We start from the raw sequence: 57,671 nt of genomic DNA on the forward strand, positions 1-57,671 counted from the left end.
CCGTTCACTCCCTCGTAATGGATGACGTTGCGCATGGTACCCACATCGGACTTTCGGTGCGGGAGGGTGCGGGCGGCACATGACACCCCCACACGACACGGCGGCTCTCGGAAACGACATGCCCCTGAGGTGTGTCCCCGAACCTGGTAGGCCGGAGGCCGGGGCCGCCGGATCCGGCCGGTGTGGCACGCCCACGTGCCGCCCATGCGCGCGCCCGGCGGACGGACGGATCCGCCGTTCCGCATGTCGTACGGCGCGGACGTGCGAGGCCTGGAGGTGCCGCCGTTCGCGATCAGCGGCCCGCCGGCACGGGGGCGTTGCGCTTACGGGCGCGGTAGGCGGCGGCCTTGAACCGGTTCCCGCAGGACTTCATGCCGCACCACTGCCGTCTCGCGCCCCGCGAGCGATCGACGTAGACATCGGTGCATTCCGGGTTTCCGCACTCCTTCAGGAGACGGGACTCGGGCCCGCCGAGCAATTCGACCGCTCTGCGGGCCACTGTCGACAGGGCCTCCTGCGGGGTGGCCGTCGTCCGCCGGCCGGGCGGGGCGAGCTGGGGCCGGGCGGCGGGCCGGCGAGCGGCGTCGTTCACGACAGCGAGCGCCGACTCGTCGTACGTTCTGCCTTGTCGTCGGTCCGTCACCAGCCGGTAGACCGCCTCCCGTATGGACCGGGCCCGCGCGAGATCGGCGTCCGCGCCGGGGGTGACGGAGTCGACGAGTCCGGACTCCAGGTACCACGCGTCGAGGCGGTTTGGTGCCGTGAGCCCGTCGATCCTGGCGGAGCGACGGGCGCGGAGCGTCGCGATGAAGTCGAGTGCGGGGTCACCGCACGCGAAGACATGTCGGTGCATCGTCATGTAACCAGCTTGGCGGGTTATGTGAGTCCGTACAAGACAGCAGCCGCCGGGACTTCCCCGGCGGACCACCGAGGTGGCGCGAGCCCGGACGGAGAACCCCGGCCGTCCGGCGCCCCGTTGCCGTGCGCCGGTCCAGGCGCGGAGTAGGGCCCGACTTCCTGTCCGGGGTCATCTCGGGGTCGTCCGGCGATCGGGCGGGCGGTTGGTGGGGGAGCATCCGTCCACCGCCGTCGCCGGGATACGGGCGAGGGAACACACCCGGCGACCGCCCCGGGCGACGCCACATGTGTGATGCCGCTGTCCGGGCCCGGCCTGCCGGTCCCGAGCGGAAACGATCTAGCATGCGTGCCATGACCAACCGCACAGGACTCGTCCTCGACTTCGGTGGAGTGCTCACCACCCCCCTGCTCCCGGCCGCGCTCGCCTTCGAGCGCCGGGAAGGTCTGCCCGAGGGCACACTGCTCCATTCCCTCTATCTGGACGAGGAGATGATCAGGCGCACCGAGGACCTGGAGCGCGGTGTGCTCACCCAGGCCGGGTGGAACGAGGCCGCCGCCGAGCGCACCGGCCTCCCGCCCGACGACCTGCTGGGCCGTATCTTCGCCGACCTCCGTCCGGAGGCGGTGATGCTCGAAGCCGCCGACGCCGCCCGCCGGGCCGGAATCAAGGTCGGCATCCTGTCGAACTCGGTCGGCGCCGGCTCGTGGGACCTCTACGCGGGGCACGATCTGGAGAATCGTTTCGACGCCGTGGTGATATCCGGAGACCACGGACTGCGGAAGCCGGAACCCGAGATCTTCCGGCTCGTCCTCGACGGTCTCGGCCTGCCCGCCGACGCGTGCGTGTTCGTCGACGACACAGAGGCGTTCCTGCCGCCCGCCCGGGAGTTGGGGTTCGCCACGGTGCACGCCGAGGAGCCCCGGCGGACCGTGGCCGCGCTGGAGGAACTCCTCGGAGTACCGCTGACGGCGAAGGGCTGACCGGCGAAGGACCGCCCCTCGGCCCGCCGGTGCCACCCGGGCGGGCCGAGGCGGAGCAGGCGGCGCGGGTACCGGCAACGATCTTTGGTCCGGACTTCACCTCGTGGGCGGCTTCCTCAGGGCCGCCCGCTGATCCGCACGACACCGCTGGACAGGCCCCAAAGGGAGTTTCTCCTTGTTCCAGGGCGTCTGGAGACACGCCCCGGGCGCCGGTCAATACCTGAAGACCGGGAGGCACCCGGGGCCACCGTCCGACAGCCTGCGGAAGAACGCCAGGATGCCCGCGAGTCCCTTCGCCCAGGAAAGCGAGCGGTCGGCAGTGTCGGTGGGGGCGAACCAACGAGGGTGCGACAGCGGCCCGCCGCTCCGCAGCAGTACATGCGTGGCCAGGTCGAAGGCCGCGTCCCGATAGCGCTCGGACTGCTCCACAGCGGCCAGGTTCAACAGGTAGTCGCCGACACCGGCCGCGCCGCAGCATTGGCCGAGCGAGCTCAGCAGCGGTATGCGGGCGACGCAGGCGTCGGCCGCCTCACGGGCGAGGCCGACAAGGGACTCGTCGTCCAGCACCAACAGCCGTCGTGGGTCGAGGACCCGTTCTCCGATGCCGGCACGGGCACCGATCGCGACAGGGACGGCACCCTGCTCGACGGACGCTACCGTATCTTCGTCGCCGGGGCGCCGGACGCGTGCGAACCGCGCCGGGCGGTGAAAGACCCGTACCGGTAATAGACCGGGGACTTCGCCAGCACTCTTCGATCGCTGAGGATTCGCGGCCCTTGATGCCCCCGCAGTTCCTCGGCGAGCCGCAACCCGAACTCGCGAACCCGTCGCGGATCGGGATAGATGGTAAAAGCTTTCCCCACACTCGCCGGAGCCGTGTGACCGTCATTCAACGCGTGGAGCGCCCGCTGCGAGCACGCCAGCTTGAATGAACAGCCTTCGGCCGCCAAAAGCGGAAGCAGCCTTTCCACCAGCTCGGGAAAGTCGGCCGCGCGCGAGGACACGTGCAGCTTCCATCCGTGTTCCGGCAACACCACTCCGTCTGGCCGGACGGCCAGCCAGACGGAGCCCTGTGTCACCGAACAGTCGGCGCCCACATACTTCCTGACGACCCGATTCACCCAGTCCGAAGAACCTGACTTTTCCATTCCCGCCTCTCCGGATCCGAGTGGACCGCGGTCCGCCTATGCCGCGCCGACCTGGAGAATCAACAGGTCATCGAGTAGCCCAGGTTGGTCGTCAGCGGGCAGTCGGCCGAGTCGCTCTCCCAGCGGCTCTCGAACTCGACGGCCGGCTCCACCTCGGTGGAACCGGCAACGCGCGGGGTCATCTCCAGAAGAAGCGTGGACATGAAGAATCCTTTCTTCTTGACAGCGAGGCCACTGAAACACTCCACGACGGAGGTCAGATGGCCAACAAGAGAACCAGATGGGAGTCTTCTCGGCAAATGTGTTTTCGGTCTTCGATTCCGGGTTCGGCCGGACACTGTCCGGCGGATCACTGGCGGATCCGGAGTCGGACCGCTACTATGGTGACCGTGCCGTGGAAGACACAGGCCTGCTTGTCGTAGCGGGTTGCGACCGCGCGGGAGATCTTCAGCCGGTTGATGGTCCGCTCGACCTCGTTTGCACCGTCGGAGCTGCCCCGGCCCATGACCCGACCTGCGAGCAATCGAACGTCACATGTTCGCCGGACAGTCGTGTGAGCGCCCGAGTGTGATGTGTGGGCATGTCAGCCGACCCTCGGAGGGTCGGGCACACCTGTGCCGCATGGCCCGCGCACGGCCCTCCTGAACACGTCGCGGGACACCCCGTATGGTGTGCGGTGCGTGTACGGCACGTCGGTGACCCCATGTCCACGACTCATGTCCGTGACCCGGGTTCGCGCGGGTGAGCACGCCCGGCCGGGGGTTCCTTGGCCGGCCGCGACGACCATGACGGCGACAGTCCGAGGACGACCATGCAGCTGCATCTGAAACACCCTCTGGAGCCCGACAGCGCGCCTCGGTTCGCAGCCGTCATCGTCGAGGCCGCGGCGGACATCAGCGGGGTCGAGCTGGACTACGGTCCCGCCAGCCTCGACCTGGTGGAAGGCATCCTCGCCGGCTTCCGTACCGACGGTGTCACCTGTGAGGAGATGGCCGAGTCGCTGGTCGCGTTCGGCTGCTACGTCGGCGAAATCCTGGCCCGTCACGCCGGCGGCACCTGGCACCGTACGACGGACGCCCTCGCCGTCGTCCCGCTCGTCGTGCGGCTGCCCGGCGCACGGGAATGCCGTCCCGTCGACTGGGTCTTCGGCAGACTCGACACGAGCACCGGCGCGGGTGCCGGTCTCCGTGAACAGTACGCGGCCGCCGTCGCCGCGGACCCCGCCGGGGAATGAGACGTCCAGGACGACGCGTCCTGACATATGTCCATGAGCCGATGGCGGGATTTGCCCTCACCCCTATGTGGTTGAACATGTAAACATCTTTGGTCCGAGGTGTCGACCGGCCGAGGGCGGCACCACCCCCACCCCTCGCACCGGAGGGGGAAGGAGGATGGAGAAACATGTCCCACACCGGAGTGAAGTACCGCCGTACGGCCGCCGCCCTGACCGCGGCGGCGGCCCTGCTCGGACTCGGGGCCGGCACGGCGGACGCCGCGGGCTGGCCGCCGCTGCGCGACGGCGCGTATCTGTACACCGGACTCACCGGGACGGGGCATATGACGACCGTCGACACCGGCGACTTTGGTACGTGCCACACGCTGTCGCGTCCGGCGGCATCGGTCCAGGTCGTCTCCGGGACCGCCGCCCTGGAGCTCTATCGCGATGCCGACTGCACCGGTACCGCCTGGGCCACCGGCTCACTGGCCCAGCAGGACCTTCCGTGGACCATGACGAGTTACCGGGTGCGGCAGCCGTAACTCCGCCACCTGAAACCGGCGTTCCGAGCCGGGCCCCGCGCGTCCCCGGGACCGCGGGTCCCGGCTCGTGTCCCGAGGAGGCCCCCGCGACATCCGGGACACCCAGAACACCGGGCACCCAAGAAGCCCAGGACGCCAGAACACCAAAGGCGCCCAGAGCGCCCAAGACACCAGGGACACCTGAGGAAGACCGGAACTCCTCGCACCCGGCAACGTACGACGGACATGTGCACACAGGTGACACCCCGTCCGCCGTCCTCAACTACTCTGGTCCCCGGGGCGGCCTGACGGGGCACGGGACATCGCGCACATGTGCCGGTGGAGGTCGTGGAAACGACTGATTTCCGCCATATGTTTCCCCGCATGTCCGCCCCGACCGCCACCCGCCGCGGCGACCCGGCAACCGACACCCCGGTCGCCACCCGCGCAGGACACCCCGGACCACGGTCGCCGGGGGTGTCTTCGTCTGAGGAGGAACCACGCGTGTCTCGCCAGGTGCTCACCGTCGGCCCGGACAGTGCCGACGGCTTGTCGACGATCGGAGAGGCGCTGGCCAGAGCGCGCAGCGGCGCGGTGCTCAGCGTCCTTCCCGGCACCTACCCGGAGAATCTGACGATCACCACGCCCGTCACCATCGTCGCCGCCCAGGCGCGCGGCACCGTGGAGATCGCCCCGCGCCGGGGCACCGCCCTGACGCTCAAGGCGGACGCCGTCATGCTCACCGACCTGGTGCTGCGCGGCCGTGACGAGGAACTTCCGGCCGTCGACGCCCCGCGCGGCCAAGTGGCCATGGACGGCTGTGAGATCACCGCCTCCTCGTGGACCGCCCTGCTGGCCCGGGGCACCGGTTCGCTGGCCCTGCGCGACTGCCGGGTGACCAACGGCGCGGGAGCCGGCGTGGTGGTCACCTCGGCCGCGGAGAGCTCCGTGGAGTCCTCCACCCTCGAACACCTCGGCACCACCGGCGTCGTGATCGGCGAACAGGGCCGGATCACCGTGCGCGGCTGCGTGATCCGCGACGCGCGCGGCAACGGCGTCCTGGCCAACGGCGAGGCCCACGGCTCCCTGGAGGAATGCGACATCTCCTCCACCGACAAACCCGCGGTGGCACTGGAGGGCCGCAGTACGGTCAGCGTGCTGCGTACGGTGGTGCACGACACGACCACCGGCCTGCACCTCGCGAGCGAGTCGCGCACCGTCGTCGAGGACGTACGGGTGACCGGTACCTCCGGCGTCGGCATCGCCGTGGGCCGGGGCAGCGATCCGCTGCTGCGCCGCTGCCGGGTGGCCCGGACGAAGGACCACGGAGTACTCGTCGCGGACCGCTCCCGGGGCACCTTCGAGGACTGCTGGGCGGACGCCTGCGAGGCGCCCGCGGTCCGGGTGGCCGGATCGTCCTCGCCGGTCTTCGTCGGCCTGACGGTACGGGACTGCGCCGGCACCGGGCTGCTGCTGGAGGAGGAGTCCGCCGCCGAACTGGACCGGCTGGAGGTCGTGGACGCCAAGGGCGCCGGCCTCACGATCCGCTCCGGCGCCCACCCGCTGGTCCGCAGGGCGCGGATCATCGCCCCGGCGGGGCACGGCGTCGAGGTGACCCGGGACGGCCGGGGCCGGCTGGAGGACTGTGTGATCCAGCGGCCCGGGGGCGCGGGTATCCGGGTGGACGACGACGGGAACGCCTACGTCGGCGGGGGAGCGGTGGAGGACCCCGGGGACACCGGGCTCCTCGTCGGCGGCGCCGGCACCCTGACCGTACGGGACTGCGCGATCACCCGGGCGGGACGGCACGGCGTCCTCGTCGAGGCGCACGGCGACCTCACCGCCACCCGGGTGACGGCCCGGGAGAGCACGGAGCACGGGGTGCTGATCGCCGAGGGCGGCCGGGCGTCCCTGACCACCTGCGAGGCGAGCGCCGGCGGCCGGGACGGCGTACGCGTCGAGTCCGAGGCACCCGTCTCCGTGGTGAACTGCGCGGTCCGGGACAACGCGGGCGGCGGCCTCGTCCACGCCAGAGCGGGCGACCGCGTGGTGGTGGAGGGCCTGAACAGCACCGGCAACGGCAAGCGGGACGCCTGGGGTACCAAAGACGCCGAGGGCACCGACCCGGCCGCCGCGCCCTCGACCAGGGACGACGAGGACGACTCCGCGTCGGCAGCGCTGGACGCCCTGATCGGCCTGGACAACGTCAAGGAGCAGGTCCGTACGCTGGTCAACCTGACCCGGCTCGCCCAGCGCCGGGCGAGCCTCGGCATGCCGGCCCCGCCGATGAGCCGCCATCTGGTCTTCGCCGGCCCGCCCGGCACCGGCAAGACCACCGTGGCGAGGCTCTACGGCACCATCCTCGCCGGGCTCGGCACGCTGCGCTCGGGGCACCTGGTCGAGGTGTCCCGAGCGGACCTGGTCGCCCAGATCGTCGGCGGTACCGCGATCAAGACCACCGAGGCGTTCCAACGTGCCCTCGGCGGTGTCCTGTTCATCGACGAGGCGTACACCCTGCTGTCGGACGGGCAGGGCTCCGGCGCCGACTTCGGCCGCGAGGCCGTCGACACACTGCTGAAACTGATGGAGGACCACCGCGACGACGTGGTGGTCGTCGCCGCCGGATACTCCGCCCAGATGGTCGACTTCCTGGCCTCCAACCCAGGTCTCGCCTCACGGTTCTCCCGGACCGTCGAGTTCGAGAACTACTCGGTGCCCGAACTGGTGGCCATCGTCGAGACCATGTGCCAAGGCCACCAGTACCGGCTGGACGAGTCGACGCCGAGGGCCCTGGCCGTACGCTTCGAGCGCATGCCCAAGGACGCCGCCTTCGGCAACGGCCGCGAGGCCCGCCGGGTGTTCGAGGAGATGGTGGACCGCCAGGCCACCCGCCTGGCCACGCGCGCCGACATCTCCGAGAACGACCTCCAGCTCCTCCTCCCCGACGACGTCGGCGCGGACGCCGCCGCGGCCGTCCTCGGCGAGGACCCGGACGACGGCACCGACCCGCTGGCCCGGCTCGGGGAGCTGGTGGGGCTCGCCGCCGTCAAGCGGGACGTCACCGACCTCGTCAACCTGCTGTCCACCGCACGCCGGCGGGAGGCAGCGGGTCTGCCAGTGCCCCGGATCAGCCACCACCTCGTCTTCACCGGACCGCCCGGCACCGGCAAGACGACCGTGGCACGGCTGTACGGCGAACTCCTCGCCTCGCTCGGCGTGTTGCCCCGCGGCCAGCTGGTCGAGGTCTCCCGCGCCGATCTGGTGGGCCGGTACGTCGGCCACACCGCGCAGCTGACCCGCGAGGTGTTCCAACGGGCCGTCGGCGGCGTGCTGTTCATCGACGAGGCCTACACCCTGACCCCCGAGGGCGCCTCCGCCTCCGACTTCGGCCGCGAGGCCGTCGACACGCTGCTGAAGCTAATGGAGGACCATCGCGACGAAGTCGTCGTGATCGCCGCCGGATACACCGAGGAGATCGCCGGCTTCCTGGCTTCCAACCCCGGCCTGTCGTCGCGGTTCTCCCGGCGGATCGAGTTCGCCGACTACAGCTCCGACGAGCTGGTGACGATCGTCCGGGCCCACGCGGCGACCGCGGGTTACGAGTGCGGTCCGGGCACCGGGCAGATGCTGCGGGAACACTTCGACACCCTGCCGCGCGACCGCTCTTTCGGCAACGCGCGCCTGGCCCGCCAGGTCCTCGAAGGGATGATGACGCGGCAGGCCGGACGGATCAGCCGGATGGCCGCCCCCGGTCTCGACGACCTCAGACTCCTGCTGCCCCAGGACACGCCCCACCGGGAGGAACTGCCCGCATGAACCGTGCCCCGGACGGCCGGCCCGCCCGATCGGGCCCGCCCGCCCCGAAGAACGTGCCCGCCCGCCCCCGCGCCTCGCGGACCCCGGCGGTGGCGCTGAAGGCCGGGCTGACGGCTGGTCTGGCGTCCGGACTGACGGCGGCCCTGCTCGCGCTCGCGTCCCCGGCCCTCGCCGAGGGCGGACCCGCCGTCCGGCTGCCCGTCCTGCCGGCCGAGCCGGCCGCGGGCTCCGTCTGCACCGGGCGGTCCGCCACCACCGCGACCGACACCCCCTGGGAGCACCTGAGCCTGGAACTGCCCCGGGCCGCGCGGATCTCCGAGGGCGCCGGAGTCACGGTCGGTGTCGTCGACACGGGCGTGTCCACCGAGGCGCCCGCCCTGGCGGGCCGGGTCCAAGCCATCGGCCCGGCCGGGGACGACTGCGTGGGCCACGGCACCTTCGTGGCCGGTCTGATCGCCGCCGCACCGGCCGGGGGCACCGCCTTCCACGGCGTCGCCCCCCGCGCGCGCATCGTCGCCGCCCGGGGCACCACGGAGCGCGGAGCGCCGACGCCGGCATCGGTGGCGGCGGGCATCCGGGGCGCCGTGGACGCCGGCGCCCGCGTCGTCACGGTGGCGGCGGCCCTCACCGACCGGTCGAGCGCCCTCGACGCCGCCGTCGCCTACGCCGCGCGGCACGATGTCCTCCTTGTGGCCGCCGCGGTGCCCGATGCCCCGAGGACCACCACGGTGCGGACGCCCCCGCCACCCCCGCGGGACTACTGGCCCGCCGCGGCCCCCGGAGTACTGGGCGTCCTGGACGTGGACGTCCGGGGCGGTCGCCCGGACGGCGCGCGGCTCCCCGCCCACGCCGACCTGGCCGCGCCCGGTGACGCGGTGGTCGGGATCGGGCCGCGCGGCGCCGGGCACTTCGTGGGCTCCGGTGCCTCGCTGGCCGCCGGGTACGCGGCGGGCGCCGCGGCCCTCGTACGGTCGGCCCATCCGGACCTCTCGGCGGCCGAGACGGCCCGGCGGCTGACGTCCACCGCCTATCCCGACGACGTACCGAGGCTGGACGTGTACGCGGCGGTCGCCTCCGTGGCGGGGGACACCGGCGCGGCCGGGGGCGGGCTCGGCGCGCACGCCGGGGCCGTACGGCTGCCGGACCGGTCGCACGGGGAACGGGCGACCCGGACCGCCGTCCTGGTCTCGGCCGCCGGTGCCGGAGTCGTCCTGCTCGCCGGCTGGGCCGCCCTGGCGGTGCCGCGCGGCCGGGCCCGCGGCTGGCGGCCGGCCCGCCGCTGACGGCCCGGGACACGAGAGGGACGGGAGAGGGCCGGGAGTAACCGACAGGGGCCGGGTGGGAGCACGCTCCTGCCCGACCCCTGTCGCGTTGTCCGGCCGGCCGTCACCCGGGCACGCCGGCCTCGCCGGGTCCAGTGGGTCCTTCGGATCCGTCCTGGCCGGTCAGCGCCGTCTGCAGGAGCGTCGCCTTGTTCCGGGCGATGTACCAGGCCCGGCCCGGCGGCAGATTGCGGGGCTTGGTGTTGCCGAACACGTACCCCTCGCTCGGCGGGCAGGACAGCAGCAGGCCCGGCGTGTTGACCTCGCCGAGGCGGCGCAGCAGCTGGTCGCCGAAGCCTCGGCCGGCCCCGGTCGCGGACCGCGCGACCACCAGATGCAGCCCCACCTCGTGCCCGAGCGCCAGGAACTCGAACAACGGCGCGAACGGATGGTCGAAGGCGTTGCTGCCGCCCAGCATGTCGTAGTCGTCGACGAGTACGAACAGCCGAGGCCCCTTCCACCAGTCCGCCTGCCGCATCCGCGCCGGACTGATGTCCGCACCCGGAAGACGGGTCGTCAGCGCCCGCTGGGAGCCGCCCATCATCTCCTGCAGCGAGCCGAGGGACACCGCGTGTCCGAGGCGGTACTCCTCGGGGATCGCCTCCACCAGCTCCCTGCGGTAGTCGACCACGAGGACGCGCGCCTCCTTCGGCGTGAACCGCTCGGTGATCGCGGCCGTCACCAGTCGCAGCAGATTGGTCTTGCCGCTCTCGGTGTCGCCGATCGCCATCAGATGCGGGGTGCGGGCGAAGTCGTGCCAGACCGGGGACAGCGTCTCCTCGTCGATGCCCAGAGGCATCCGCAGCCCCTTTGTGCCCCCGGCCGCGGGCAGTTCCGCGGCGGGAAGCAGATGCGGCAGCATCCTGACCCGCGGCGCGGCGGCCCCGGTCCACGCGTCCGCGATCCGCTCCACCAGCGCGGCCACCCCGTCGGTGAGGTCTTCGGCGGCGGAGCTCCCGTCGACGCGCGGCAGGGCCGAAAGGAAGTGCAGCTTCCCGTCCACGGTGAGCCCGCGGCCCGGCACCCGGGGCACCAGCGCCGCCCGGCGTACGTCGATCACCGAGTCCATGTTGTCGCCGAGTTTCAGCTCCAGCCGGGTGGCGATCTGATCGCGCACCTGCGTCGACATCTCCATCCAGCGCGACGCCGTGACGACCAGGTGGACGCCGTAGTTCAGGCCCCGCGCCGCGAACTGGTTGAACGTGGGCACCAGGGCGTCGAAGTCCTGGCGCAGCGTCGCCCAGCCGTCCACCACCAGGAAGACGTCGCCGTGCGGCTGGTCGGCGAACTCGCCGGCCGCCCGGCGCCGCCGGTAGGTGGCCATCGAGTCGATGTGGTGGTCCAGGAAGAACTGCTCCCGCTGGTTGAGCACCGCTGACACCTCGGCGACCGTACGGCTGATGCGCTCGCCGTCCAGCCGTGAGGCCACCCCGCTCGTGTGCGGCAGTCCGGACAGCCCCGACAGCGTGCCGCCGCCGAAGTCCAGACAGTAGAACTGCACCTCGCGCGGGGTGTGGGTGAGCGCGAGCGCCGCGAGGAGGGTCCGCAGCAGCGTCGACTTGCCGCTCTGCGAACCACCCGCGATGCCGACGTGTCCCTCCGCGCCGGACAGGTCCACCACGAGCGGGGCACGGCGCTGCTCGAACGGCATGTCGACCAGACCCACCGGAACCCTCAGCCGGCCGTTCCCGGCCCACCCCGACGCGGTGAACCCCCGCTCCGCGTCCAGCCCGAGTCCTTCGAGCAGCGCGTCGAGCGGCGACGGCAGACCGAGCGGCGGCAGCCACACCTCGTGCGCGGCCGGCCCCGAGCCGCGCAGCCGGTCCAGCGCCACCGACAGCACGGTGTCGTCCGACTCCCGCTCCTTCTCGGCCGGCGGCGGCACGGCGGGCCCGGCCGGCGCCCGCGGCACCACGTACGCCGACGTCCAGGGGACCACCTGATGGGCCACCCGGGCCCGGGCGATCGCCCCGCCGCGCCGGCGGTAGCCGCCCGACACATAGGCCGCCCGGAACCGGGTCAGCGCCTCCACACCGCTCTTCAGATAGCCGCTGCCGGGCTGCGAGGGCAGCTGGTAGGCGTCCGGGACGCCCAGCACGCCCCGGCTCTCCATCGCCGAGAAGGTACGCAGTCCGATCCGATAGGACAGATGGCCCTCCAACTGGTGCATACGGCCCTCGTCCAGCCGCTGCGACGCCAGCAGCAGATGCACCCCCAGCGACCGGCCGAGGCGTCCGATCATGACGAACAGATCCATGAACTCCCGGTGCGCGGCGAGAAGTTCGCTGAACTCGTCGACCACGACGAACAGGCTCGGCAGCGGATCCAACGGCGCTCCGGCCGCCCGGGCCTTCTCGTACTCCAGCGCCGAGGTGTAGTTGCCCGCCGCCCGCAGCAGCTCCTGACGCCGGATCAGCTCGCCGTGCAGGGCGTCCTGCATCCGTGCGACGAGCGCGACCTCGTCCGAGAGATTGGTGATCACCGCCGAGGTGTGCGGGAGTTCGTCCAGACCGAGGAAGGTGGCCCCGCCCTTGAAGTCGACCAGGACGAAATTGAGCGTCTCGGACGAGTTGGTCAACGCGAGCCCCAGGACCAGGGTCCGCAGCAACTCGCTCTTGCCCGACCCGGTGGCCCCGATCAGCATGCCGTGCGGCCCCATGCCGCCCTGCGCGGACTCCTTGATGTCCAGCTCGACCGGCAGACCGTCGCCGCCCACCGCGATCGGCACCCGCAGCCGCCCCGCCCCGCCGAACCGCCTCCAGAGCGCGGCCGGTTCGTGCCGGTGCAGATCGGGGATGCCGAGCAGCGTGGTGAGTTCGGTGTCCGCGGCCAGCGGCTCGGCCGCGGTGGCGGCCAGCCGCATCCGATACGGCGCGATCATCCGCGACAGGGCCAGCGCCCCGGCCGGACCCAGGGCGTCGGGCCGGCCGAGCGGCGTGGTCCGCTCCTTGCGGGCCCGGTCGGTCCGTACCAGCCGGACGCGGTCGGTCCGTACGTCGAGCCGCAGCGTGGCCCGGCCCGGCCGCCAGCGCAGCGCGTCGGCCAGGTCCAGCACGACCGCGTTGCGGAAACCGGGACCGTCCATCCGGTGCCCCGAGGGCACGGTCACCCCATCCAGCACGATGACGGTGTACGGCTCCTCGCGGCCGGGCGGCACCTCCGGGTCGAAGGCCGGCCGCTCGCCGAACTCCGCCCCCAGCAGATCCTCCAGCTCCCCGAAGTCGGAGGTCACCATCCGGGCCGGCCCCGCTCCGTCCTCCTCCTGCGGATGCAGGCCGTGCGGCAGCCACTTCACCCACTCCCAGTCGGCCCGCCGCTCGTCACCCGCGCAGACCGCGATCCACAGATCCTCCGGCGCGTGGAAGACCGCGAGCTGTGCCACCATCGCCCGGACCAGGTCGCGCCGTGCCGCCTCATCGCCGCGCAGCAGCACACGTGCCCACGACCGCAGATACACCGCCACCGGCTGACCGGGCACCGTGCTGTAGGCACGTATGAACCGGCGCAGCGCATGTGCCGAGAGCGGATCCAGATCCTCCACGGGCTTGGTGGACAGCGGCGTCAGCTTCATCGACAGCTGTTGGTCGCCGACGGCGACGCGCACCTCGGCGAAGTCCTCGTCGGCGGGCCGCCGTTCCCACAGCCGGGTGGTGCGCACCAGGGAGCGCAGGGCGGCGGGCTCGGGATGCCGCCACGCGAGGGCCGACTGCTGCTGCGCCACCGCCCGCCGGACCTGTCCGCGGATCTGGCCGAGATACCTCAGATAGTCGCGCCGCTCACCGCGCAGCCGCTGCTTGCGTTCGGCGCCTCGGCGCATGAACTGACCGACCATCATGGCGGCGGAGGCCAGCACCATCAGCCCCAGCGACAGATAGACGAAGATCCCGTTCGACCCGCCCGGGCGCAGGAAGATCAGCATCATGGAGACGGACATCATCGCCATGGGCAGATACGTCCACACCGCCGAACTGTCGGGCACCGCCTCCGCAAGCACCGGTGGCTCCTGAAGGCTCAACTCCCCCTGGGGCATGTCCGGTCCACGGCGGCGCGCGGGGCGGCGGAAAAGCACGGAACTCAACGAATCGGCTCCTTCGAGCGGCGGCGGCCGGAAAGACAACCCGGACCGGCGGCGGGAGGTGAGCGCGGCGGACCCGGCGCGACAGCAGGGGTACTCTGCACACACACCTTAGACGGATGTCTTCCGTCACGGGCTCACACACTCGACCATGGGAACACACACCTATGTGCCGACCGGACACCCGGACGCACATAGCACCCCCGCACACCTTCCCGACCGACCCGATCACCTTCCGCGAAAGCGAATGTGCCGACCATGAGCGACACCTCGGTGGCCAGCCTGTGCCGCCTCACCGTCCGGGCCCCGGCCGGAACCATCGACCTGGCGGTCCCCGCGGACGTCCCGGTGGCGGACCTCCTGCCCACAGTCCTGCGCTACTGCGGCGACGACCTGGAGGAGGAAGGCCTCGACCACGGCGGCTGGGTCCTCCAGCGGCTCGGCGACCGCCCCCTCGACGAGGAAGCCACCCTGGAGACCCTCGGCCTCGGCGACGGCGACGTGCTCCATCTGCGCCCCCGCGCCGACGCGATGCCCGAAGTACGCCTGGACGACCTCGTCGACGGCATCGCCGACATCACCCGCGAACGGCTCCACGCCTGGACCGAGGAGACGAGCCGGCGGCTGCTGCGCGGCTTCGTCGCCGGCGTCCTCCTCCTCGGCCTGGGCCTGCTGGCCTGGCCCGGCGGCCCGGTCGCCCCCCGCGCCGCCACGGCCGGCGCCGCCGGGCTGCTCCTGCTCGCGGGCGCCGCCACCGCGTCCCGCGCGGTCGGCGACGCGCCCACGAGCGCCACCCTCGGCATCATGGCGATGCCCGCCCTCGCGCTGGCCGGATGGCTGCTGCCCGCGGGGGACACGGCGGGACCCGACGCCCACCACGTCCTCGGCGCCCGGCTGCTGGCCGCCGGCGCGGCGGGAGCGGGCGCCGCCGTCCTGGCCCTCGCCTGCGGCGCCGTCTACCCGCCCCTCTTCCTGTCCGGGGCGCTGGTCTGCGTGGTCGCCGCCGTCTGCGGCGCGACCACGAGCGTCCTCGACGTCCCCGTGGACCAGGCGGCCTGCGGCATCGCCGCCTGCCTGGTGGTGTTCGGCGGCTTCGTCCCCGCGCTCTCGTTCAAACTGGCCGGTCTGCGGATGCCTCCCCTGCCCGGCGACCCCGGCCAACTCCAGGAAGGCATCGAGCCGTACGAAGGGCGCGACGTCGCCACCCGCACCGAACTCGCCGCCGGCTGGATGACCGCGATGTACGCCTCTACGGGCGTCGTCGCCACGGGCTGCCTGCTGCTCCTCGCCCACCACCCCGACCTGCCGGAGGCGCTGGTCGCGGCCGTCCTGTCGCTGATCCTGCTCATGCACGGCCGCGGCATGGTCCACACCGGACAGCGGCTGGCCCTGGTGATCCCCGGCGCGCTGGGCGCCGCGACCCTGCTCGTGGGCGCCGGTGCGCGGCTGGACCCCGGCGACCGGCCCGCCCTGGCGGCGGGCCTGCTCGCCCTGGCCGCCGTCCTCGCCGTCGTCACCTGGACCGTCCCCGGCCGCCGGATGCTGCCCTACTGGGGCCGGGCCGCCGAACTCCTGCAGTCCGCGCTCGCCATCAGCCTGCTCCCGCTCGCGCTCTGGGCCGTCGGCGTGTTCGGGCTCCTGCGCGCCGTCTTTGGGTGACCGCGCCCGTGCCGACTCCGACGAAAGCCCCCAGGTGACCCACCATGCAGTCCAAACGCGACCAGGTCCAGGCACACGGTTTCCTGATGAGCCGGCTCGCCGCCGGCATGCTCCTCGCCGAACCCGACGCCCCCGACACCCCGCTGGCCCGCACCACCAGAGGAGTGAGCGTCGGCGTCCTCGTCGCCGTGCTCATCGCCGCCGGCGCCGTGGTCCTCGGCCTGATCTCGCCCGGCGGCAAGACCTCGTGGAAGACCACCGGCACTCTCGTCGTCAACAAGGAGACGGGCGCCCGCTACTTGTACATCGACGGGCGGCTCAGACCGGTCCGCAACTACGCCTCCGCCCGGCTGATCGCCGGCAAGGACCTCACCGCCTCGACCGTCGCCACCGCCTCGCTCCAGGGAACCCCGGTCGGTGCCCCCGTCGGCATCCCCGGCGCCCCCGAGTCGGTACCCCCGGCGAACTCCCTGGACCGAAGTGCCTGGCTGGTGTGCTCCACCGGGACCGCCACGGCCGCCACGGCCACCGGGACCACGGCCCCGCACACCACCCTGGTGGCCGGCGCGCCCGTATCCGGCCGCGGACTGGGCGCGGACCAGGGCATCGTGGCGAAGGGCCCCGACGGGACGGCCTACCTGGTCTGGCAGGGCAGCCGGCTCCGTCTGGACCCGGGAACCGGAGCCGCCGTGTCGCTCGGCTACGGATCCGTGACCCCGCGACAGGTGTCCGGCGCCTTCCTGAACGCCCTGGTGGCGGGCCCCGACCTGACGGCACCGGGCACCCCCGGACGCGGCGGCGCCGGACCCGCCCTCGACGGCACGCCGAGCACCGTCGGCCAGGTGTTCCAGACCCGGGTGCCCGGATCGGCCGCCCACCCCTACTACCTCCTGCGCGCCGAGGGCCTGGTGCCGCTGACCGACACCGAGGCGGCCCTCGTACTCGGTGACCCGCATACCCGGGACGGGGCGTACGGCGGAAAGCCGCCGCGCGCCCTGCCACTGGGCGCGGACGCGCTGAAACGGCATCTGGCCCCGGGTGCCGAGGGCCGCGCCCCCGACGCGAAGGGGCTGCCGGCCGCACCGCCGAGGGCGGCGGGGATCGCTCCGGACCGGTCCGTGTGCGCGGGCGTGGAACCCGGCGAGCACGGCACGAAGGTCACCACCCTGCTCACGGCCACCGGGGACCTGTCGCCCGTCACCCAGCCGCTCGCCGAGGCCGCGCCGGCCTGTCTGCGGGTGGACGCCGTGGTGGTACGTCCGGGACACGCGGCACTGGTGCGCGTCCTGGGCGCCGGTGGCACCGCCCTGGGCACCACCACCTACCTGGTGGACGACACCGGCACCAAGTACCGCGTACCGACGGCGAAAGCGCTCGGCGCCCTCGGGTACGCCGAGGAGCAGACCTCCGCCCTGCCCGCCCCGCTGCTCGCGATGCTGCCCGCCGGTCCGGACCTGGACCCGGACGCGGCCGCCGGCGCGGTGCGGCCCTCCACCACACCGGCGCACTGCGGCGCGCGGAGCGCGCCGGCGAAGGGAAAGGTGTGAGTATTCACATGTGTTGGGCGTTCCAGGGTGTGCGGGACGAGTAACGTATGTGTGGGACCGTGTCTCACACCTCGAAGCAGTGACGACCGAAAGGCATGGCATGGCAGGCGAAGTCCGTACCGCGGACATACCGGCGACCCGCAACGGCATCATGGCCCTGGAGTCCGCCTTCACCGGGATCCTGAGGTCCCGTCAGGACGTGGAGGCCATGCGGAACAACCTGAGTACGGGGTACCAGGGCAGCGACGGCCACAGTTACACCGGACTCATCGAGAAGTGGGAGGGTCACGCCGACACGATCCTCCGGAACCTCGACGAGATGATCGGCACCCTCAACCACACACTGAGCTCGATGCAGCAGAACCAGGGCTCGTCCAACGAGGCCATCAACCAGGCCTATCACCAGTCCGAAGCGATCTTCGACCAGCTGACGGGCGGCTGAGGTTCCGGCGGATCCTCTTCCTCCTCGGGCGCGACCGAACCACTTCGAGACGAATCGAGCACCCCATGGGCGACAACTTCAGCGACGGCTACATCCACGTCGACTACAACCACATGCAGAACGCCGCGGACGACATGGTCCACCAGACCAAGGCGATCGCGCAGACGATCACGAACCTCAACGCGGAACTCCAGGCACTGATGGACTCCTGGGGAGGTGACGACGCCAAGGTGTACATCGGGAAGCAGGACGCCTGGAACACGGCGGTCGACAACATGAAGCTTCTCCTGAAGCAGAACGCCGACGTCCTCACCGACGTCTCCGGCAACTACAAGTACACCGAGAACTCGCTCAGTCAGATGTGGTCGGACGTGAAGATCGGCCGCTGACTCCTCGTCCGGCGTCCGGCGTCCGGTCCGAGGCCGGCGACCGGGCGGATCCGCGCCCGGACGCCGGATGCCGGGCACCGGTGCCGGGCGCCCGGTCGACCGACCGCCCCTACCTTCGGAAGGTTCCCATGGGAGGACTGTCCCACTTCGACGGGAAGTCGCTGCAGACGTTCATCGACACCGAGCTGCACGACTTCGTGACCGCGACGCAGAACATCCGGCAGGACGACACCGCCGGCGCCGGAAGGGCCCTGAAGAGCCTCGTCGAGAACCAGACCACTCCACAGACTCTTCAGCAGAACCAGTTCCTGGCGATCGGCCCGATGACCGCCGACGACCTCACCCACGGGAAGTCCCTCGTCGAAGGGGTGACCAAGTCGGCCACCTCCATCGACAAGATCCTGGCGGATCAGGAAAGGCTGTTCAGGGATATCGAAAGAGACTTCCGGCAGACCCTCAAGGTCATCGGGAACACCCAGAGCGACAGCCTCACCGAGATCGACGGCCAGAAGGCACTCGACATCTTCGAGGACGTCGACGGCGATCTGAGCGGCGCCGACGGGAGCAAGAACCTGAACACCTGACCTCATCCGCCGGGCGGCGGCCGACATCCTCGTACCTCACCACAGCGGAGCTCGTTCATGGCATCCAACGCCGACACAGACGACTACTGGGCCCAGGCCGTCAGGCTCTACACCGGCTACCCGATGCCGAGCCGGAACGCGCTCTTCGACAAGCTGAAGAGCCGGGAAGGGATCCCGCTGATGCGGGTGAACCTGATGGAACACCTGACCAGGGCCGTGGACAAGAACGACTACGCGGCCTCCTCCGGCTGGCAGGCGTCCCACGGCGAGGACTACCGCATCGCCTTCTACGTGCACCACGGCCAGAAGGATCTCGTGCGGCTCTACACGGCCGACATCGTCTTCATCGGGACCCTCGCCGACAGCGAGGGGAAGAGTCATCTGTCGGAGGGCGGGACGACCCGCGAGGGCGGCGCCTTCAAGGGAAAGTACGGCGACGAATGGGACGACGCGGATCTGTGGCGGTACGTGTCCGCCCCGAAATTCGTCCTCGACGCCCTGGTGAACGACTACAAGACGACGAACTTCTCCTACGGAGGAGCGAGCGTCGAGGACGCCGGTGCCGTCGACCTCACCTCGTTCGACCGGACCGCCGCCTCGTTCGACCGGGCGGCGAAATTCTTCAGCGACCAGTTCCGCACCCTGTCCGCCTGGAAGGACAGCCTGGGCAGCGACAAGGCCGCCTGGAAAGGGGAGTCGGCGGACGTCGTACGCGGACTCGTCGAGACTCTCCACAAGAACTACGAGGGTTACGTGGAGCAGATGGGCGGCCCGGAGAAGAAATACGGCCACGTCATGCTGGGCGGGCACGAGCCCACCTCCGCGTACTCGGAGACGCTGTTCCAGGCCCAGTGGAATCTCCACTGGGAGGCGAGGCTGCTCCAGCAGGCCTGGGCGAACTGGGCCGACACCGCCGAGCACGATCCGCACCGCGCGCTGCTGGAGGAACTGGACGCGGTGACCGCCTGGGTCATCGCGAACAACGTCCCCTACGTCACCGTGAACAGAGAGGACGCGCGGCCCGCCACCTGGAAGGACAACGACGAGGACCTCATCTACACGACGACGAAGAAATTCAACACCGAGCCCGGCTTCACCGAGGAGATTCCCGGACTGGGCCTGCTGGACGACATCAATACCTGGAAGAAGATCGGCGAGCGGGCGGTCGAGCGCTGGAACACCTACATCGACCACTATCTCGTGTCGGTCGCCCGGCAATCCCTTTCCACCCTCGGCAAGGTCTGGGCCGAGAACGCCCACGACCTGGAGCAGCCGGTGGAGACCAAGAGCACCAGGAGTCTGTCGGCCACGTACGAGAAGGAGGAGGCGAAAGCCGAGAAGGAGAAGGCGGAGAAGGCGATCGGCGATGCGGACAAGAAGAACAAGGAGGCATGGGAGAGCCTCAATCAGAATCTCTCCGACGTGGGCGCGAGCAACAAAGACCTCTTCGACGGTCTGAACAACAATCAGAAGCTTCTGAACACCGGTCTGAGCGGGCTCGGCGACAGTCTCGGCAACGGCCTCAGCGGCATCGGCGACAACCTCACGCGAAGCCTGAACCCGGACGGTCTCGGCGGCAGCCTCAAGGACGGTCCGCACCTCGACGGCAACGGCGTCGGGGCCGGCGCGACAGTGCCCCTGAACGGCGGACTGGACGACCTGGTCGCCGGCCTGGGAGACACCCGCCCGGGCGGCGTTCCGCTCGATGTGGGGGGTTCCGTCCCGCTGAACCCGGGTGGGATCGCCCTCAACACGGGCGGGAGTGTCCCCCTCAACCTGCCTTCTTCCCTGCCCTCCCTGTCTTCCTTGTCCTCCTTGCCCCCGCGCTCGTCCACCGGCGGCTCCGTCCCCCTCAACCCGGGTGCGATCCGGACGAACGGACCCCGCCTCGACGCCGACGGCAACCTGGTGCAGACGTATCCGGACGGCACGAAGACGGAGTTCCGGCCCGGTACCGGGGAGTTGGTGACGACCCGTCCGGACGGCAGTACGACCACTACCAAGTTGAACCCCGGCAAGGTCATCACCAACCCGGACGGGAGTCACCTCCGGCTCAACGCGGACGGCACCCTCACGACAGAGTTCTCCGACGGCAGCAAGCAGGTGTTCGACCCGTCCGACGGCACCGTGCGGACCACCCGGCCGGACGGCACCCACACCACGACCCGGCTGAACGACCCCATCGAGCTGCCCGACCGGGCCGGCATGCCGGATCTCTCGCATCTCCCGGATCTGTCCGGGCTTTCGGGGCTGTCGCACGGCGGCTCCTCCCCGCTGAACACCCCGTTCCCCGTCCGCGACACCCTCATCGGCGCGAACCACGCCGACCATGCCGACCACACCGACTACGCCGACTACGACAGCACCCCTTTCACCGGGGGCCGGCTGGGCGGCACCGCCGACGGATACGGGGGAGTGCGGTCCGCTGTGTCCGAGGGGGCGCCGCCAGGCGGCGGCACACCGCTCAACCCCGGCTTCGGCGCGGGCGCGGGCGCCGGGGCGGGCGGGACGAACGCGGAGCGGATGCGCAACGTCCTCAACGACCCGGCCAACATGTCCGTACCACGCGGCCCGGGCACCGCGGGCGCCTTGCTCGACACCGACGCCCTGCCCTTCCGGGGGAGCGGGACCCAGACCACCAGCTCGGGCATGCCCATGGGCGGTGCCCCGATGGGCGGCATGCAGGGCGGCCAGGCCACGGAGAGCGGCGAACGGCAGCGCGCCCACTGGGTGGACGAGGACGAGGACGTATGGGGAACCGAGGAAGGCGGAGCACCGGCGGTGATCGGATGAACGCGCGCACGCACGACGGCACCGCGGACGACGGTCGGACGGAGCCGGACGCCACGGCCGGGGCGAACCCCCTCGCCGAGTCGATCGGCGACCGCCTGGCCGAGGCGCTCGCCGACCTGGAGGCGGTTACGGCCGGCGTGGCCGCGGCCGAGGCCGAGCTGCGCCAGGCCTCGTACACGGTGCGCTCCCGGGACCGGGCGGTGGAGGTCACGGTCGGCTCCCAGGGGCAGCTGACCGGGTTGAGGTTCCTCGACGGCCGGCACCGCACGATGACCGCGGCCGAACTGGCCTCCTCGGTCCTCGGGGCGGCGGCGGAGGCCCGCGACGCGATGTCCCGGCATGTGATGCGGACGATGACGCCGTTCACCTCGGCGCGCCCGGGGCTGCCCGGCATGAAGGGTCTCGACCTCGACTGGGCGGACATCTTCGGTTCCGGTGTCCTTGAGGAGCCGGACACCTCCCGGGTCCGCACCGGCCGGACCCGGCTGCGGGACGAGATCCACGAGGACACAGAGGAGTAGGGAAACAGTGGCGAACGTCTTCTCGGCCGACACCTCGGCCATCAACGCGGCGGCGCGGCTGCACGCCGAGATCGGCGACACCGTCGCGAGGCTGACCGGTGAATTCAGCGCGCTCGTCCGTGAATCCGCCGGCTGGGCCGGCCGGGACGACCGGATGTGGAGCGAGTTGTACCCCCGGGACGTCAAGGACCGCGCGGACGTGGAAGGGGCCTGCGAGGCCCTCGCGCGGGGCGTGGCCAACTCGGCCAAGCTGCTGAACATCAACGCGGTCGTCATCCAGGGGGCCCAGAACGACGCGCTGGAGCTGATCGGCGATCACGCCTCCAAGACCGGCTCCGGAAGGCACTGATCCGTCATGGCGATCACGGTCTCGGAGGAACTCAACAACCTGTTCTACGGACTTCTGGGTGAGAAGATCTTCCAGGCCAGCGAAGACCTCGCCTATCTGAGCCGCAGGCCGTTCCGGTATCTCGCGGACGCGATGTACAAGCTGTCGGACCTCCTGGAGGAGTCCGTCCACCTCGCCCGCCGGGTACTGCCGCCCGGGGTCGCCGAGCAGTACGTCGGTGCGGTGAAGTCGCTGACCGACGACGGAGGAACGAACCATCTCGTCGCGTTCGCCAAGCAGTTGGAGGACATCGCCGAGGGCCGTGTGAAGACCTCGATGGACATCGCGGAGTCCAAGATCCAGCTGGTGATCGAGGCGGTCATCCTCCTGATCGAGCTGGCGGTCCTCGCGGTCATGACCTTCTTCAGCGGCGGCGCCACGGCCGGCAAGACCGCGATCGCCAAGGCCCGTTCGCGGGCCAGGATGCTGCTGATCATGCAAACGCTGGTCAGGCGCAGCCATCTCATGCCGACCCTGAGCGAGGTCCTGGAGGAGGCCTTCAGCACGTTCGCGGCGCGTCTCGCCCTGATCATCACGGCCGACCCCGGCCGCAAGCCGCACGGCTTCGATCTGAAGAACATCCTCATGAGCGGAGCGACCGGAGCCGTCAACTCGCTCTTCGAGCACGTCTTCCACGGCGGCAAAAGCCTCTTCAAGGGGCTCTTCAAGGACACGTTCGACAAGGGGCCCGGCCTCGGCGTGAAGTTCGCCGACGCGGACCGGATGCCCGGACTGAACACCACCCCGGTCCGTAGCACCGCTCTGCCCGGGACGAAGACCCCGGCATCCGGCGGACCGCTTTCCCACGGCGCGAAGATCGGCGGCAAGACCGCCGAGGAAGGCTTCGACGCCACCCTCTCGGCCGGTGCGGAGACCGTCACCGAAGGAGCGCTCTACGGCTCCTGGGAACCGACGACCTTCCACGGCTCCTTCGTCAGCGGCCTGAACACCCAACTGGTCTTCGCGGGAACCGAGAAGTTCAGCCACGGACTGCGCGACCTCACACTCTCCGGGAACGTGAACTCCACCCTGCCGAACACCTCGGCCGGTTCAGCCCAGGACCCCGCGCGGGTCACGGACGAGAAGAGCGGCGGACCGAGCGGCGAGAGGCCCGCGGTCCACGCGGGACCAGGGGACGGCGTACGGATTCCCCCTGCCGGTACGGCCGTTCCGGCCCCGGCGGCGCACGGCCCCGTGGATCCCGCGGTGGCTCCTCCGGCACCGGTCGCGACGCTCTCGCAGACCGACGCCCCGGATGCGTCCCAAGGCTCCGTCCCCCCGACGGTCCAGGGCATGGTCCAGGGCACGCCCCACGGCGCGGCTGACGGCACACCCGGGGTTACGCCGCACGGAACGGGTCCGGCGACGGTGTCCGGCGGCGGGCCCACGCCCGCGCGGAACACGGCGGACGGGGCGGAACACCTTTCCGTCGGTACGACCCCGCCCACGGCACCCGCCGGCGTCGACGGCGACGGCGATGCGGCGACCGTGCCGCCCGCCATCGGGGCGGGGGACGACGACATCCGGCCGGCCACGGGCCTTCCCGCGTCCACCGGCCCCGGCGGCCCCGCGCAGCCGGGGCCCGGCCCGGTCGGTGACGACGGCCCGGCCGTACGGAATCCCACGGACGACCAGGACGAGACGGCCCCCGCCCGGCAGCTCTCCGAGAACGCCGGACCCGGCCCGGTGTCGACGACCGGTACAGGGCCGGTGACAACGGCGCCCATGGGACCGGACGCGCCCGCGAGCCCCGTGACCGCCACCGGATCCGTAACCGCTCCGGTTCTGGCTGAGGGAGGTACACCGAGCCCGCCACCAGTCGGACAGGTCGGACCGGATGTACCGGCGACCCCGGCGGTCAGGGCCGACGGCACCACGGGCCCCGGCACGGGAACGACGCCGCACGCCCCCGCGCAGGGCGCCCCGGACCGGACGAAGCCGGGCTCGCACCAGGAACGGAACGAGGCGGACGCCGCCGCGCCCGAAGTAGCCACGACCCCGACGGCGGACCCGGACACCACGGTCCGCCCCGTCACGCCGGTCACCTCCGGCCCCGTCACGACGACGGATCGGGGCACCGTGGACGGTCAGGACAACGTCGGGGGACCGATCACCCCCCTCGCCCCGGTCGGCACGGTCTCGGCCGCGCCGACACCCCGTCCGTGGCTCGCCACGGACGGCCGGGGCGCCGACCGCCCGCGCTCCGCCGGCGATGTCAAGGAGGCCCCTGAGGCCACAGCGGTTCCGGACGAGATCGGCGAGGGAGAGGCCGACCTCGCCGCCCCCGTGCCGATGACCACCCTGTCCGCGACCGACACCGTCCCGCCCGCCGCTCCGGACACCGGCACCACCGGCACCACGGGCATCACCGACACGACCAGTGCGACCGACATCACCGACACCGCCCTCGCGCCCGCATCCGGCTTCTCCGCCGACCCCGGACACGACGTCCCGATCGACGACACCGACACGGTCGTCGACACCGCCTCCGACTCCGGCGACACTCTCGTCGCCTCCGTCGACGACCTGAAGCCGACGGCCGGCCCGAATGCGGCGGCCGGACCCGACGCCGACCGGTCGGAGTGGACCAGAGAGAAGGTGCGGAGCTGGATCGACTCGCTCACCGCTCCCGCCGGAGGCAAGCCGCACCCTCTGGGTACGGTCGCCGCACAGGACCTGACTGTGCGCATGATGACGGGCTCGTCGCAGGGCGCGGTCCCGCGCATGCGGTACATCCACGAGGCCGACGAGGACTTCGTCTCCTGGAGCGCTCCGGGCCGGACCGTGTGGCGGAACACGGGCGAGGAACCCGGCGACGTCTTTCGCAACGGTTTCCGGGCGCGTAATCCCTCGAACGTCCTGGACATCGTCCAGTGGGTCACCGCGCCGCCCGAGGAAGGGGCCCAGTTCGTCTCGACCACGCGCGACGAGAAGCTGCTGAAGTACACCGACCGGCGCTACCAGTACGAGATCCGGAGCACGGACTCGGGTGTCGACGTTCCCATGACCCTGGACAGCCTGCTCGCGGCCGACCCGGCGCTCGAAGACGACATGCCGCAGCTGACGGTGTACCGCGACGACGAGAAGGAAGTCGCCTTCGTCGGGGGCGTACCCGCCGAGGCCGTCGTCTCCGTGTACGACCGGGACACCGACCGGAGAGGACGGTGGAACGCGACGACGCGGACCGTCGAATGGTCAAAACCCGGCGCGCCTCTCGCGCCGCCACAGCAGGCCGCCACCGGCCCGTCCCTCGCGTACCGGGACGACCGCGGCGACAGCAGTGACAGCAGTGACAGTGACGAACACGGCAACAGTGACAGCGGCAGCGACAGCAGCGACAGCGATGATTACGTGTACGCCGATCCGCTGCGCTCGTTCGCACGGCACTGGGGCAAGAGCCCCGCCGGCCGGGGGCTGCCCGGCCCGGCGCTCACCGCGGTGAGGGACGCGTTCGCGCGTCTGGGCGGTGCTCCGGCCGGAGTGCCGCACCTGGTCGCGAGGCTTGACGCGCACACCGACGACCTCTACGGCCTTTCCCCGGCGGACCGGCACGTCGTGGCCGTCGCCCACCAGATGCTGGAGGGCGACCCGGACGACGTCGAAGCGGCGGTGGAGGACGCGTTCGCCGCGGGCTTCACCTTCACCGGAACCGAGGAGCCCGGCCTGCCGGGGGCCTCGGACGACGGCCGGCCCGCGCCGGCCGCGCCCCTGACGGCCGCGCCCCTCACGACCGAGGACCGGGCGGCGCTGGAGCGGGCCGAGGCATACCTGAGCCGGGTACCCCCGCAGCGGATGGCGCAGGCGGAGCAGTGGGCACGCGCCCAGGTGTCGGCCGACCACGTCTGGTTCCTCGACATGGACCGCCCGGGAGCGGTCGAACGGCGCGAGCTGATAGGGGCGTTCGTCACGCTGCTGAGCCACAGCGTGCTCACGGGCGGGACGGACGGCGCCAGGGCGCGTTCCCTCGAACTGGCCCGGCAGTACGGGACGCGCCGGACCACGGGCCTGCCCGCCGGGGCCGGCCCGGCCCGGGCGGGCGAGGGCCCCGTGCCGCCCGCGGACGGTCCGGTGGCCGGTCCCAGCCGGACCGGCGACCTGGTCTCCGACGGGCTCCCGCCCCGGACGCGCCGGGCGATCGAGATCCTGGCGGAGCATCAGGTGCACCCCCGGCCGGCCCTCGGCACCGACCCGGACACGGTCGCCTTCCGCGAGGTGCAGGACGGCTGGATCACCCGGGTGGCCGAGGCCCTCGGCCCCGACCCGTCTCTGGCCGACGGCCCGCACAACACTCCTGACACCCCCGGGGCTTCCGACACCCCCGGCTCTTCCGACGACTCCGTCGCGCACGCCGTGGCCGCGGCCGTCGCGGAGGAGCGCCGGCTGCTCGCCGAGACCGACCCGCGTTTCGCCGAACAGCCCGGTCTGCGCGGTGGCATGCGTCGCCTGCTGTCGCGTCGGTCCCATCAGCAGCCCGCGCAGTCCTCTCCCGAGCACTCCGGTCAGACCGGTCAGACCAGCCAGCACGACCAGCCGAACGCGACCGACGCGACCGACAGGGCCGCCTCCGTGCCCCAGCGAAGCCGCAGCAGCTGGCTTCCGGTCAGGATGGCCCGGCTCGGATCCGGCGGCTACGGGCTCCCCGGCCTGCTGTGGAACCACGGCGTGGCCGAACGCGAGAAGGCCCTCAGCGCCCGCTACCACGTGGCCATCGGTCCCTCGCCGACCCGTCCGAACGTCCACTTCAGCCACTCCGCCCTGGGCCGGATCGAGGCCGTGCTCGCCGGCCTGCCGACCGAGCACCTCAGGGGGCTGACCGCCATCGCGCCCGGCGTGCCGGAGGACGGAAGCTATACGAGCGAGTACGACGGAGAGCGGCGCGCCGTCGACGTCATCGCGCCCTACGGACTGCCGAGTTGGATCATGGCGCAGTTCAACCGGGGCAGCGACTGGCAGCGTTGGGCGATGGACCGGACGGCCCTCGCCGGTTACGAGCGGCAGATCGACGCGCGCGAGGAGCGGGCCCTCGGGATCTCGGGGCAACCGCGCCGGATCATGGGCGGGGTGTCCGACGTGCTCGCCCACGGCAACTTCATGAAGTGGGTGCTCCGGCACGAGATCGGCCATCATGTCGACCAACTCAGCGACTGGGCCCAGGAACTCGCCGAGCAGGAGCACTTCGGCGGCTGGCGGACGTACGGCGGCAGCTCCGTGATGGTGGTCCGAGCGGCCCTGGGCAAAGCCGGGTTCGGCGAGTCGTACGACCTTGCGGGCATCGACGGGCAGACCTTGCTGGCGCAGGCCGCCGAGGCGTTGCGGCCGGGCGACGTACCGGACCGGTCCGGGCTGTTCGCCGCCCTGGAGGCCAACCACGCCCACCAGTCCGCCGACGTCCGGGAACGGATCAAGCAGGTCGCCGACTTCGGCCGGATGGCCTTCGCACATCCCTGGATGCTGCACGACGGCGGCGGGGACACGCTGGACATCGATGGGCGGATGTACCACGTGGGGCCCGACGGCCAGTGGGTCGGTTACCTGCGCGAGCAGCGTACGAACCACGCGGTGTCCAACTACCAGTACTCCCGGCCGGTCGAGTGGTTCGCCGAGGCGTACGCGGCCTACTACGACCCGGATCCGGACGTCCGCCGGCGACTGCACCCGGAAATGGTGGCGTGGTTCCAGAGCGAACTGCCCGGCCTGCTGGCCCGGCTCGCCCGGGAGGAGGCCTCCGGCGGCGCGGAGCGGCCGCGTGTCTACATGGCCCGGCCGGACGGGGACTGGGCGTCGAAGTCCCATCGCGTGCTCCAGAACGTACTGCTGAACGCGGTGACCCGCGGGGAGACCGGCGCGTCCTACGTACCCGGCCTGCTGAAGGCGCTCGACGTAGCGCGCGCGGGCGCGTCTCGCCCGGGTACGTCCCACCCGGACGCGGACTTTGGCATGCCGCGCGGGACACAGCCCACGCGACTCCCCGATGCCCAGGACCTCGTCGCCCGCCTGACCACCACCGCCGCGGGCGCCCGGCCGAACGAGACCCCCGGCGCCGCGAACGTGGCCCAGGAGCACGGCCACGACCCATCGCGCGCCCCGAGGACGCCCGCCCCGGACACGCCCGTCCCGAGCCCCCAGCACCCGGACCCGGGAACGACGACCGACGGCGTTCCCGCGCCCCGGCCCGACCGGGGCGCGGCACGGAGCGCGCCCCCGTCCGCCGACCCGTTCTCGTCCGCGACCGGTCCCATGGGCGTCGGCGACCCGCACCACCCCACGGAGCGGCAGACACCCCCGGGCTCGCCGACCCCGGACCCGTCCGAGAACGGCGAACCCTCCGAGAGCGGCGCCGACCCGGCCACCCCCGACACCGACACCGACCCCGACCTCAACCCGGGCCCGGACCTCACGGCCGACTTCGACTCCGACGACCTCCCGGCCGGACCCCACGCGCTCTTCACCGACTCCGCCCACCTGGAGCTCTGGGCACCGGACGGTGACGAGGACGCCTTCGTCGTACTGCGCCCGCAGCCGGGCCGGCACAGCGCGCTGACCCTCTCCGACGACCGCACCCTCGCCGTCGGTTCCGAGGGCGACTTCCAGTCCGCCTTCGCGACCCGCGAGGCGGTCGACCGCGCCAACGAGGCCCTGGCGGCGGCGGGCAGCGCCGTCCGCCTCCACTTGGCGGAACGGCATCACGTCGACATCCCCGCAGCCGACGGCCACGAGCCGGTCAGGCTGCACCGGGTCACGCCGCGGCTGCCCGGTGGACCCGACGCGGACGCCCGGAAGCTGACCACCCTGTTGCTCGGCGGCCCGCCCGACCGGATGGTCTTCCGCGACGCCCACGGCGCCACCGCCACGGCCACCACCGACGTCGGCGCCGATACCGATACCGATACCGATACCGATACCGACACCGATCCCGGTGCCGGTGCCGCCGGCCGTCCGAGCGAGCTGCACCGGCTGGTGACGGCGATGGCCGACACCATCGAACAGGGCGGCTACTCACGGGCGTTCCCCGACGCCGAGTGGGCGGCCGAGGCCACGGCGCCCGGGGCGAGGCCGGGGTCCTCGCCCAGGGCGGTCGCGCCCCTGCCCGGTCACCGCTACGCGACCCATCTGAGCGAACAGCCCGAGGCGGTGGCAGTCCTGTCCGCCGCTGTCGGCGTGAACGCGTCGGCCCTGCCCCGGATCGGCGAGGCGCACGCGATCCAGTCCGTCGCGGCACCCGGCGAGAGGGCCCGGGACCTCGCCGCGCACGACCGGAACGTCGGCATCGCGGACGGCACCCGTGGCTACCACTACGGCACCGTCGTCCTGACCAGCGAGGACGGTACGGCCCAGATCACCCTGGAGAGCACCGCCCACCTCGGCGAGCGCGCACGGCTGCTCACCGAAGCGGTCCACCGCAACCTGGACCGTTTCGACGCGGATTCCCTGGCCGACTGGCAGGCGCAGCTCCAGGAGACCCTGGACGCCATGGACGGGGCGGCGGCACCCGGCCCGGAGGGCCACGACCCCCAGGACAGCCACGAGACCCAGGAGGGGCAGGGGACCCGGGAGCCCGGGGAGGATCGCGAACGCGAGCGGGCGGTCGCCGAGTCGATGCTGGATGCCGTCACCCGGCTGGTCGCCCTCAAAGCGGCTCTCGACACGGCGTGGCACGCCACACAAGACCCCCGTAACCCCCGGGACCCCCACCATCCGGCCTACGCCTCCGTGCGGGAGACGGTGGCGGCTCGGGAGCGGGAAGCCGTCGCCGCGTTCGAGTCCTTCCTCACCAGCTCCGGGCTCCCCGACGAGGGCCGGCAGTGGCGCATGCGGCTGGTCCGCCCCTGGCACGGCGAGTCGTTCCACGACCTCGTCGTGGCGGAGACGGGCCTCGTCAACCCGCTGACTGTCGTGGTGGCCGGCGCGCCGAACCGGGCCGTCGACACGACGCCGCCGTACCCGGCCGACGGCTCCGGCGACGACGCCGCGGCAGCCCGCACCGAGGCCGCGCGGGCGGCCGTCCGTACGCTCCCGCCCGCGCGGGACCCGTCCTTCGACCAGAACCGGCATCACCGGCAGCACGAGCACGCGCCGTACGCCGTCGACCCGCTCCCGGGCGTGCGGCACAACGATTTCGTATGGCACACCCTGGGGACCATCGGCCGAGCGCGGCAGAGCGACCCCGGGGGGCAGGGCGACAGCGCCGCCGCGCAGGAGTTCCGCGCCCGGTCGAAACGGATCGAGGACGGCAGGAAGAACGCCAAGGACCTGTCCTACCGTCAGGTCAACAGCGCTCTGCTGAACGGGCCGTCCGCCTATCTGCTGGAAGCGGTGGAGAGCCGCAGGACCTGGGCCGACTCGCTGGATCTCGCCCTCGATCAGGTCAGGGGCGACGACGTCGCGTACGAGAGAGGGGTCTGGCGGAGCAGGGTCGACTACCTTCGCAAGGAAGTGGGCCGTATCCGAGCCGAGTTGAGGGCACGTGACGGGGCCGGGACCCGGCAGCGTGATCCCCGCGCCGGGTGGATCGCCGACCGGGCCGAGGGGGAACACCTGCATGACGCCGTGCACGACCTGTGGATCATGGCCCGGGTCCAGCGGGACGCCGTGCGGCGGGCTCAGGGGAGCGACGGCCCGGCCGCCCCTCCCGCCGTGGTGACCGAGGCGGAACGACGCCACCGCGAGGTGACGACGGCCCTGCACGTCCTGTCCGAACTCGCCGACCGGGACATCCCGTGGCACGAGACCGACCGCCCGGCCCGGCTGGAACTCGTCACGGCCGAACTGCGGACGCGGGACCTCCGCCCGTATCTGACGGAAGCGGCCCTGCACCGGCTGCGGCACCTCGACGGTCAGTGGGGCACCGACTACGGCTTCCACGACTCCGCGCGGGCCGCCGAGACCCTGCGGACGCTGCACCACCATCTGACCTCGCCGGCCATGGCGGCGGTGACCCATGTCGACGGCCGCGATCTGAGGAATCTCACGGAGGACGCCGACGCACCGCTGGATCTCCTCCTGGCCAAGGAGACGGACCCGGGCACACCCGGCGCGGATCCGCTCCCGGCGGTGTCCGCCGCGCTGGTGTCCGCGCGGTGGCAGAGCACGGGAGCGACGCCGGACCAGGGGATCGCGATCCACTGGAAGCAGACGGCGCGCGTGCGGGCCCTGCACATCCCGGTGCCCCCGACCGCGGCCCGGGGCGACGAAGGAGCCTTCGTGCCCATGGACTTGCGGGCCGGCTTCACCCTGTCCTCCCTGCACGCCCTCGTCGTCCGCGGCGACCAGGAGGCCGTACGGCTCGCGCTTGCCGAAGCGACCGGCTACGCCCACGATCCGGTGCTGCTACGGGAACACGGCAGCACCCGATTCGCCGGCTCGGCGCACTTCGGCGTGCTGTTCCCGGGAGCGCTGGGCTGGCAGGACGTGGAACGGGTGGTCGTTCCCCACTGGGACGCGGAGTCCCGGCAGCGGGCCAGACAACTGATGCGCGTACTCGCCGAGTCCGAGGCGGTGACAGCGCACGGCATCCCGGTCGCGTACGGCGAGGCGCCGCCCCCGCTCGGCTCCACGGGCTCCCGCGCGCTCGTGCGTACGCCCGTCATGGCGCGCGACGGCCTCATCGGATTCGATTTCACCCCTCTCACGCGGCGCCCGGAAGCCGCGCTCGACGGCCTGGTGACCGACGAGATCTTCACCGCCGACCCGAAGGCACCGGGCAGGCTGGAGCGGGAGAGCGACGAAGGGGCACCCTGGGCACGGTTCCTGGCCGAGGGCGAACACCCCTTCTTCGTACGGGCCGAGAGGGGTGAGACACCGGGCCGCGTTCTCGTCCAGTCCGGGGACGGCCGCACCCGCGAGGCGACGGCCCGGGAGTTCGCCGCCCAGATCGCGGCCGGCCTTCCGGCCGACACACCCCGCGGCCCCGTCGTGCTTCTCGTCCCCCACGCGGCGGCGGGCTATCTGGAGCTGCCGCGGCACCTCGCGGCACACACCGGACGCGAGGTCTGGGCGTTCACCGGCGACCTCGACGTGATGCGGGACCCGGGCGGCCCGGCGAAGCTCATCACGACCTGGACGGGGCCCCGCCTCCAGCCGGACGGCACCTGGGTGCGCAGCCACCCGGGCGACCTGCGCAAGGCGGCGTCCGGTGATCTCACGTCCGGCGTCGTCGTGACGAGCGACGGGAAGGCCGTTCCCGACACGCTTCTGCGGACCACTCCCGTCAGCCATCCGGACACCTTCCGGCCCGTCGGACGCGCGGCCCACCACCCGGACTTCCAGGCCAAGGAGCAGGGAAATCAGTCCCGCTTCACCCGGCACACCCACTACGAAGTGGTGGACACGTCGGGGACGACGCTGTCCCCGGACGAGGGGGTGCCGCTGCCCTGGGTGCGAACGAAGACAGGGGGAAGGGAACAGGGGCAGGGGCGGTCGGCCGGCGGTGGTGCGAAGCCCAAGAGGCGTTACTTCTGGGACTCCCACGCGAACCGCCGGTTCGTCACCGTGCCGGTGCTCGACGGGAGCGAAGTCCACCTGGACGGGCACGAGTTCAGTGGATTCCTCGCGCGTCGCCCCAGTCTGGGCTCGCTGAAGGTCGTGCTGGTGGCCTGCCGGGCCGGTGACCAGCGCGACGGCGATCCGGCCTTGGCGCAGACCGTGGCGAACAGCACCGGAACCGAGGTGTTCGCCGCGAACGGGGCGGTCTTCGGCAGCCTGGCGGTCGAGGCCGGGGACGACGGGGAGCCGGTGGGGTGGATGCGCTTCACGCCCGAGACGCCGCAGGAGGACGACGAGGCGGGCGGGGCGGGAGCCGGGGAGGCGACGCCGACTCCGCAACCGGGCACCGCCCCAGGACCCGTTGCCGTGTGACCATGAGCGAACACGTGTGACGGGCTGCGGATGATCTCCGCACACGCGGATGCAAGACCACCCTGGAGGGTGACGGAAGACATGACCGACACAGCAGAGACGACGGGACCGGCGCGCGAGGAGCCGCTGCCCGACGTTCCGCCCCGCATCCGGGAGGCCGCCCGCGCGGCCCCCGGCCACTGGTTCGGCATGGTCGATCCCGCCTGGCGGGGAGAGGGTGCTCCGCCGGAGTGGGCCGTGGTCGGCCGGTACCGCTCGGATGCCGGGGGAGAGGTGGTGGAGTGGCTCTACAACGACGACTACCGCCCTTCGCCGAGCGCGCGCGGCTGGCCGGAGCCGACCGATCCGGTCGACGAGGCGATCCAATTGGCCGTCACCGGCTACGGAGCGGAGACGGAGGTGTTCCGGCTGCTCGCGGGGGCTCGGGTCGCCGTACTGCCGACGCCGGATGGGCGGACCGTCACCACCCTGAGCCCCGACGGGGACGCCGTCGTGCCCGTCTTCACCTCCGTCGCGCAGGCGGATTCCTCCGGCCGGTTCGCCACGCGGACCGTCACCGTCGCCGATCTCGTCCGGGACCTGACGGAGGACGTGCCCCTGTACGTGAATCCGGCGGGTGCGGTGAGCATGATCGTCGAACCGGATCGGCTGGTCCCGGCGGACGAGGGCGTGCCCGGGGACGCGGTGGTGGAGACGGAGACGGCAGGGGAGCGGGAGACGGAGAAGCGGGTGGAGTCGGGGGCGGCCGTTCCTGTCCCAGACGAACAGCCTGCGACGGGGGTAACAGGGGCGACGACGGGGGCGACTCAGAGCAGGGCGCCGATGGAGCCCTGTCCGGTGGATTCGGTCGCCGACGGCGCGACGGCACAGACCACGCAGGACTATCTCGTCAGCATCCTGACCGGCGGGTCGGACGACGGCACACGCTGACACTCGGTCGGTCACACCTGTGCACAGGTTTCTCGTGCGACCATGTCCGGCGGGGGCGTCAATCCCGTCACCGTCGTCCTAGAATCGGCGGTGGAACACCGGGTGTTCGCTCGGATCGAAACATGTCCCCGGTCCGGGGTCGCCCACTCGTGGGTGTCACACCTGATGGTCGATTCCCTGTGCCACACCGACCCACCGGAAAGGTGTCATGACGACTTCTCACCCTCACGAGTCTCCGGACGGGTCCGTGGCCGTGACCACCGGGCGGGCCGTCGAGCCTGCCGTCGCGTCATCGGCCGCGGTGGCACCGGAGGAGCCCGCGCCACGCGCGGCGCCCAAGGGCCCCGGCGTGACGGCAGCCGAGCACGCGGTGCCGGGGTCGGCGGATCCGGAGACCGCCTCGGCGGCGAGTGAAGTGTCCGCGACCGGCACGTCCACGAGCGAGACATCCGCGTCCGACCCGTCCGCGACTGAAGCGGCGGAAGACGGATCGGCGGAGACCGGTACGGCGACGGACCATGCGCCGGACCCGGATGCCGAGCGGACGGCGACCGAGACGGTGCCGGGCCGTCCACACAAGAGCCTGCTGGCCGGGGCCGCCATCGTCGGCGCTCTGCTGATCTCCGTTCCCTTCCTGGTCGGCGGAGACGGCGACGGCGGCACCCGGGCGGCCGGGAAGCCGGGTGCCGCCGCGGGCACTGTGCTGGACGGTCAGGGGGGCGTGGTCCCCGGTGTGGTCGGCTCACAGTCCCCGACCCCTCATGCCCCCGGTACACCCGGCAAGCAGGCCCCGAAGGCTGGTGTCACCGGGCCGGACGGCACACCCGCGACCGGCCCGGTGATCCCGCCGTCCCATCCCTCCGCCGACGGGAAGAAGCCCGCGAGCGGGGGAGCGCCGGCCACCGGACGGCATGCCTCGGGGAACGCGGATTCCGGAAAGCGGGCCGCCGGGAGCAAGCACACCGGCGCGGCGGCGTCCGGCACGTCCTCCTCGGGAGCCACGAAGCCCTCGGGCTCGTCAGCCTCCGGCTCGGCATCAGGCTCCGGCTCCGGGTCCGGCTCGGGCTCCGGCGGAACGTCGGGCAAGAGCACGACGCAGCAGACGGCGCCACCGAGCGACCCCTGGCCCGGCGGGGTGCAGATCTACGGTCATGCCTCCAACCGCTGCATCGGCGTCGCCGGTAGCCCGGGCGCGGCGACCGGGTCCGCGCTGGTGATCTGGGACTGTTACGACGTCTCCTATCAGCGGTGGAAGTTCGTCGACGGAACCGTGCGGTCGGAGGGCAAGTGCATGAACGTCGTCGGCGGGTCGAGGGCGAACGGCGCGGCCATCAACTGGACGACCTGCAACGGCTCGGGCGCACAGCAGTTCCGCCTGAACAGCTCGCACGACCTCACCAACCCGCAGTCCGGCAACAAGTGCGTCGACGTCAAGGACATGCGGACGACGAACAACGGCAGTCTGCAGCTGTACACCTGCGCGGGCACGCCCAACCAGAAGTGGAGCGCGCGCACTCCGTGAGCGACGACGAAGAGGTGCCCGTCTCCGCAGGGAGACGGGCACCTCTTCGCATACCGCCGGGGGCCGGGAGAGCCGACGCCCGGTTCACGCGGCCCGCAGCGGCCCCGAGAACGACTTGCGCAGGGACGAGGGGCCGACGAGGGGCAGCAGGGCCGCGAGCATCTTGCCCTTGAAGGTGGTCGGTTCACGCGTCAGCTCGACGTCGACCCGGGTTCCGGCGCCCTCGGGAGTCATCCGGAAGACCCAGCCGCCGCCGGCACCGAAGAGCTTGGAGTCGAGCGTGGTGATGGTGACCGTGTGGCCATCCGGCTGCCACGCGTAGCGGGCCCGCTCCCAGGCGGCGTCGGTTCCCTCGGTGACCTCCGCCCAGGTGTCGCCGAGCGCGTGGACCGTGAAGTGCTCGGCGTCGATCGTGGGCCATGCCTCGGCGCGAGCGGGGCCGAAGTCGGTCAGCACCGCCAGCACGTCCTTCGGGGCGAGCGTGGACACGAGGTGGAACCGGATGACTGCCATGGGCGCTTCCTTATCAAGGAGTAACTGATTTATTCGGTGACGAAAGACTGACAGTTCATAAGTCACCGGTCAAGATGGTGATGCATGCAAGCTCTCCCTTCCTTGTCGCCGACCCATGGGCAGGCCGTCGACTACGCCGTACGGCCGCTGCCGACCATGCCCCGTATGCTCGTCCGTATGAGTGCCGCACCATCCGTCCGCCGACGTGACGGCGCCGCGACACGCGAGGCGATCCTCACCGCCGCGGTCGTGGAGTTCACCGAGTACGGGTACGCCCGCGCCGGGGTGCGGCAGATCGCCGAGCGGGCCGGTGTCACCGCGATGATGATCAGCCGTTACTTCGGTTCGAAGGAGGGCCTGTTCGCCCAAGCCGTCGACCGCGCCTTCGGCCCGTCGGCCATCGTCGGCGACGAACGTCCGGGGTTGGCCCGGACTCTCGCCCGAACGCTCGCCGAGCGCACGGCGCCCGACTCCGAACGGCTCGATCCCTTCTTGCTGTTGCTCCGCTCGGCGGCGGACCCGGAAGCGGCGGCCATCATCCGCCGGGGCGTCGAGGCTCATGTGGGCGCCCGGCTCGCCGGGCTGCTCGACGGCTCCGACGCGGACGTCCGCGCCCAGCTCGGACTCGCGCTGATCGCCGGCACCTGGCTGATGCGCGACATCGTCGGCACGGCCGCGCTGGCCGAGGCCGACAACGAGCATCTGGCGGGGCTCCTCGCTGACATGCTCCATCCGGTCCTCGGGGAAGGCGACGCGAAGCCCGCGCCCGGGATCACGTTCACGCCCTCGTCCGAGTCGCCGCCGGCGGCCGACGGCTCCGCCGGATAGCGCCGACACTCCGCCTGGTACCCGTGCCACCCGCGCCCCGTTCAGAACGCGGACCGGATGAGCCCCCCGTCCACCCGGAGCGTGGCGCCACTGACGTACTGGGCGTGTTCACCGCACAGGTACGCCACCGCCGCCGCGATCTCGTCCGGCATGCCGAATCGCTCCTGATCGTTCGGAATGAGCGCATCCACGGCGTTCCGGTGGATCTCCTCCCAGGTCCGGCCCCAGCCGCGAGCGGGCCCGATCCCGGTGACGAGCTCCTTGGTGGCCTCGACCAGGATCGCCCCGGGCGAGACCACGTTGGACGTGACGCCCGTGCCCTTCAGTTCGCGGGCCAGGGAAACGGCGAGGTTGTGCCGGGCGGCCAGGGTGGCGTTGTACTGCGGGTGGGCGTCCATCGGCTGAGAGGCGAGACCGCCGCCGATCGTGATCACTCGGCCCCAGCCCCGCTCCCGCATCGCCGGGACCAGGTGCCGGATCATCCGGACGCCCGAGACGACGTTGACGTTGTAGGTGTCCCGCCACTCGTCGGGACTCGCCTCGGCCCATGAGACATGCCGGTAGAAGCCCGCGTTGTTGACGAGAATGTCGATGGGGCCGTCCGTGAGCGCCGCGCGGGCGACCTCGGTGGCGGCGTCGTCGTCGGCCAGTTCGCCCACCACCGCGATGGCCGTTCCGCCGGCCTCGCGGATCTCCCGCGCGACCCTCTCCGCGCGTTCCTCGTCCCGGCCGTGCACCACGACGGCCGCGCCCTCCGCCGCCAGCAGCCTCACGGTGGCCTCGCCGAGTCCCGCGCTCGAACCGGTGACCAGCGCCCGCTTTCCCGTCAGATTGAGATCCATCTCCGCTCCTTCTCCTGGACATCCCGGCCGATCCGCTGCGGCCAGGTGAGCATGTGCCGAAGTAAGTCTACACTCGTAGACTTACTTTGAAGTGTGCCGAGTCCGGCCGGTTGCAGGCCACGTCAGGAGTCATCCGGCACTCGAAAAGGCCTTTATCGCAGGTCAATTGGCCTTCCTTTCCCTGGAAGGTGAAATCGGTGAGGGGCGTTCGACATGCTCACACGTGTGATGTGTTAATGTCGTCGACATGCTCATCGAGGTCGACAGAATCCAGGGCTGAGGCACCCGCCGGGGGATACGCATCCCTCGCGAAGCGCGTTGCGGTAAGGGCGCGCCCAAGAGAACACCCTCTGTGTGATCCCTTCCTCGGCCGGTGCCGCTCCCCCCTCCCCGTTCCCATGGGAGCGCGCAGGCCCGGGGCTTCCTCGCCGATGACCGGGTGAAAGAACCCACAGAGGGCCTGACGAACGACCCTCCGCAAGGACGGTGCAACGACCCTCCGGCACTCCGCGCACGCCGACCGCTCAGGGCGATGCCGTGACGCACCAGCCGACGCGAACTCCGCTCCCGGATGGCGTAAGACGACTTGGCGCGCCCTGCCCTTCGCGCGGTGCGCCTGACGGCACACGGCGGCCCGATCCCATCGGCCGGGGTGGCCGGGCGGCCCGGCGCGCGGACAAGACCCGACCGTCCCCCACCGGCGCGGCGCGGCCCTCGACGGCGCGCGCCCGCCACCTCGAACGAAGGACGTATGAACAGCGACCCAAACCGACGGCGGCGCACGGCTCCGCCCGTCCCCTTCGCCCACGAACTCACCGCCGCGCTCGACGCATTGGGGCCGCCCCACCGGGGCGCCCCGGGCTCGCTCGACGGCATTCCCGCGTGGCGCGCGCGGCTCGCGGAGTCGGACCCCTCGCTCGAACAGCTCCGTGACGAGGGCAGGTTCGAGATCCAGGAGTTCCTGGCACCCGGCCCGCACGGAGCGCCGGACATCCCCGTCCTCTTCGCGCGCCCCACCGGCCTGCGACCACAAGCGCCCGTGGTCTACCACATGCACGGCGGCGGCATGATCGGCGGAACCCACCGCACCGGCCTGCGGGAGATTCTTCAGGAGTGGGCGGAGCCCCTCGAACTGGCCGTCGTATCCGTCGGCTACCGGCTGGCACCCGAAGACCCGTATCCGGCGGCGATCGAGGACTGCTACGCGGGCCTGGAATGGCTCGTCCGGCACGCCGGCATGCTCGGCATCGACCCCGGGCGGATCGTCATCGCCGGCGGCAGCTCCGGAGGCGGCCTCACGGCCTCCCTGGCGCTGATGGCGCGCGATCGCAACGGACCGCGAATCCTGGGTCAGTTGATGATGTGTCCCATGCTCGACGACCGCAACGACAGCGTCTCGGCCGAGCAGATGGCCGGCCGGGGAGTGTGGGACCGCCACGCCAACGACCTCGGCTGGACCGCTCTCCTCGGGAAGCAGAGGTCCGGCGAACAGCTCTCCGGCTATGCCGCGGCCGCCCGTGCGACAGACCTCTCCCGACTGCCGCCCGCCTATATCGACGCGGGCGCCGCGGAGACCTACCGCGACGAGTGCGTCGCGTACGCGCGACGCGTCTGGGAAGCGGGCGGTGACGCCGAACTGCACATCTGGGCAGGCGGGTTCCACGGCTTCGACCAACTGGTCCCGCACGCCGACGTGTCCCGCGACGCCCGCCGGACCCGCTTCCGCTGGCTGTGCCGCGTACTGAACCGGCCCCGCCGTCCGTGAAGTTCGCGACGCGGGAGGGTGAGCATCATCACCACTTTTCACCCCTCCACGGAGCCCCCGCTTCCGGCTTCGGGGCGGCGCGGCCGTTAGTCTCCGATGATGAACTCGACTCTCGACGAAGCCGTCCGCGCCCGGCTGCGGGCCCCCAACATCTGGTACGTCGGCACGGTGTGCGCCGACGGAGCGCCGCAGGTCAGCCCGATGTGGGTGGACCTGGAAGGAGAAGGAGAGCTGACGTTCAACACCTCCGTGGGGCGGGTGAAGGAGGAGAACCTGCGCCGAGACCCCCGGGTCTACCTCTCCCACGCCGATGCCGTCGACGTCTTCGACCGGGTGCAGATCAGCGGGGTCGTGACCCGCTTCATCGAGGGCGAGGAAGCGCATGAACGAATGGACCGACTGGCCCGCAAGTACCTGAACGCCGAGCGCTTCGCATGGCTCATGCCGGGGGAGCGGCGCGTCGCGGTCGTGGTCCGCCCGGTCAAGGTGCGGCATATCGTCGGCGTCGAACGGTTCCGGCCGGGCGGTCCCGTACCCGCCGTCTGACCGTACGGACGGACCGGATCGCCCGTACGCCCCGGCCTGCCGGAGCGCCGCCCGGCAACCCGGCGAGCGAGCCGGACACCTCCCCGCCGCGCTCCTCCCCTCGGCGTGTTGTGCGGGGAGGAGACGGCCGGGCCGCCCGGGGTCGGGCCCGGAGACCGCGTGGCCCCCCGAAGGCACGTACCGCCACGCGGCAGGGGCCGGCGTACGGCCTAAGGTGTGCGGGCCACGCCGCCGGCGATGCACCGCTGGGCCGCGTTCAGCCGCTCGGTCCGCGAGCCGTCCGGCCGCCAGTCGGCGCACCGGACAAGACCCGGCCGGACCATCTCCAAGCCGTTGAAAAGCTCCCGGAGTTCGGCCCCGGTGGAGAACGTGCCACTGCCCATCATGCTGTGCAGGAACATGTCCTCCATCTTCCGGGCGGTCGCGCTGTACTCGTCCTCCGGATCCAGGAAGTGACTGATCGCCACATACGAGCCGGGCGGCAGCGCTTCGACGTAGGCGCGCATGATGTCCTTGCGGGGGCGCACGGCCTCGGCGTTGTAGTGGTGCAGGGTGCCCAGTTGCAGCAGCGCGATCGGGGCGTTCCAGTCCAGCCGGGACCGTACGACGCTGTTCCGCAGCAGTCTCTCCGGATCGAAGATGTCCTCGGAGACGATGACCACGCTCTCGTTCTCCTCCAGGAGCGCGCGGCTATGGGCCAGCACCATCGGGTCGTTGTCCACGTAGACGACCCGCGCGGCCGGATCGACGCGCTGGACCACGTTGTGGGTGTTCTCGGCGGTCGGCAGCCCCGAACCGCAGTCCAGATACTGGGTGATCCCGGCCTCGCCGGCCAGGAACCGGCAGGCGCGGATCAGGAACCGGCGGTTCTCGACCGCCAGGTCACGGGCCTCGGGGGCGGCCTTCAGCACATGGCGGACCACTTCGCGGTCCACGGCGTAGTTGTCCGTGCCGCCGAGGAAGGCGTCGTACACCCTGGCGATGCTGGGCCGGGTGGGATCGACGTACGAGGGGACGGGGTTCTCGGAGGGAATGAGCACCTCACAGGGGGGGGCACCGCAGGGCGAACGGGATCGACGGTTCAACGGGATCGATGGTTCAACGGGGATCGACAGTTCAGCAGACGCTCCCGCGGCGAAGCCGGGCGCCGAGAGACAAGTCACCCATTGGTGCGTCGATTTCGAGCAAGAGGACGAGTCGAGTCGAACGTGCGTGCTGGGCGTCGCCGGCGGTCGGGACCGGTCCGCGGCGGCTCGGTACGAGGCCGCGTTCCCGCCGGGCCACGTACACGAGCGCATGCCCTTCACACCGGAACCGCCCGCCGCCGCCCACGCGGCCCACCCGCACCTTGCGGTTCGCTTGACGGCTCGCTGGTGGTGGACGCAGGCGAAACACAGCACCCGGCGGCCAGGCTTCCGACGAGCACCGGCGCCGGCCTCGTGTGCCCCGCCCCACGGGCACGGCAGCCACTCGTCCACCGCGAAGGAGTCCACCTGATGCCGACGTCCCAGCACGTCCCCGGGGCCGATCCCGACAGGACGACCGGATGGGTCCTGGCCGACCGGGAGCGGCTGATCCACCCCAACCTGCCCGCCGATCGCGCGGACCGCATCGTGATGGTCGAGGGACGCGGCTGCCGGGTCAAGGACAGCACCGGCCGCAGCTACCTGGACGCCTCCGCCGTCCTCGGCATGATGCAGGTGGGACACGGCCGGCCCGAGCTCGCCGCCGCCGCCCACGCCCAGATGAGCACGCTGGAGTGCTTCCACCTCTGGGAGAACATGACCAACGACAAGGCCGTGGAACTGGCGGTCCGGATCACCGACCTGGCACCCGCCGGACTGGACCGGATCTTCTTCACCAGCGGCGGAGCCGAGGGCAACGAGATCGCCCTGCGCATGGCCCGGTTCTTCCACCACCGGCAGGGCCGGACGGAGCGCACCTGGATCCTGTCCCGCAAGAGCGCCTACCACGGCATCGCCTACGGGGCGGGCAGTGTCTCCGGACTCCCCGTGTACCACGAGGGGTTCGGACCGACCCTTCCCGATGTCCACCACCTCACCGCTCCCGACCCGTACAAGGCCGCGGCCCAGGGCATCGAGGACGTCACGGAGCACTGCCTGCGGGAACTGAGCGACACCATCGAGCGGATCGGCCCGGACCGGATCGCCGCCATGATCGGCGAGCCGATCATGAGCGTCGGCGGCTCGGTGGCCCCGCCGGCCGACTACTGGCCGAGGGTCGCGCAACTGCTGCGCTCCCACGGCATCCTGCTGATCTTCGACGAGGTGGTGACCGGCTACGGGCGCACCGGCGAATGGTTCGCCGCCCAGCACTTCGGCGTGGTCCCGGACCTGATGGTCACGGCCAAGGGCATCACCTCCGGCTACGTCCCGCACGGCGCGGTCCTCACCACCGAGGAGGTCGCGGCCGGCATCACGGGAACCGGCGGATTCCCGATCGGCTACACCTACACCGGTCACCCCACCGCGTGCGCCGTCTCGCTGGCCACCCTCGACATCATCGAGCGCGAGGACCTGCTCGGCAACGCCACCAAGATCGGTTCCCATCTCGCGACCCGGCTCGGGGAACTGAGGGACCTGCCGGTGGTCGGCGACATCCGGCAGACCGGCCTGATGCTGGCGGTCGAGCTGGTCGCGGACAAGGACACCCGTACGTCCCTGCCCACCGGCACGGCCCCGGTGGCCCGCGCCCTGCGCGAGGACGCCGGGATCATCCTGCGCGGAAACCCGCGGTCCCTGCTGATCAACCCGCCCCTCGTGATCGGCCCCGAGGAGGCCGACGAACTCGCCGACGGGCTCCGCGCCGTGCTGGCCCGCGTCGAACCGGACGGCCGCGTCCGCGACTGACCCGTCGAGGACGGATCCGTCGGCGGGGCGGGGCCCGCCGACGGGGCGAACGGGCCCGTCGGCGACCCCGCCCGCCCTGCCTCGCCGACGGCCGCCCAGCCGATGGCCGATCCGCCCCGTCGGCGACCGTCCGCCCGCCACCGGGCGGACGGTGCGACGCACGCGATGTACGCGAAGACGCGAAGAGAGGACGGTCGCCGACCGGCCCGCCCCATGGTCCCGATCGAAAGGCCCCTCAGCGATGCCCCTGCTCAACCTGACCCCCGACGAACTGCTCACCACCACCCGCTCGGTGCGCAAGAGACTCGACCTGACCCGCCCGGTCCCGCTCTCGCTGATCGAGGAGTGCGTCGAGATCGCGCTCCAGGCCCCCTCCGGCAGCAACCGGCAGGGCTGGCACTGGATGGTGGTGAGCGATCCCGCGCAGCGGGCCGCGGTCGCGGCCTACTACCGGCGCGCCGTGGACGGCTATCTGGCGTCCGACAGCTCGTGCGGGAGCCTGTACGCCGAGGACCCGGCCCGGCACGCCGTACAGCAGCGGGTCGCCTCCGGCGTGGCCTACCTCGGCGAGCGGCTGGCCCAGGTGCCCGTCCTCGTCATCCCCTGCCTCGACGCCCGGGCGGCCCCCGAGTACAACGAGGCCGGAATGTGGGGCTCGATCATCCAGGCCGGCTGGAGCTACATGCTCGCCTGCCGGGCCCGCGGCCTGGGCACGGCCTGGACCACCCTGCACCTGACGTACGAGAAGGAGATCGCCGGACTGCTCGGCATCCCCGAGGGCATCATCCAGGCGGCACTCATCCCGACGGCCTTCTCGATCGGCACGGACTTCAAGCCCGCGCCCAGACAGCCGCTGGACGAGGTTCTGCACATCGACACCTGGTGATCCCGCCTTCGACCGAGGAGCGACTTGTGACCGTCCACACCCCCCTGCCCACCCGGCGGCTCGGCACCCTGGAGGTGCCGGCCCAGGGCCTGGGCTGCCTGAGCCTGTCGTCCTTCTACCATCCGGCCGACACCGCCGACGCCCTGCGGACCGTACGCGATGCCGTCGACCGGGGTGTCACCCTGCTGGACACGGCGGACGTCCAGGGGCTGGGGGAGGGGGAACGCCTCCTCGGCAAGGCCGTCGCCGAGGTGCGCGACCGCGTCCTCCTCTCCACCAAGGTCGGCCTGGAACGCGATCGTGACGGCCGCTTCCTCGGCGTACGCGGAGACCGCGCCTACATCCGCCGGCGGTGCCACGCCTCGCTGGAGCGGCTCGGCACCGACCGGATCGACCTGTACGTCAAGCACTGGGCCGCTCCCGGCGAGGAGATCGAGGAAGCCATCGAGGCCCTGGCCGAACTCGTCGACGAGGGCAAGGTGCGCCATCTGTGCCTGTCCGAGGTCTCCGCCGCCACCATCCGCAGGGCGCACGCCGTGCACCCGATCACCGCCGTGCAGAGCGAATGGTCGCTCTGGAGCCGGGGCATCGAGACGGACGTCGTGGCCACCTGCCGGGAACTGGGCATCGGCCTCGTCGCCTCCAGCCCCCTGGGCCGGGGCTTCCTCGCCGACAGCGTCCACTCCACCGCCGACCTCGGCCCGGAACAGGACTTCCGCCACGCCCTGCCGCGGTTCCAGGAACCCGCCCTCTCCCGAAACCAGGCGATCCTCACCGCGCTGCGGCCACTGGCCCGCGCCCACGGCGTCACGGTCGCCCAGCTCGCCCTGGCCTGGCTGCACCACCAGGGCGAGGACGTCGTCCCCATCCCGAGCACCCGCGGCCGTGCCCACCTGGACGAGAATCTCGCCGCCACCCGCGTCGAACTGTCCGCGCGGGACCGGGCCGCGATCGAGGCGGCGGTACCGGCCACCGCCGTGCACGGCGACCGGTACACCCCTTTCCTCATGGGCCTCGTCGACAACTGACCGCCCGACCGCACCCCAAGGAGCCGCACCCGTGAAGTTCCTGCAGACCGACCTCGACACCTGCGAACGACTGCTGCCCGGCCTGATCGACCGTCTCACCGAGGTGCCCTTCGAGACCCTGGAGTCGGCGGACAGCCCCGCCATCGGCCTGTTTCGCGACCACGGCGGCACCAATCTGCTGGTGCCCCGGGCCTATGGCGGCCTCGGCGCCGACGCCCTGGACGCCGTACGGGTGGTGCGCGCGATCGGATCCGTGGCGCCCTCCCTCGCCGTCGCCACCGCCATGCACCACTTCTCCGTCGGCATGCTCTACTCGATCGGACCGCTGTACGCCGAGACCACCGACATCGAACGCACGGTGCTCGAAACGGTGGCCCGGGACCACTCGCTGATCGCCTCCGGCTACGCGGAGGGGCGCACCGGCCGAGGCATCCTCAGCCCGACGGTCGAGGCCCGCCCCGTACCGGGCGGCTACCGGGTCAGCGGCTCCAAGAAACCGTGCAGCCTCTCGCGTTCGATGGACCTGCTCACCGCCAGCGTGTCCCTGCGGAACCCGGACGGCACCACAGAGATGGGCCTCCTCGTACTGCCCGCCGGCACCCCCGGGATCTCGGTCCGCGACTTCTGGGCGACGTACCCGCTGGCCGGGGCGGAGAGCCACGAGGTGGTGCTCGACGACGTCTTCGTGGAGGAACAGCACCTCCTGCGCACACCCCCGAGCGCGGCGGAGAAACTCGACCAGCTCAACGAAGCCGGGGTCATCTGGTTCCAGATGATCGTCGCCGCCTCCTACACCGGCATGGCCGGAGCCCTGGTGGACCGGGTGCTGTCCGCGGAGCGCGGATCGGCCGCCGAGCGCGCGGAGCTGTGTCTGCTCGTCCAGTCCGCCGAGTCCATGGTGGACGGACTCGCCCGCCGGATCATGGACGGAGACCTGGGCAACGACTGCGCCGCCGCGTCGCTGTTCACCCGCTTCTCGGTGCAGAACGTGATCGTCCAGGTGGTCGGCCGGGCGGTCGAGCTGCTCGGCGGCATGGCCTTCATCTCCTCGCCCGCCGTCGCCATTCTCGCGGCCGCCTCCCAGGCCATCGTCTTCCACCCGCCGTCGCGCAGCAGCATGAGCCAGGCGGTCGTCGACCACTGCCTGGGCAAGCCGCTGTTCTTCTCCTGAACCGCCCTCCTGAACCGCCCTCCTGAACCGGCCTCTTGAACCGGCCTCTTGAACCGGCCTCTTGAACCGACTTGCCGAACCGGCCTGCTGAGCCGGCCTCCTGGGTCGATCTCCCGAACCGATCCCATGACCGATCCCATGAATCCTGAATCCGACGGACAACCGGAAACGGAGCGCCCCATGGCCGCGATAGTCGATTTCGAGGTGTGCCTGCCCTCCGGGCGGGTGACGACCCGGCACATGGCCGAGGCCTCGGGGCTCCCGGAGGAGGAGATCCGGACGATCACCGTCTGCGACTCCTTCCCGGTCCTCGGCGACGGAGAGGCGGAGTGGGAACTCGCCCTGAACTCCGCCCGTACGCTCCTGAAGCGCCACCCGGTGCCCCTGTCGTCGATCCGTACCGTGATCTACGCGGGGACGGGCGTCTGGGACGTTCCCTTCGGCTCCCCGTCCGCCAGGGTGGCCCACGAGCTCGGGATCGAGCGGGCCCACTGCTTCGAACTGGGCAACCACTGCAACGCGGTGACGGTCGCGATCCAGCTCGCCGCCGACCTCGTCGCCGGCACACCGGGGGAGTACGCGCTGGTCCTGCTCGGGGACCGGGTCAGCACCATGATCGACTACACCGACGGCAGCGCGAAGGAGCTGTTCAACAACGGGGACGCGGGCGCCGCGCTGCTGCTGGCGCACTCCGGCGGAATCGCCGAGGTCCTCGGCTCCCGTAACCGCACCGACCCCAGCTGGGCCACCCAGTACACCGGGTCCTACGAGGGCGACCGGATCGTGGTACGGCGCGAAAGCGAGCGCGACGGCCTCGCCGAGGCCTACGCGGAGAACTTCGTCGGCCTGACGAACGAGCTCCTGGAATCGATCGGCGCCAAGGTCGAGGACGTCTCCTACCTGCTCGTCACCCACGGCGCCCGGCCCATCCACGAGAACCTGCTCAAGGAGCTGGGGCTCGCCGAGAGCAGGAGCGTGCTCAACTACGACCGGCTGGGGCACATGGGAGGGGCCGACACCCTGATCGCGATGCGGGACCTGATGGCCGGCGACCGGCTCAGGCCCGGTGACCTCGTCCTGCACGCGACCAGCGCCATCGGGTTCACCTGGGGAGTGCTGGCCATGAAGTACCTGGGCTGACCGGCCGGCACCGACATCCTCCCCACCGTCGGCACCGGACCCGGCCCGGCCCGGTGCCGACGGCACACAGGACTCGAGCGGGCCGGGCGCCCCGTCCCCGTTCAGCAGCCGCGTACCAGCTGCCCGCGGGCCGGAGCGGCGGGCTTCCCGGTCCCGGTCACGGTGCCGTGGGACTCCTGGCCTCTATGGGCCTGTGACGGGACGACGGCACGGACCTGGTGCCGGTCGACGCCCGTACCCGTATCCGTGTCCCCGCTCCCGTTCCCCTCCCTGTCCCCGCCCCCGCCCCCGGCAGGCGCGGGCCGGGGCCCGGCCCCCGGCCCGCGAGGATCTCCCGGCCCGCGAAGAAAGGGTTCCGTTTGGGCGAGTTCCTGCCGCAACACGTCCCGGATCAGGGGATGGGCGAAGCCGATGCCGCCGGGAGCCGCCTCGTCCAGCACGAGGAGCTCCCCCCGGACCGCCCGGCGGACGGTGCCGCGCGTCACCGCTCCGGTGATCCGTTCCCGGGCCCCGGCCGCGCAACTGTCCAGCAGCTCCCTGACCTCCCGGGGAATCGCCGACAACTGCTCGCTGACCACTTCCTGGATCACCGTCGGCACCAGGTCCCGCACCGCCCGCGCGGTCGCTCCCGCGGGCAGCGCGCCCACCAGGCCGAGGAGCATGAAGGGATTGCCCGCGGCACGTTCGTGGAGTTCGGCGCACAACGCGTCGTCCACCTCGGGGCCAAGGACACGCGCGACGATCCCCCGGCTGTCCTCGGAGCGCAGCCCGCCGAGCCGGATCTCCTCGGCGTTGAGCGACTGCAGTACGGCGGCGCGCGTCGCGCGCAGGGCCGGATCGTCGGCGATACGGAAGCTCCGCGAGGTGACCACCAGCAGGAACGGCGCGTCCGTCGACTGGCGGGTCAGGAAGGGAAGGAGACTCAGCGAGTCGGCGTCGGCCCACTGGACGTCCTCCAGCACCAGCACCAGCGGACGCCGGGCCGGGGCCAGGACCGCCTGGCTCACGGCGTCGTGCAGCTCGAACCCGGACACGTCCGTCAGGGCGGGGCGGTCGGTACACCCCGGAACCAGATCCGGAACCAGGGCCGCGAGCGTATGGCGGACACCCTCCGGGAGATCGAGCAGCCCCTCCGGCCGCCGGGCCGCGGCCATCCGCAGGGCCTGGGCCCAGATCCAGTACGGCGGCATGCCCTCGGCGGGCGGGCAGCCGACCGTCACCACGTCCGCACCCGCACCGCGGCAGCGCCGCCCGAACTCCCGTACCAGCCTCGTCTTGCCCAGTCCGGCCTCTCCCACCAGGAGCACCGTCCGGCCCTCGCCGTCCAGAGCGCTCGCGAGGGCGGCGAGCAGCCGGCGCAGCTCCTTCTCCCTCCCGACGAATCCCTGGGAGGCGCCGGCCCCGCGCACCGGGGGAGGACCGGCCGGTTCCAGGGACGAGGGCCCGGGGCCGGTCCGGGCGAGGGCCTTCGCGGCACCGGCGGCACCGGCGGGCCCGGGTTCCGGCGCCGCCTGTGGCGCGGGCGTGAGCGGAGGCCGGGCCGGGGGACACCCGTGCCGCAGGATCTCCTCGTGCGTCCGCCGCAGTTCGGGCCCGGCGTCCGCGCCGAGTTCCCCGGCGAGAAGCCGGCGGGTGCGGTCGAACAGCCTCAGCGCGTCGGCCTGCCGGCCGTTGTGGCACTGGGCCTGCATCAAACGGCACACCAGACGCTCGTGCGTGGGATGACGGGCCACTTCGCGTTCGAGCCCGGGCAGGATCTCCTCGCCCCGGTTCAGCGACAGCGCCGCGGCGGCCTGGGCCTCGACCGCCGTCAGCCGCAGCCGGTCCAGCCGTACGGCCTCCTGCACGGCGAAGCGATAATCAGCCAAGTCCTCGAACGGCGGCGCGGTCCACAGCCGCAACGCCTCGGACGCCAGCACGAAGCACTGCGCGAGGTCGCCCCGGCTCCTCGCGGAGACGGTCCGCGCGACCATCGATTCGAACCGCGGGACGTCGACACGGTCCGGTTCCACCCGCAGGACGTAGCCCGGCGACCGGTACTCGACCCGGGCCTCGACCCCGCCGCGCAGGGGCTGTTCGCCGAGCAGCCCGCGCAGACGGGAGACGTACGACTGCAGGGTGGTGACCGCGTGGCCCGGGGGGTCGGTCTCCCAGACGCTCCGGATGAGCGACGAGGTCGAGACCACCTTGCCGGCGTTGACGAGCAGCAGGGCGAGCACCGCGCGCCAGCGCGGTGGCCCCGGCTCGACAGGGCCCGAGGGGAACCACAGCGTCATCGGCCCGAACGCCGATATCGCGACGGGGTGGGCGGCCAGGCTCACCTCTTCGCCTCCGGCTGTCGAGCCGATGGTGTGACACATGCTCCGATCAGGCATTGCGGTCCCTTTCTCTTCTCGCGTGAACGTCGAGTCGGGGGCCGCGCAGTCGTCGAGCAACGTGCCGGCCCCGGACCGAGGGATTCCGTGGGGGGTGAGGCGAGAGCCATTCCTGCGGACCGGTCCACCGGCCGGTGGCGTCCGTGAACCATGGTCAGGGCGGGTGGGGGGCGGTCGTACGGGCAGTGCGACGGGCCGGGTGAAGACGCCGCGAACGGGGGGTGGGGTGGGGGAGACGTGCCCGGGATGCCCAGGTTATGACGCGGGTGGGACCGTGCCTGACTGCGCGCGCATCCGACGTTGCCTCTCGGTGTACTCAGGCCGCCGCGCTCTCGACGCCGGTCCTTGCGATCCCCGTCCTTACGCCTCACCGCACTCGGCGCACGCGGTCGGCTCGCACCGGACCCGCCTTGGCACCGGACCCGCCCTTGGCACCTGACCCGCTCTTCGGGCCGGACCCGCCTTTCGGACGGCCGGCGCCGGCTTTCGCGGAAACGGCCCGGATACGACCGCCTTCGGACACCGGAATATCGGTAATCGGCCGTCTTTCGTACGGTCGGCGGGGGCGATCCCGGGGCGCAGTAGCCTGAGCCGCCCAGGGCCCGCCTGTCGGGTCCCACCGGGATCGCCGGCCCGGTGGGACCCGACAGGCGGGCCCCAGGGGTGGCCGGACCGGGTGCCGAGTGGGAGAACGCAATTGGTGAGCGACGGACGGGTCGCGGCAATCGTCGGGCGACGGCAGGAGAAGGAACTGCTGACCGCGGCACTGGTCCGGGCGCACGACGGCCGGAGCGGATCCGCGGTCCTGTTGCGCGGTGAGGCGGGCGTCGGCAAGAGCACGCTGCTCGACTGGGCGGAGCGGGAGGCGGCCGGCCGCGGCTTCACCGTGTTGCGGGCGGTCGGGGCCGAAGCGGAGACCGGCCTCGCGTTCGGGGCCCTGCACCAGGCGTTCCGGTCGGTTCTCCAGGGGTTCCAGCGGTTCGAGCGATCCGGGCCGTCCGGTCCCCTCTCCGAGTACCAGCGGAACTCGCTGGAGAGCGCGCTGGGTGTGCGGGCGGGCACCCCGAGCGGATTCGCGGTGGGCGCCGCCGTCCTGACGCTGGTGGAGGAGACCGCGCGCAGCGCCCCCGTCCTGCTGGTCCTGGACGACCTGCACTGGATCGACTCGTCGAGCGCCGCCGTCTTCGACTTCGTCCACCGCCGTTCCGCGAATCTTCCCCTGGTGATCGTCGGCGCGACCCGCCCCGAGGGAACCGGGGCGCACGGCTGGCCCGGAGACGTCGTCGACGTACCGGCGCTGGACAGCGCGGACTCGGCCTCGCTGCTGGGCACGTGGTACCCCGGCCTCGCGGCGTCCACCCGTGAGCGCGTCCTCGCGGACGCGGCCGGCAACCCCCTGGCGCTGACGGAGCTTCCCCGCCGGCTGGAGCCCGCCCAGCGGGCCGGGACGGCGCCGCTTCCGGAGTGCCTGCCGCTGGGCGGGCGACTGGAGCGGATCTTCGCCGAGCACCTGCGGCGGATCTCCCCGGAGGAGTCCCATCTCCTCCTGCTCGGCGCGCTCGTCGGCGGCGGGGACCTCGCCGCGGTGTGGCAGCGGATCGTCGCGGACGGGGCCGGGCGGGCGGCGTGGGAACGGGTCGAGCGGACCGGCCTCGCCCGGCTGGACGAGGCCGGTCGCCTCGTCTTCCGGCATCCGCTGATCCGTACCGCGGTGGTGGCCGCGGCGTCGGACGGCGCCCGCCGGCGGGCGCATCGGACCCTCGCGGCGGCCCTCGCCCCGGACGACCCCCGCGGGCTGCACCACGAGGCGGCGGCCGCCCTGTTCCCGGACGAGGACCTGGCCGGGCGCCTCCAGGCCGCCGGCCGCGCCCTGGGGCACCGGGGCGGCGACGCGGAGGGCGCCCTGCTCCTCGAACGCGCCGCCGTCCTCAGTCCCGGACTCCCGGATCGCACCCGGAGGCTGGCCTGGGCCGCGGTCATGTCGGCCCGCGGGGGCCGGCTGCGGCACGCCGCGGCGCTGGTGCGGGAACTCGAACGGAGTCCCGTACCGCCGGACGCGGACCCCCTCCTCGCGTACGCGGTGGTCTACGCCGACCAGAGCCACCACATCGCCTTCGCGTCCTCCACCACCTCGCTGCCCGCGGTCCTGGACGCCCTGACCGTTCCCGGCGCCGACACCTTCGGGGACCTGACCGACCAGGCCTACTTCAAACTGCTCCTGGCCGCGACGTACACCGACGACCCCTGGGCGTGGCGGGCCCTGGAGCGGCACCGCGACCATGTCTCCGAGACCGGCCGGCTGTGTCTGCGGGCCTGGACGGACCCGGGGGCGGAGGCGACCGCACAACTGCTGGGCGCCCTGGACGGGATGACCGAGGAACAGGAAGCCGGGTCCGCCTGGATGGTGCTGTGGACCCTCTCGGCCCTCGACTGCCCCGAGCGCGGGCTGTGGCGGCGCTTCGCGGGACTGGACGGGTACGCCACCCAGGGCTCGGTCGCGAAGGCCAAGAGCCGGGAGGACTTCCTGCTCGGACACTGGGATCAGTCGGCGGCCTGTCTGCGCGAGGCAGAGATCGCCGACGAACTTGGCTATCACCTGAACGCCTTGCTGTTTCGCCAGTACCACGCGTACTTCCTCGCGGGAAGGGGCGACGAGGCGGGACTCGGGGCCGTGGAGGACGCGATCGTCCCGGTCGCCGCCCGCGCGGGCATGCGTTTCGTCCTCGACCGGATGACGTATCTGCGGGGCCTGGCCGCGCTCGCCCACCGTCGTTACGAAGAGGCGTACGCGCGGTTCCACGCGCTCACCCCGTCCGGAGCGCCACGCACCCGGTCCCCCTGGCCCCACTCGCTGATCTTCGACCTGGTGACGGCCGCCGTGCACACCCGTCGGGAGGCGGAGGCCAGAGCCCGGGTCGAAGCGTGCCGGGCGGCGGGTTCGGCCGGGATGTCGGACCGGCACGCGTTCCTGCTGGCGGCCGCCTCGGCACTGGTCGCCGGGGAAGACGAGGCCGAAGCTTCCTTCCGTGCCGCCTACGCGGTCCCCGGGGCCGAGCAGTGGGCCTTCGACCTCGCCCGGCTGCGCCTCGCGCACGGCTCGTGGCTACGGCGGCGCCACCGCCCCGGGGCCGAGGAACACCTGAGAGAGGCGCACCGCGTCTTCCTGCGGCTGCGGGCGGCGCCCTGGGCGTCGGGCTGCGAGGAGGAGCTGCGGGCCGTGGAGCATCCATCGCCGGCGGCGGACCGGCAGCAGGCCGAGAAGGGCGAACTGACCGGCCAGGAAATGCGGATCGCCCGGCTGGCGGCGACCGGCCTCACCAACCGGGAGATCGGCCGTCAGCTGCGGCTGTCCCCCCGCACCATCGGGGCCCATCTCTACCGGATCTTCCCGAAGCTCGGCATCACCTCACGGGCGGCCCTGGCCCACGCCCTCGACGGCCGCTGACCCCGTCCCGCCCGGGTCCGGTGGGACCCGGGCGGGACGGATCGTGCGGGGCGTGCGACCACCTCTCCACGACCGGCAGTCAGATGACCTAACGGGGCGTTCGGCAACCGGTTCACCCTGAAGGGGTGGGACCTCTGGGGAAGGACGGTCAGATGGACGCGAGGGTGCCGGCCGTGTCGGACACGAACGACTCCGGGACGGCGGGACGGGACGGAGCGATGGCGCGGCCCCCGGTCCCGATGGAGGTCGTCGCCCTCACCGGACGGCCGCTGCGCGGAGCGCTGGTGTCCCGCCGCGTCGGGCATCTGCGGCTCGCGTCCGTGGAGGCGGAGGACGCCCGGTTTCTCCGTACACCGGCGCTCATCTCGCGTGGTCCGGCCACGGAGCCCTATGTCGGCGTCGGACTCCAGTTGTCCGGGCGCGCCGTACTGGAACAGGGCGGGCGCCGTACGGAGGCCGGACCCGGCAGCCTCGTCCTGTACGACACGGCACGGCCGTTCTCCCTGGTCTACCCGGAGCCCTTCCGCTCGCACCTGCTCCACCTGCCGCGCCACCTCTTGGGCGTGCCGGAGCGGGACGTACGGCAGGTGGCCGGTACGGCCCTCGCGGCGACACAGTGGCAGAGCGCGATCGTGGCCCCCTTCCTCGACCTGCTCGCCGCCACCGCGTCCACGTGCGCCGTCCCGGCCGGTGACCGATGGGCGGACATCGTCGCCGACCTGGTGAGCGGTCTGGTCACCGAGGCGGCCGCGGCCGGGCGTCTTGGCGAACGGGACCAGGCGAACGACGACCTGATGCTGCGGGTACGGACCTACATCGACCGGCATCTCGGCGAACCCGAGCTCACCCCCGAACGCATCGCGGCCGCCCATCGCATCTCCCTGCGCTATCTGCACCGGCTCTTCGAAGCGGAGGGCGAGGGCGTCACGGTGCGGCGGCTCATCCAGCACCGGCGCTTACAGGAGTGCGCCCGCGAACTCGGCCGGCGCGGCCGGGTGGTCCCGACGGTCTCCGCTGTGGCCCACCGCTGGGGTTTCGCCAACCCCGCCCACTTCAGCCGGGCCTTCCGAGCCGCCTACGGGATCTCGCCGAGCCAGTGGCGGGGGACCGGGCACCAGGACCCCGGTGGCCCCGTACCTCCGACGGCGGCGGGCGGCCGTGCCTCGTGACGGCGCGCCGGTGCCCCGGCGCCCGGTGCCCGTGCCCTTCGAGGTGCCCTTCGAGGCGCCCTGTGACGCGGTCCCACCGCGACCGCCGATCGGGCAGTACGGTCGGGCGACCTGTCCATGCCAACCGCGTGCCGCGCCGCCGGATACGCGTCGGCCGTGACCAGCGCACCCGTCCGGCGTCACCAGGCCCGTCGACCGAAGCCAGGAGCAGACCGATGTCCGACCCCATTCCCGCACCCGGCCGGCACGTCACGGCCGACGCCCCCGTCCTCGACGAGGGGCTCCGCGCGTTCCTGGAATCCCGCTCCGGCCTGCCCGCCGGATGCCCGCCCGATCTCTCCCGGCTGCTGCCCGACAGAGTGCCGGACGACCCGCTCCACCGCGCACCCGAGGACCCGTGCGACCCGTGCGACCCGTGGGATCCCTGCGACACCACAGACGAGTGGTTCGACCTTCCCTGCGGACCCACCGGTCAGGCCCGTGTCCGGGTCACCCGGCCCGCCGGCTCCGTCGAGCCGAGCCCGGTGGTGCTGCTGCTGCCCGGCCTTGGCTGGTCCCTCGGGGACGCCGGCACCTACTCCCGGCTGACCAGGGAACTCACCCTCGGCACCGATGCCGCGGTGGTGTACGTGGAGTACGCCCGCGCCCCCGAGGCCCGCTACCCGGTGGCGGTGGAACAGTGCTACGCCGTGGCCCAGTGGATCACCGCGCACGGCCCGGAGATCGGTCTGGACGGCCGGCGCATGGCCGCCATCGGCGACTCCGCCGGAGCCAATCTGGTGGCGGCGCTGACGATACTGGCCCGCCAGCGCGGGGACGTCGGCTTCGTCCAGCAAGTACTGCTCTGCCCGGTGACGGACGCGGACTTCGACACCCCGTCCTACCGCCGGTTCGCCACCGGGTACTTCCTGCACCGTGAGCACATGCGCCGCTTCTGGGACGACTACCTGCCCGAGCGCCGGCGCCGCCGAGAGGCCACGGCCGCACCGCTGAGAGCCTCCCTGGAACAGCTCGGCGGGCTGCCCCCGGCGCTGGTGATCACGGCCGAGGCCGATGTGCTCAGACACGAGGGCGAGGCGTACGCCGCGCGATTGCGCGAAGCGGGCGTCCCGGTGGTGGCCATGCGGTACCAGGGCACCGTGCACGCCTTCCTCCTGCTCGACGCGCTCTGCCCCACCGTCACGGCCAGGGCCGCCCTCACCCAGGTCGTCGACACCGTGCACGTAGCACTGCACCGCCGTCCTTGGTGATCCGCCGGCCCGGGTGAGCCGTCGCCCCCGCCCCTGGCCGACCGCAGGCCCCGGTCGACCCACGGGCCCTGGTGATCCGCCGGCACCGGCCGACCGCCGGCCCCTTCCCGAGAGAGGAGTACCGATGCCCGTCGTCCTCAGCACCGCGGACGTCCCTCCCGCCGAGCACGCCGCCTTCTGGCAGGCGGCCGTCACCGACACCTTCGTCCCGATGGATGTGACTCTGCTGGAGGAGTTCCCCGCCTCGGCGACCATCACCGGTCACACGCTGGGCGACCTCAGGGTCGCCCGGGTCCACGCCGGTCCCCAGCGGATGGAACGCGGCCCCGGAGCGATCGCCAGGGGCGGAGCCGACCGCCTCGCCCTGACGCTCCAGCACCATGGGACCGCCCGGATGGCACACGAGGACCGCCCGGTGGAGCTCAGACCGGGAACCTTCGCGGTGACGGACGTCGGACGGCCGTGTACGGCCGAATTCCCGGAAGAGTTCGCGTTCACCGTCTTCCACTGGCCCCGGTCGGCCTCGGGACTCTCGGAGGAGGAACTGGAGGCGCTCACCGCGAACGAGTTCGAGACCGGGAACGGCACCACCAGACTGGTGGCCACCTATCTGGAACACCTCGCCGGAGCCGCCGGCTCCTTGACGCCACAGACGGAGTACCGGCTCGCGGCCACCGTTTTCGACCTGCTCGGAGCCCTCGCCCAAGAGCGCCGGGGCCGGCCCCTACGCGACCCGTCCGAGGCGGCGTCGGCCGCGCTCGCCCGGGTGAAGGACCACATCCTGAGCCATCTGGGTGACCCGGACCTCTCACCGGAACAGATCGCGGTGGCCAACCACATCTCCGTCCGGTATCTGCACAAGCTGTTCCACACCGAGGAGATGACGGTGGGGCGCTGGATCAGGCGGCGCCGGCTCGAACTCTGCCGCCGGGCCCTCGCCGTACCGGGCCAGGGACGGGACACCGTGGCGACGGTGGCCGGCCGCTGGGGATTCGCCAGCGCCAGCCACTTCAGCCGGGCCTTTCGTGCCACGTACGGGATCACTCCCCGTGACTGGCAGGCATACGCGGCGGCGGGGAGCGTACCGGATGCGGCGGCGCGGAACCCGGAGCGGGAGGTGCCTCCTCCGGCGCCCGGGGCGGTGGCCTGACCGCTCGGTGTGTTCCGGCGGTCAGGCCACCGAACCGCGGGGGCCGCGCCGGGAGTCCGTCCGCGGGCCCACCCCAAGGCACCGGGGACAGGGGTCGCCCCCCGGTCCATGGGGACCGGGGGGCGAGCCGTGGCCGGCGTGGATCAGGAGATCAGCAGGGGCCGGGCCGCAGCCAGTGCCCCGAGGCCGACCACCCGGTCAGCCGCCGGGCCCGCCCCGCGCACGCCGAGCCGTCCGCGTCGAACCGTCCGCCGTCCGCGACGTACCGCAGCCCGAGCAGAGCGGGTGCCAGCCGGGACGCCACCAGGGGACGGCGTGCCGCCTCGGCCGGCAGCCACGCCAGCACCTCGGCCCTCTCCGCCTCCCCGCACAGCGACAGGTGGAAGACCATCTGCCGCCAGGCGTACGCCGCGTCCTTGACCGACCTCAGCGGGTACGGGCTCCGTCGCGCCCGCTCCGTCAGGCGGTACACCGCCTTGAAGCAGCGGCGGGCCAGCTCCGCCCAGCCCGGCTCCGGTGCGACCCCGACCCGCTGTACCAGTGTCGCCAGATTGTGCGTGGTGAGGATCTGCGCCTGCTCGATCACCATGCCGTGCCCGGCGACGGAGCCGTACCCCGGTTTCCGGCCCGCCCGGGTGTGACACAGCCGCGCGAACTCGGCGAGCGCGTCGCCCTCCGCGCCGGCCCGGCCGCCGCTCCTCACCCTGCCGTTTTCCCGGCCGGTGCTCCGCCCGGCCGCCGCCAGGACGTCCACCCGCGCGTAGTCGACGCCGTAGTACCGCTCGTACAGCGAACCCCCGCCGAGGAGTTCGGCGGCGATCCCCGCCGAGGCGAGGAACTCGCCGCTGAACCGGGCCATGCCTGATCTTGCGTGGGTATCCCCGGCTTCAGCCGGGGAGGGAAACGCATCCTCGGACCGGAGGCGCGAAGCGCCGGAGTTCCCCGCGCCTGCGGGTTGACGGTCAGACGGGTCGCTTCTGTCCTTCGATGTACTGGCGGATCAGGGTCAGCGGTGCGCCGCCGCAGGACCCGGCGAAGTAGGGGCGGGACCAGAACACCGAGCCCATGCCGATCCGGTTGATCCGGCCGGTGTACTCCGCCCGCAGATACCGGGAGCTGACGCCCTT

The 57,671-nt window shown here is 72.1% G+C and carries 38 protein-coding genes and 2 pseudogenes (1 of these 40 running past the window's edge); 28 read left to right on the forward strand and 12 right to left on the reverse strand.

The features are described from left to right. Positions 1 to 292 precede the first annotated feature (292 nt). Positions 293 to 859, reverse strand: coding sequence for a CGNR zinc finger domain-containing protein (locus tag ACGFRB_RS23690; RefSeq protein ID WP_393245695.1), 567 nt, complete (start codon positions 857 to 859; stop codon positions 293 to 295). Positions 860 to 1,209: 350 nt separating this feature from the next. On the opposite strand from ACGFRB_RS23690, the gene ACGFRB_RS23695 reads away from it, so the two are divergent. Then, complete coding sequence (locus ACGFRB_RS23695) at positions 1,210 to 1,839, forward strand: HAD family phosphatase (RefSeq protein ID WP_363010480.1); 630 nt, start codon at positions 1,210 to 1,212, stop codon at positions 1,837 to 1,839. Positions 1,840 to 2,052: 213 nt separating this feature from the next. Here the strand turns inward: ACGFRB_RS23695 and ACGFRB_RS23700 are convergent, their stop codons facing one another. The 4 genes and pseudogenes from ACGFRB_RS23700 to ACGFRB_RS23715 all read right to left on the reverse strand — a co-directional run. Then, positions 2,053 to 2,406, reverse strand: a complete 354-nt coding sequence (locus ACGFRB_RS23700; protein WP_393245697.1) for a lanthionine synthetase LanC family protein — start codon at positions 2,404 to 2,406, stop codon at positions 2,053 to 2,055. A gap of 86 nt (positions 2,407 to 2,492) precedes the next feature. Further along, on the reverse strand, positions 2,493 to 2,987 hold the full coding sequence (locus ACGFRB_RS23705) for a hypothetical protein (RefSeq protein WP_393245699.1): 495 nt from the start codon (positions 2,985 to 2,987) through the stop codon (positions 2,493 to 2,495). A gap of 59 nt (positions 2,988 to 3,046) precedes the next feature. Further along, positions 3,047 to 3,190: a hypothetical protein gene (locus ACGFRB_RS23710; protein WP_393245701.1), complete on the reverse strand. Its 144-nt coding sequence runs from the start codon at positions 3,188 to 3,190 to the stop codon at positions 3,047 to 3,049. A gap of 146 nt (positions 3,191 to 3,336) precedes the next feature. Further along, positions 3,337 to 3,465: pseudogene (locus ACGFRB_RS23715) on the reverse strand (IS5/IS1182 family transposase); the annotation flags it as partial. A 333-nt stretch (positions 3,466 to 3,798) separates the two neighbouring features. Here ACGFRB_RS23715 and ACGFRB_RS23720 point away from each other — a divergent pair. The 4 genes from ACGFRB_RS23720 to ACGFRB_RS23735 all read left to right on the forward strand — a co-directional run bounded on the left by ACGFRB_RS23720 (position 3,799) and on the right by ACGFRB_RS23735 (position 9,823). Next, a complete protein-coding gene (locus tag ACGFRB_RS23720) occupies positions 3,799 to 4,221 on the forward strand; it encodes a hypothetical protein (RefSeq protein WP_393245703.1) in 423 nt (140 codons plus the stop codon). Positions 4,222 to 4,388: 167 nt separating this feature from the next. Next, positions 4,389 to 4,745 (forward strand): hypothetical protein, encoded by a 357-nt coding sequence (locus ACGFRB_RS23725; protein WP_393245705.1) that lies wholly within the window; start codon positions 4,389 to 4,391, stop codon positions 4,743 to 4,745. Positions 4,746 to 5,228: 483 nt separating this feature from the next. Beyond that, on the forward strand, positions 5,229 to 8,540 hold the full coding sequence (locus ACGFRB_RS23730) for a right-handed parallel beta-helix repeat-containing protein (protein ID WP_393245707.1): 3,312 nt from the start codon (positions 5,229 to 5,231) through the stop codon (positions 8,538 to 8,540). After that, a complete protein-coding gene (locus ACGFRB_RS23735; RefSeq protein ID WP_393245709.1) occupies positions 8,537 to 9,823 on the forward strand; it encodes a S8 family serine peptidase in 1,287 nt (428 codons plus the stop codon). Before ACGFRB_RS23730 ends, ACGFRB_RS23735 begins: the two co-directional genes overlap by 4 nt. Before the next feature lie 103 nt (positions 9,824 to 9,926). On the opposite strand, the gene eccCa is transcribed toward ACGFRB_RS23735, so the two are convergent. Continuing rightward, positions 9,927 to 13,892 carry a type VII secretion protein EccCa gene (gene eccCa / locus ACGFRB_RS23740; RefSeq protein ID WP_393245988.1) on the reverse strand — a complete coding sequence of 1,322 codons (3,966 nt, stop codon included), beginning with the start codon at positions 13,890 to 13,892 and terminating at the stop codon, positions 9,927 to 9,929. A gap of 303 nt (positions 13,893 to 14,195) precedes the next feature. Here eccCa and eccD point away from each other — a divergent pair, with 303 nt between their 5' ends. The 11 genes from eccD to ACGFRB_RS23795 all read left to right on the forward strand — a co-directional run bounded on the left by eccD (position 14,196) and on the right by ACGFRB_RS23795 (position 35,566). Then, positions 14,196 to 15,596: a type VII secretion integral membrane protein EccD gene (gene eccD, locus ACGFRB_RS23745; protein WP_393245711.1), complete on the forward strand. Its 1,401-nt coding sequence runs from the start codon at positions 14,196 to 14,198 to the stop codon at positions 15,594 to 15,596. A 44-nt stretch (positions 15,597 to 15,640) separates the two neighbouring features. After that, positions 15,641 to 17,143, forward strand: coding sequence for a type VII secretion protein EccB (eccB, locus tag ACGFRB_RS23750; RefSeq protein WP_393245713.1), 1,503 nt, complete (start codon positions 15,641 to 15,643; stop codon positions 17,141 to 17,143). 100 nt (positions 17,144 to 17,243) lie between these two features. Then, complete coding sequence (locus ACGFRB_RS23755; RefSeq protein WP_361234590.1) at positions 17,244 to 17,585, forward strand: hypothetical protein; 342 nt, start codon at positions 17,244 to 17,246, stop codon at positions 17,583 to 17,585. A gap of 65 nt (positions 17,586 to 17,650) precedes the next feature. Further along, on the forward strand, positions 17,651 to 17,974 hold the full coding sequence (locus ACGFRB_RS23760; protein WP_363010500.1) for a WXG100 family type VII secretion target: 324 nt from the start codon (positions 17,651 to 17,653) through the stop codon (positions 17,972 to 17,974). A 128-nt stretch (positions 17,975 to 18,102) separates the two neighbouring features. Beyond that, positions 18,103 to 18,558, forward strand: a complete 456-nt coding sequence (locus ACGFRB_RS23765) for a type VII secretion system-associated protein (RefSeq protein WP_363010502.1) — start codon at positions 18,103 to 18,105, stop codon at positions 18,556 to 18,558. 57 nt (positions 18,559 to 18,615) lie between these two features. Then, entirely contained in the window at positions 18,616 to 21,351 is a 2,736-nt protein-coding gene (locus ACGFRB_RS23770; protein WP_393245715.1) for an AAWKG family protein, read from the forward strand. Next, entirely contained in the window at positions 21,348 to 21,872 is a 525-nt protein-coding gene (locus ACGFRB_RS23775) for a YbaB/EbfC family nucleoid-associated protein (RefSeq protein ID WP_393245717.1), read from the forward strand. The genes ACGFRB_RS23770 and ACGFRB_RS23775 overlap by 4 nt, the downstream gene beginning before the upstream one ends. Positions 21,873 to 21,879: 7 nt before the next feature. After that, positions 21,880 to 22,221: a hypothetical protein gene (locus ACGFRB_RS23780; RefSeq protein WP_393245719.1), complete on the forward strand. Its 342-nt coding sequence runs from the start codon at positions 21,880 to 21,882 to the stop codon at positions 22,219 to 22,221. A 6-nt stretch (positions 22,222 to 22,227) separates the two neighbouring features. Next, positions 22,228 to 33,114, forward strand: a complete 10,887-nt coding sequence (locus ACGFRB_RS23785) for a hypothetical protein (protein ID WP_393245721.1) — start codon at positions 22,228 to 22,230, stop codon at positions 33,112 to 33,114. Between the two features lie 81 nt (positions 33,115 to 33,195). Next, positions 33,196 to 34,044, forward strand: a complete 849-nt coding sequence (locus tag ACGFRB_RS23790; RefSeq protein WP_393245723.1) for a type VII secretion system-associated protein — start codon at positions 33,196 to 33,198, stop codon at positions 34,042 to 34,044. A gap of 349 nt (positions 34,045 to 34,393) precedes the next feature. Further along, a complete protein-coding gene (locus ACGFRB_RS23795) occupies positions 34,394 to 35,566 on the forward strand; it encodes a ricin-type beta-trefoil lectin domain protein (protein ID WP_393245724.1) in 1,173 nt (390 codons plus the stop codon). An 84-nt stretch (positions 35,567 to 35,650) separates the two neighbouring features. Here the strand turns inward: ACGFRB_RS23795 and ACGFRB_RS23800 are convergent, their stop codons facing one another. Beyond that, positions 35,651 to 36,079 carry a hypothetical protein gene (locus tag ACGFRB_RS23800; protein ID WP_393245726.1) on the reverse strand — a complete coding sequence of 143 codons (429 nt, stop codon included), beginning with the start codon at positions 36,077 to 36,079 and terminating at the stop codon, positions 35,651 to 35,653. 177 nt (positions 36,080 to 36,256) lie between these two features. On the opposite strand from ACGFRB_RS23800, the gene ACGFRB_RS23805 reads away from it, so the two are divergent. Next, complete coding sequence (locus ACGFRB_RS23805; RefSeq protein ID WP_393245728.1) at positions 36,257 to 36,907, forward strand: TetR/AcrR family transcriptional regulator; 651 nt, start codon at positions 36,257 to 36,259, stop codon at positions 36,905 to 36,907. 41 nt (positions 36,908 to 36,948) lie between these two features. Here ACGFRB_RS23805 and ACGFRB_RS23810 read toward each other — a convergent pair whose 3' ends face one another. Beyond that, positions 36,949 to 37,749, reverse strand: a complete 801-nt coding sequence (locus tag ACGFRB_RS23810; protein ID WP_393245730.1) for an SDR family NAD(P)-dependent oxidoreductase — start codon at positions 37,747 to 37,749, stop codon at positions 36,949 to 36,951. A 751-nt stretch (positions 37,750 to 38,500) separates the two neighbouring features. On the opposite strand from ACGFRB_RS23810, the gene ACGFRB_RS23815 reads away from it, so the two are divergent. Together ACGFRB_RS23815 and ACGFRB_RS23820 are read left to right on the forward strand one after the other, a co-directional pair. Then, complete coding sequence (locus tag ACGFRB_RS23815) at positions 38,501 to 39,514, forward strand: alpha/beta hydrolase (protein ID WP_393245731.1); 1,014 nt, start codon at positions 38,501 to 38,503, stop codon at positions 39,512 to 39,514. Positions 39,515 to 39,613: 99 nt separating this feature from the next. Next, positions 39,614 to 40,060, forward strand: a complete 447-nt coding sequence (locus ACGFRB_RS23820) for a TIGR03618 family F420-dependent PPOX class oxidoreductase (RefSeq protein WP_393245733.1) — start codon at positions 39,614 to 39,616, stop codon at positions 40,058 to 40,060. Positions 40,061 to 40,269: 209 nt separating this feature from the next. Here ACGFRB_RS23820 and ACGFRB_RS23825 read toward each other — a convergent pair whose 3' ends face one another. Beyond that, on the reverse strand, positions 40,270 to 41,100 hold the full coding sequence (locus tag ACGFRB_RS23825) for an SAM-dependent methyltransferase (RefSeq protein WP_393245735.1): 831 nt from the start codon (positions 41,098 to 41,100) through the stop codon (positions 40,270 to 40,272). A 456-nt stretch (positions 41,101 to 41,556) separates the two neighbouring features. Here ACGFRB_RS23825 and ACGFRB_RS23830 point away from each other — a divergent pair, with 456 nt between their 5' ends. The 5 genes from ACGFRB_RS23830 to ACGFRB_RS23850 all read left to right on the forward strand — a co-directional run bounded on the left by ACGFRB_RS23830 (position 41,557) and on the right by ACGFRB_RS23850 (position 47,155). Continuing rightward, positions 41,557 to 42,930 carry an aspartate aminotransferase family protein gene (locus ACGFRB_RS23830; RefSeq protein ID WP_393245736.1) on the forward strand — a complete coding sequence of 458 codons (1,374 nt, stop codon included), beginning with the start codon at positions 41,557 to 41,559 and terminating at the stop codon, positions 42,928 to 42,930. A gap of 241 nt (positions 42,931 to 43,171) precedes the next feature. After that, positions 43,172 to 43,816, forward strand: coding sequence for a nitroreductase family protein (locus ACGFRB_RS23835; protein ID WP_363010529.1), 645 nt, complete (start codon positions 43,172 to 43,174; stop codon positions 43,814 to 43,816). Positions 43,817 to 43,842: 26 nt separating this feature from the next. Beyond that, complete coding sequence (locus tag ACGFRB_RS23840; protein WP_393245738.1) at positions 43,843 to 44,844, forward strand: aldo/keto reductase; 1,002 nt, start codon at positions 43,843 to 43,845, stop codon at positions 44,842 to 44,844. 31 nt (positions 44,845 to 44,875) lie between these two features. Continuing rightward, entirely contained in the window at positions 44,876 to 46,015 is a 1,140-nt protein-coding gene (locus ACGFRB_RS23845; RefSeq protein ID WP_363010533.1) for an acyl-CoA dehydrogenase family protein, read from the forward strand. 180 nt (positions 46,016 to 46,195) lie between these two features. Further along, positions 46,196 to 47,155 (forward strand): 3-oxoacyl-[acyl-carrier-protein] synthase III C-terminal domain-containing protein, encoded by a 960-nt coding sequence (locus ACGFRB_RS23850; protein ID WP_363010535.1) that lies wholly within the window; start codon positions 46,196 to 46,198, stop codon positions 47,153 to 47,155. Positions 47,156 to 47,256: 101 nt separating this feature from the next. Here the strand turns inward: ACGFRB_RS23850 and ACGFRB_RS23855 are convergent, their stop codons facing one another. Further along, positions 47,257 to 49,530: a BTAD domain-containing putative transcriptional regulator gene (locus ACGFRB_RS23855; RefSeq protein ID WP_393245741.1), complete on the reverse strand. Its 2,274-nt coding sequence runs from the start codon at positions 49,528 to 49,530 to the stop codon at positions 47,257 to 47,259. A 700-nt stretch (positions 49,531 to 50,230) separates the two neighbouring features. Here ACGFRB_RS23855 and ACGFRB_RS23860 point away from each other — a divergent pair. The 4 genes from ACGFRB_RS23860 to ACGFRB_RS23875 all read left to right on the forward strand — a co-directional run bounded on the left by ACGFRB_RS23860 (position 50,231) and on the right by ACGFRB_RS23875 (position 56,544). After that, positions 50,231 to 52,975 (forward strand): AAA family ATPase, encoded by a 2,745-nt coding sequence (locus ACGFRB_RS23860; protein WP_393245743.1) that lies wholly within the window; start codon positions 50,231 to 50,233, stop codon positions 52,973 to 52,975. Positions 52,976 to 53,127: 152 nt separating this feature from the next. Continuing rightward, a complete protein-coding gene (locus ACGFRB_RS23865; protein WP_363010541.1) occupies positions 53,128 to 54,144 on the forward strand; it encodes a helix-turn-helix domain-containing protein in 1,017 nt (338 codons plus the stop codon). Positions 54,145 to 54,359: 215 nt separating this feature from the next. Then, positions 54,360 to 55,394 (forward strand): alpha/beta hydrolase, encoded by a 1,035-nt coding sequence (locus ACGFRB_RS23870; RefSeq protein ID WP_363010543.1) that lies wholly within the window; start codon positions 54,360 to 54,362, stop codon positions 55,392 to 55,394. Positions 55,395 to 55,518: 124 nt separating this feature from the next. After that, entirely contained in the window at positions 55,519 to 56,544 is a 1,026-nt protein-coding gene (locus ACGFRB_RS23875; protein ID WP_393245745.1) for a helix-turn-helix domain-containing protein, read from the forward strand. 151 nt (positions 56,545 to 56,695) lie between these two features. Here the strand turns inward: ACGFRB_RS23875 and ACGFRB_RS23880 are convergent, their stop codons facing one another. Together ACGFRB_RS23880 and tnpA are read right to left on the reverse strand one after the other, a co-directional pair. Further along, positions 56,696 to 57,403 carry a hypothetical protein gene (locus tag ACGFRB_RS23880; protein WP_393245747.1) on the reverse strand — a complete coding sequence of 236 codons (708 nt, stop codon included), beginning with the start codon at positions 57,401 to 57,403 and terminating at the stop codon, positions 56,696 to 56,698. Positions 57,404 to 57,506: 103 nt separating this feature from the next. After that, positions 57,507 to 57,671 (reverse strand): annotated as a pseudogene (gene tnpA / locus ACGFRB_RS23885) (IS200/IS605 family transposase); its annotated part runs 117 nt beyond the window's last position; the annotation flags it as partial.

Source organism: Streptomyces sp. NPDC048718 (genome assembly GCF_043198875.1).
Taxonomy (GTDB): Bacteria; Actinomycetota; Actinomycetes; order Streptomycetales; family Streptomycetaceae; genus Streptomyces.

Excerpts from the sequence above, each read along its gene's own strand:
- ACGFRB_RS23855 (WP_393245741.1), bottom strand. The coding sequence starts at position 49,530 with ATGCCTGATCGGAGCATGTGTCACACCATCGGCTCGACAGCCGGAGGC.
- ACGFRB_RS23875 (WP_393245745.1), top strand. The coding sequence starts at position 55,519 with ATGCCCGTCGTCCTCAGCACCGCGGACGTCCCTCCCGCCGAGCACGCC.
- ACGFRB_RS23705 (WP_393245699.1), bottom strand. The coding sequence starts at position 2,987 with ATGGAAAAGTCAGGTTCTTCGGACTGGGTGAATCGGGTCGTCAGGAAG.
- ACGFRB_RS23810 (WP_393245730.1), bottom strand. The coding sequence starts at position 37,749 with ATGGATCTCAATCTGACGGGAAAGCGGGCGCTGGTCACCGGTTCGAGC.
- ACGFRB_RS23695 (WP_363010480.1), top strand. The coding sequence starts at position 1,210 with ATGACCAACCGCACAGGACTCGTCCTCGACTTCGGTGGAGTGCTCACC.
- ACGFRB_RS23830 (WP_393245736.1), top strand. The coding sequence starts at position 41,557 with ATGCCGACGTCCCAGCACGTCCCCGGGGCCGATCCCGACAGGACGACC.
- ACGFRB_RS23720 (WP_393245703.1), top strand. The coding sequence starts at position 3,799 with ATGCAGCTGCATCTGAAACACCCTCTGGAGCCCGACAGCGCGCCTCGG.
- ACGFRB_RS23865 (WP_363010541.1), top strand. The coding sequence starts at position 53,128 with ATGGACGCGAGGGTGCCGGCCGTGTCGGACACGAACGACTCCGGGACG.
- ACGFRB_RS23800 (WP_393245726.1), bottom strand. The coding sequence starts at position 36,079 with ATGGCAGTCATCCGGTTCCACCTCGTGTCCACGCTCGCCCCGAAGGAC.
- ACGFRB_RS23880 (WP_393245747.1), bottom strand. The coding sequence starts at position 57,403 with ATGGCCCGGTTCAGCGGCGAGTTCCTCGCCTCGGCGGGGATCGCCGCC.
- ACGFRB_RS23775 (WP_393245717.1), top strand. The coding sequence starts at position 21,348 with ATGAACGCGCGCACGCACGACGGCACCGCGGACGACGGTCGGACGGAG.
- ACGFRB_RS23710 (WP_393245701.1), bottom strand. The coding sequence starts at position 3,190 with ATGTCCACGCTTCTTCTGGAGATGACCCCGCGCGTTGCCGGTTCCACC.
- ACGFRB_RS23835 (WP_363010529.1), top strand. The coding sequence starts at position 43,172 with ATGCCCCTGCTCAACCTGACCCCCGACGAACTGCTCACCACCACCCGC.
- ACGFRB_RS23760 (WP_363010500.1), top strand. The coding sequence starts at position 17,651 with ATGGGCGACAACTTCAGCGACGGCTACATCCACGTCGACTACAACCAC.
- ACGFRB_RS23765 (WP_363010502.1), top strand. The coding sequence starts at position 18,103 with ATGGGAGGACTGTCCCACTTCGACGGGAAGTCGCTGCAGACGTTCATC.
- ACGFRB_RS23820 (WP_393245733.1), top strand. The coding sequence starts at position 39,614 with ATGAACTCGACTCTCGACGAAGCCGTCCGCGCCCGGCTGCGGGCCCCC.
- ACGFRB_RS23735 (WP_393245709.1), top strand. The coding sequence starts at position 8,537 with ATGAACCGTGCCCCGGACGGCCGGCCCGCCCGATCGGGCCCGCCCGCC.
- ACGFRB_RS23725 (WP_393245705.1), top strand. The coding sequence starts at position 4,389 with ATGTCCCACACCGGAGTGAAGTACCGCCGTACGGCCGCCGCCCTGACC.
- ACGFRB_RS23690 (WP_393245695.1), bottom strand. The coding sequence starts at position 859 with ATGACGATGCACCGACATGTCTTCGCGTGCGGTGACCCCGCACTCGAC.
- ACGFRB_RS23815 (WP_393245731.1), top strand. The coding sequence starts at position 38,501 with ATGAACAGCGACCCAAACCGACGGCGGCGCACGGCTCCGCCCGTCCCC.
- ACGFRB_RS23790 (WP_393245723.1), top strand. The coding sequence starts at position 33,196 with ATGACCGACACAGCAGAGACGACGGGACCGGCGCGCGAGGAGCCGCTG.
- eccD (WP_393245711.1), top strand. The coding sequence starts at position 14,196 with ATGAGCGACACCTCGGTGGCCAGCCTGTGCCGCCTCACCGTCCGGGCC.
- eccCa (WP_393245988.1), bottom strand. The coding sequence starts at position 13,892 with ATGCCCCAGGGGGAGTTGAGCCTTCAGGAGCCACCGGTGCTTGCGGAG.
- ACGFRB_RS23785 (WP_393245721.1), top strand. The coding sequence starts at position 22,228 with ATGGCGATCACGGTCTCGGAGGAACTCAACAACCTGTTCTACGGACTT.
- ACGFRB_RS23770 (WP_393245715.1), top strand. The coding sequence starts at position 18,616 with ATGGCATCCAACGCCGACACAGACGACTACTGGGCCCAGGCCGTCAGG.
- eccB (WP_393245713.1), top strand. The coding sequence starts at position 15,641 with ATGCAGTCCAAACGCGACCAGGTCCAGGCACACGGTTTCCTGATGAGC.
- ACGFRB_RS23755 (WP_361234590.1), top strand. The coding sequence starts at position 17,244 with ATGGCAGGCGAAGTCCGTACCGCGGACATACCGGCGACCCGCAACGGC.
- ACGFRB_RS23805 (WP_393245728.1), top strand. The coding sequence starts at position 36,257 with ATGAGTGCCGCACCATCCGTCCGCCGACGTGACGGCGCCGCGACACGC.
- ACGFRB_RS23850 (WP_363010535.1), top strand. The coding sequence starts at position 46,196 with ATGGCCGCGATAGTCGATTTCGAGGTGTGCCTGCCCTCCGGGCGGGTG.
- ACGFRB_RS23870 (WP_363010543.1), top strand. The coding sequence starts at position 54,360 with ATGTCCGACCCCATTCCCGCACCCGGCCGGCACGTCACGGCCGACGCC.